We start from the raw sequence: 48,503 nt of genomic DNA, 5'->3' as shown, positions 1-48,503 counted from the left end.
CATTCGCTGCCTCAAACGAGCCGTCGCCCGCGAAATGTTTCAGCTCCTGACCCGAAAAATCACTACTTGACAGTCATAGGAGCATCACGAGGGCGGAGCCCCATCATCGCCGAAAGCCCGCCCTTGACATACTGACGAGAACATCGCAGTAGAGGAGCGGAACGAATGTCGACACTGTCGTACGTCATTGCTGGCTCGGAGGCCACCGGTGGAGCTGGTCTTCAGGCGGATCTGAAGACCTTCGAACGCCTCGGGGTCTACGGCGTCGGGACGATCACCTGCATCGTGTCGTTCGACCCGAAAGCGGAGTGGGGGCATCGGTTCGTTCCGATCACCGGATCGGTCATCGCGGATCAGATCGAGGCCGCGACGCAGGCGCATGACCTGGACGTCGTCAAGATCGGCATGCTCGGAACACCGGAGACGGTGTCGACGGTTGCAGAGTCACTGAAGAAGCAGAGCTGGCGTCACGTCGTCGTCGATCCCGTTCTGATCTGCAAGGGACAGGAACCGGGCGCCGCGCTGGACACCGACAACGCGCTGCGCAGTGAGATCCTGCCGTTGGCGACCGTCGTCACACCGAACCTGTTCGAGGCGCAGACGCTGTCCGGGATGGACGCGATCGTGACCGTCGACGATCTGGCCGAGGCTGCGCGCCGCATCGCCGACCTCGGGCCGAAGTACGTCGTCGTGAAGGGTGGTGCGGGGCTGCCCGGCGACGAGGCCGTCGACGTGCTGTTCGACGGTACCGAGGTGACCGTCCTGCGCGCACCGAAGATCGGCGACGAACGAGTGTCGGGCGCCGGATGCATCTTCGCTGCCGCCATCACCGCCGAGTTGGCGAAGGGTGCGTCGGTGGGTGACGCCGTGCAGACCGCGAAAGACTTCGCTCACGCAGGCATCGTCGGGCGCGTCACGACGAACGCCCCGTTCGCGGCGGTCGGCTGGCAGGGCTGATCTTCCTCTCCGACAACAGCTTCCGCTATCGGCGGCTCCGCAGGCCACGGTCGAGTTCGCGTAACTGATCGACCATGGCTGCGGGGTCGTCGAGGGCAAGGAAGTCGAACCCGCATCCGTCGAGTGCTCGTCGGGCGCGGTCGTGCACCGAACGCCCGGATTCCGTTGGCTCGACGACGAATTCGTCGCTCCGCGCGGCGCCGAGAGTGCGTGTGACGTAGCCGGAATCGACGAGACCGGCGACGATGCTGCGCACGCTCGTGCGGTGCCGGTCCAGGTGGTGGGCGAGTGCCCGGTACGTCTTCGGGCCGTCCGTGCAGACGAGGTCGAGGACTTCGAAGCCTGCCCAGCTGACGCGGTATCGCACCAGAATCTCGTCGAGTCTGGTGCGTACGGTGCCGGCGACGCGGATGAGCGTCGCTGCGATGTCGAGCTCGACGGCGCCTCGGGTCTGCGTCGTGGTCGCGAGGTCGTGGCTGTACACGTCAGCCCCTGGCACTGATCGTCATCGGACGACGCGTCAGGCGAGGCAGCCGGGTCCTTCGTCGTTCGGATGGGGTCAGCCCGCCCCAGATGCCGTGTTGCTCCCGGTTCAACAGCGCGTGTCGAAGGCATTCCTTCGACACCGGGCACCGAAGGCACACACTCTTTGCATCTGCGATCGATGCGGCGCTGTACTCGTCTCCGGTCGGGAAGAACAAGTCTCCGCCGGACTCTCTGCACGCAGCACTTTCGGGCCACGACAGGAGAGCTCGGTCGAGGGGCTGAACACTGGTCACAAGACCGAGCATAGATCGTCGGTCTTCCTAATGCTGGAAGCCCAAGTAGTTGTGAAAAATTTCACGCATTCCGGATGCGGGCGACGATCCGGTGGGCCTGCTGGATCACCGGCGCATCGACCATTCGACCCTCGAACGTGAAGACACCCCGGTTGCTCTCGACGGCCTCGAGCAGGCGTTGTGCCCAGTCGACCTCCTCCGGACTCGGTGCGTACGCGTCGCGAATCACCGGCACCTGACTCGGATGAATCGCGACCTTGCCGTCGAAACCGACGGCGACCGCATCGTCCGACTCCTCGCGAAGTCCGTCCAGATCCGGGATGTCGAGAAAAACGGAGTCGAGCGCGAACAGGCCACGAGCCTTGGCCGCGAGCAGAGTGTGCGAGCGCACGTGTCGTGCGACGTCGCGGTATCGACCGTCGGCGAACCTGCTGGAATTGCCGCCCAACGCCGCGACGAGATCCTCGGCGCCCCACATCGCACCGACCGCGTTGTCGGCCGTCACTGCATCGGCGACGTTCACCACGCCGAGCGGCGATTCCACAAGCACTACGACATCCCGGGGCGCCAAGGACGCCACTTGCTCCGCGGATTCGCACTTCGGCAACATGACCACCCGGTAAGGGGTGTCGTTCAGCGCATCGAGATCCGCCGACCAGTCCCGACTCCCGTGGGCATTGACACGCACGACGGTTCGCTCCGGATCGAGGGGAGTGGCGACGAGTGCCTGCCGTGCGGCGTCCTTGTCCGACGGCGCGACGGCATCCTCCAGATCGAGAATCACGACGTCCGCTCGCGCTGCGGCCTTGAAGTATCGTTCCGGTCGGTCGGCGGGGCAGAACAGCCACGCCGGGCCGGGCGGTGTCCAGGTCACGACGGCTCCTCCGTAGGGCGCAGGTGTATCAACGTCTTTCGGACGGCAATGGCGACGACGTCGCCGTGCTGATTGCGGCCGGTGTGCGTGAAGGTCACGATGCCTTCACCGGGACGGGACTTGGATTCGCGTTTGTCGGAGATCAGTGTCTCGGCATACAGAGTGTCGCCATGGAACAGAGGCTTCGGAAACGTCACCTCGGAAAATCCGAGATTCGCGACGATGGTTCCCTGCGTCAACTGTGCCACCGACAGGCCCACCAGGGTCGACACGGTGAACATCGAATTGACCAGGCGTTCACCGAAGCTCGTCGTCGCAGCGAAGGCTGCGTCGAGATGCAAGGCCTGGGTGTTCATGGTCTGCGTGGTGAACAGCGTGTTGTCGGCCTCGGTGATGGTCCGGCCGGGACGGTGCTCGTAGACGGTGCCGAGCTCCATCTCCTCGAACCACAACCCTCGCTGACGAATTCGATTGTCGCTCACAGTCCCAACCCTCGCGCGATCAGCATCAGCTGGACCTCGGTAGTGCCTTCGCCGATCTCGAGAATCTTGCTGTCGCGGTAGTGCCGCGCCACCGTGTATTCGTTCATGAACCCGTATCCGCCATGGATCTGTGTGGCATCACGTGCATTGTCCATCGCGGCTTCGCTTGCCACGAGCTTGGCTATCGACGCCGCCTTCTTGAACGGCTTGCCTGCCAACATCAGAGCTGCCGCGTCGTAGTAAGCGGTACGGGCAGTGTGCGCGCGGGCCTCCATCCGCGCGATCTTGAACGAGATGGCCTGGTTGTTCGCGATCGGCTGGCCGAACGCTTCACGTTCCTTCGCGTACTTGACGCTCTCGTCGACGCATCCTTGCGCCGCACCGACCGACACCGCGGCGATCGCGATGCGGCCCTCGTCGAGAATGTGCAGGAAGTTCGCGTAGCCACGGCCCTCCGCGCCCAGCAAGTTCTCTTGCGGCACCCGAACGTCGGTGAAGCTCAACGGATGTGTGTCCGACGCGTTCCACCCGACCTTGTTGTACGCGGGCTCGGCCACGAAACCTGGAGTGTTCGTCGGCACCAGGATCGACGAGATCTGCTTGCGGCCGGTTGCGTCGTCCACCCCGGTCACGGCGGTGACGGTGACCAGTTCGGTGATCGACGTTCCTGAGTTGGTGATGAACTGCTTGCTTCCGTTGATGATCCAGTCGCCACCGTCACGCTTGGCCGTGGTCTTCGTGCCACCTGCGTCGCTTCCCGCGCCCGGCTCCGTGAGGCCGAACGCGGCAAGCGCTTGTCCGCTGGTCAGTTTCGGAAGCCACTCCTGCTTCTGCGCGTCGTTGCCGAACCGATAGACCGGCATCGCACCGAGGGACACGCCCGCTTCGAGCGTCATCGCGACACTCTGATCGACCTTGCCGAGTTCTTCGAGGGCCAGGCACAGCGCGAAGTAGTCACCGCCCATGCCGCCGAACTCCTCGGGGAACGGCAGCCCGAACAGGCCCATGTCGGCCATGCCCTGCACGACCTCGTACGGAAAGCTGTGCTCCGCATCGTGTTTCGCGGCCACGGGTGCGACGACCGTGCGCGCGAAATCGGCAACCGACTTCGCCAGCTGCTGGTACTCGTCGGGCAGATTGCCCGACGACAGGTAATCGGTCATGACTGATCCTCTTCTTCGGTGGGGACTACACGAGCCAAGAGCTGGTCGACTCGAACTTGATCGCCGACGGACACCACCAGTTCCACTGTGCCGTCGATCGGTGTGGTCAGCGTGTGTTCCATCTTCATCGCCTCGACCACGACGACGGCACTACCTGCAGTGACCGTGTCGCCGCTCGACGCGGCGACGGCGATGATCGAACCGGGCATGGGACTGAGGATTTCGGCGTCGCCGGAGTGCGCGTCTGCTTCTCGGACGCTCGGTTCGTCGACCGGGTGGAACGCCCACGTCCCCTCCGGGCCGGCGATCCACGTCGCCGTCGCGGTGTGCGCGAACCGCATCGCGTCTCGACGACCGTCGAGCACGATGGTGACCGTGTCCGCGGCCGTCTCCGCCGTCAGGGCCAGGGGCGGCTGGTCGTCGAGGGTGACCTTCGCCGACGTCGGCGTCCCCGTGATCGCCACGTGCACCGAACGGTCACCGACCTTGAAGCGGGCCGTGTACGGGGCGTGCGCGCCGACCCGCCAACCGCCGGGCGTGGACCAGATGTCGTCGCCGCTGCTGTCCCACGTCGCCAGCCACGACACCGATGCTGCTGCGACGAGCGCGGTATCCGTCGCGCCTTCCGCGACGAAGTCCTCGACTCGACGGTCCAACAGACCGGTATCCAGAATGCCGGCGCGAACATCGATGTCGGCCAACAGGAATCGTGCGAACTCGATGTTGGTGACCACGCCGAGAACAGCGGTGTCGGACAATGCGCGGTCGAGCGTGCGCAGGGCAGCGGCTCGATCTGTGCCGTAACCGATGACCTTGGACAGCATCGGGTCGTAGTTGCTGCCGACCACGGTGCCGATCTGCAGTCCGGAGTCGACGCGGATGCCGTCGCCGCTCGGTTCACTCAGCCCGACGACGGTGCCGCCGGTCGGAAGGAAGCCGCGCGCAGGATCCTCGGCGTAGACGCGGGCCTCGATGGCGTGACCGGTGAGCGTGATGTCGTCCTGAGACAGTGTCAGGCGTTCTCCTGCCGCGATCCTGACCTGCCATTCGACGAGATCGAGGCCGGTGACCAGTTCGGTGACAGGGTGCTCGACCTGGAGTCGAGTGTTCATCTCCATGAAGAAGAACTCGTCGGGGCTGTCGGCGGAGACGATGAACTCGACTGTCCCGGCGCCCGAATAGTCCACACTGCGTGCGGTGTTGCACGCGGCCTCGCCGATACGCGCGCGTGCCTCGGCGTCGAGCAGCGGTGACGGGGCCTCCTCGATGACTTTCTGGTGCCGACGCTGCAGGCTGCATTCGCGCTCGCCCAGGTGGACGACGTTGCCGTGCTTGTCGGCGAGGATCTGTACTTCGATGTGCCTGGGCCGCAACACGAATCGCTCCAGGAACAGCGTGTCGTCGCCGAACGAGGACGATGCCTCGCGACGCGCACTCGCAAGTGCCGCGGGCAGGTCCTCTCGTCGTTCGACGAGGCGCATTCCTTTTCCGCCGCCGCCGGCAGACGGTTTCACCAGAACAGGGAATCCGACGTCGTCGGCACCGGCGATCAGATCGGCATCGGTGAGGCCGGGCCGTGAAATACCGGGGACGACGGGCACGCCGAATTCGCCGACGGCGGCCTTTGCGGTGATCTTGTCGCCCATCACTTCGATCGCTCGTGCGGACGGTCCGAGGAAGGCGATGCCCGCGGCGTCGCATGCTGCTGCGAATTCGGCGTTCTCGGACAAGAATCCGTACCCGGGATGGATGCCTTGCGCGCCGGTGCGACGCGCGGCATCGATCACCTTGGGGATCGAGAGGTAACTGTCACGTGCGGTCGCAGGTCCGATGCGCACCGCCGTGTCCGCTTCGGTGACGTGGCGAGCATGGGCGTCGGCGTCGCTGTAGACGGCGACGGATCGAATTCCCATGCGGCGCAGGGTTCGCACGACTCGAACTGCGATTTCGCCGCGGTTGGCGACGAGGACGGTATCGATAGGTGTTGTCATTGGTCTGCTCACATCCTGAAGACGCCGTAGGAAACCGGTTCGAGTGGCGCATTGGCGCACGCCGACAGTGCCAGTCCGAGAACGGTTCTCGTGTCGGCAGGGTCGATGATTCCGTCGTCCCACAACCGGGCCGTCGAATAGTAGGGGTTGCCCTGTGTCTCGTATTGTTCACGGATCGGCGCCTTGAACGATTCCTGGTCGTCGTCCGACCACGGTGTGCCCGCTGCATCGAGTTGTTCGGCGCGGACGGTGGCGAGGACCGACGCGGCCTGCTCGCCGCCCATGACGGAGATGCGCGCATTGGGCCACATGAACAGAAATCTCGGGGAGTAGGCGCGCCCACACATCGAATAGTTGCCCGCGCCGTAGGAACCGCCGATCACGATCGTGATCTTGGGGACACGAGCGCAGGCAACCGCGGTGACCATCTTCGCGCCGTGCTTGGCGATGCCACCCGCCTCGTAGTCGCGCCCGACCATGAAGCCGGAGATGTTCTGCAGAAACACGAGCGGGATGCTGCGCTTGTCGCACAGCTCGATGAAATGCGCTCCCTTCATGGCGGATTCGGCGAACAGCACACCGTTGTTGGCGATGATCCCGACGGGGTGGCCGTGAACATGCGCGAATCCGGTGACGAGGGTCTTGCCGTATTCGGCTTTGAACTCGTCGAATTCGCCGGCATCGACGACACGCGTGATGACTTCCCGGACGTCGTACGGGGTTCTGGAGTCGGTGGGGACGACGTCGTACAGTTCTGTCTGGTCGGCGATCGGCTCCCGCGTCGACACGACATCCCACGGCCTCGGCGTGCGCGGCCCGAGAGTGGAGACGATCTTCCGGACGCGGCGTAAGGCATCGCGGTCGTCGTCGGCGAGATGGTCGGTGACGCCGGAGGTCTTCGAATGCAAGTCGCCGCCGCCGAGTTCCTCTGCGGTGACGACCTCGCCGGTCGCTGCCTTCACCAGTGGGGGCCCGCCGAGGAAGATGGTGCCCTGATTGCGGACGATGACGGCCTCGTCGCTCATCGCAGGAACGTACGCGCCGCCCGCGGTGCACGACCCCATGACCGCGGCGATCTGAGCAATTCCCTTGGCGCTCAACGTCGCCTGGTTGTAGAAGATGCGGCCGAAGTGATCCCGGTCGGGGAACACCTCGTCCTGTCGGGGGAGGAATGCGCCTCCGGAGTCGACGAGGTAGATGCACGGCAGGTTGTTCTGCAGCGCGATCTCTTGCGCCCGAAGGTGTTTCTTCACCGTCATCGGGTAGTAGGTGCCGCCCTTGACTGTCGCGTCGTTGGCGACGACGACGCATTCGCGTCCCGAGACGCGGCCGATTCCAGCGATCATCCCTGCGCCGGGGCATTCGTCGTCGTACAGGCCGTTGGCGGCGAGGGGTGCGATCTCGAGGAACGGGCTACCGGGATCGAGGAGCTCGTCGACGCGGTCCCGGGGAAGCAGTTTGCCGCGGGCCACGTGGCGCTCGCGCGACTTCTCGCTCCCGCCCAGCGCGGCGAGGGCGAGCCGCTCGGCGAGCTGGGAAGTCAGCAGATCATGTTCTGCCCTGTTGGCAGCGGTGTCGATAGCCATGTGATGCGCGCCTTCGGTGTGGTCTGTCGGAACAACCGATTTCAGTTAACTGTAAGTAACTGATTGCGATAGTAAACTACGATTAACTGAGATGTCCAGAGTTCGATCGACCCGGCGCGGTGGAAAGGCGAGAACATGACGATGCAGTCCACCCACAGGCTCGAGGAGAAACCGGCGACACTCCGCGACCAGAAGAAGGCCGAACGCAGGCAGCAACTGCTGCAGGCCGCTGCTTCACTGTTCGCGGAGCGCGGCTTCTCGTCGGTGCGTCTCGAAGATCTGGGCGCTGCGGTGGGCATCAGCGGCCCGGCGGTCTACCGGCATTTCTCCGGAAAGGAAGCAGTGCTCGTCGAACTGCTCGTCGGGATCTCGGAATATCTGCTCGACGGTGGACGCAGGGTCGTCGAGGAGGGTGCATCGGGGGCGGACACGACGTCGGATCTGATCGATTTTCATCTGGACTTCGCGTTCGAATCGCCCGCGTTGATCCGCATTCAAGATCGAGATCTCGAGAGCCTGCCCGACGCCTCTCGCCGGAGCGTGCGTCGCATGCAGCGCGAGTATGTGGAGTTGTGGGTGTCGGCGTTGTGCGACGCCGACACCGGACTCGGAGAATCGGACGCACGAACCAAGGCGCACGCGGTGTTCGGGTTGATCAACTCGACGCCCTACAGCGCAGGGAAGGCCCCGTCCAGACATGCTCGACTGTTGTTGCGTGACATGGTGTTCGGTGCCCTGCGGTTGAACTGACCGTGTCGAGTCGGTGGCGGTGCCGTGACGGTGGAAGCGCGGCGCGTCGGGTGTCGTCTACGATTCGGGACGAACTCTCGACCCGAGGAAGGCAGCCCCACCGTGATCACCGGAAGCATCGTTGCGATCGTCACGCCCATGAACGACAGCGGCGACGTCGACTACCCGTCGCTGGATTCCCTGCTCGAGCGACAGATCAGCGGCGGCACCTCGGCCATCGTGTCGGTGGGCACGTCGGGCGAATCGTCGACTCTGTCCGTGACCGAGCACACGAACGTCATCAAGCGGACCATCGACGTCGTGGCAGGCCGTATTCCGGTCATCGCTGGAACCGGCGCCAATTCGACCGTCGAGGCGATTCACCTGACGGAGTCGGCGCGGGCCGCAGGAGCCGACGGCGCCCTGCTCGTCACGCCGTACTACATCAAGCCTCCCCAGGAGGGCCTGTACCGGCACTTCAAGGCCATCGGTGAGGCCGTCGATCTGCCGCAGTACCTGTACAACGTGCCGTCACGCACCGGCTGCGACATGCTGCCCTCGACGGTGGCGCGGCTGGCGGAGCTGCCGAACATCGTCGGGATCAAGGAAGCGACGGGCGACCTGGACCGTGTCCGTGATCTCGTCGCGCTCGAACTGCCGGACTTCGGTCTCTACTCGGGCGACGACGGCACAGCACGTGCCAGCATGCTCGCCGGATTCCACGGCAACATCTCGGTCACGGCGAACGTCGCACCGGACGCCATGGCGAAGATGTGCGCCGCCGCCCTGGCGGGCGACGCCGACACCGCGTCGGAGATCGACGCAATCCTTGCGGGCCTGCACAGCGCTCTGTTCGCCGAGCCCAACCCTATTCCGGTCAAGTGGGCGTTGGCCGAAATGGGACTGATGCCCGGCGGAATCAGACTTCCTCTCGTCGAGCTCGACGAATGGCACCACGCCGACGTTCGTGCCGCGCTCCGTAACGCGGGACTGCTGGACTGACGGCTCAGCTGTACGGTTTGCGTGCAGTTTCCGGGTCACCGAATGTGATGGCCCGTTCGCGTCGCGAATTGGTCGCGAGTGTGGCCGCCCAGTTGACCAGTGTGCCCACGCGATTCCTGGCTCCCGACAGGAACGCGATGTGGATGAACCCCCACGACAACCATCCGAGGAAACCGGACATCCTCAGCGGCCCGGCCTGCACGAGCGCATGCCCGCGTGCGATGTAGGCCGCGCTGCCGAGGTCGCGGTACGTGAACGGCGCGCGGGCGCGACCCGGATGTTCGAGCGCAGTGGCGATGACCGATCCGACGTGACGGCCACCCTGCATCGCGACCTCGGCGACGCCGGGTAGGTCGTTCGACGACGCCATGTCGCCGACGACCCACACGTTCGGATGCCCCGGGACCGACAGGTCCGGTCCGACCGTGATGCGGCCGGATCGGTCCTGATCGACGCCGAGGCTCTTCGCGAGCGTCCGCGCGAACGGTACGGCTTCGACGCCGGCTGTCCACAGGACCGTGTGCGTGTCGTAGCGCTCGACCGTCTTGGGTTCGGCCTTGGTCGTGGTCTCCACATCGGTCGCGGTGACGTCGGTGACGTGAACTCCCAGATGCGTTTCGACGCCGACGATGTCGAGAGTCTTCTGGGCGCGCGCAGAGAGCTTGCGGTCGAACGACGGCAGCACCCGATCGTCGCCGTGGAACAGCAGCACGCGTGCTTCGCCCGGATCGATGGATCGGAACTCGTGGGTGAGCGCACGTGTCGCGAGTTCCCTTATCTGCCCGGCCAATTCGACTCCCGTTGGTCCGCCTCCGGCCACCGCGAACGTCAACCACGGGCGGCGTTCCTCCACGGTCGGCAACGACTCGGCCATCTCGAACGCCGAGATCAACTTGCGCCTTATGGTCAGAGCGTCGTCGAGAGTCTTCATCCCGGGCGCGTGTTGGATGTATTCGTCGTGCCCGTGATACGCCTGCCGCATTCCGGCAGCCACGACGAGGAAGTCGTACTTCAATTCGTATGTCGATCCATCGAATCGGCTGGCCGTGACGATGCGGTTCTCGGCATCGATGTCGGCTGCCTCACCGAGTGCGACGTGCGCATTGTCCTGATGCCGCAACAGATGTCGCAGCGGACTCGCAATCGATCCTTCCGACACAAGGCCCGTCGCGCACTGGTAGAGCAACGGTTGGAACACGTGGCTCGTTCCCCGTTCCAGCACGGTGACGGCCACATCGCTGTGGCGCAGTCGTCGTGCGGCATACAGCCCACCGAAGCCTCCACCGATGATCAGGACGTGGGGCCTGCCGGGTGCGGTCATGAACTGATCCCTTCGTTGCGGAACACATGTCAGACGCGGCCGTCGAGGATCGAGTGCCAATAGATCTGTGGGAGTGCGTATCTGTCGAAGGCCCAAGCAGTCCGACGCGGTTTCAACGGATCGAGAAACGAGGGCAGTGACGATGCGATCTTTCCGGTGCGATCGAATTCCGCAGCGACGAGATGACGAGCATCGATCGGAACGGGCGCGACCGTGTGCCCGTCGTACGCTGACGTCGGCGTTCCCTCTCTCGTGGCCGCGATGTTGTCCACAAGGAGCGAAACCTGTGTGCGCAGAGCACCTCCCGAAGGATCGGTGTCCACAGCGGCGCCGTCTCCGACAGCCCACACGTCATGGTGTGCGCGATGCTGGAACGTGTGCGGGTCGATGTCGACGAGACCATGCGACTCGTTTCCGGTCAGCTTCGACTCCGTCAACCACTTCGGTCCTCGGAACGGCGGTACAAGATGGAGGAAGTCGTAGTCGACGGAGCTCGCGGCTGCACCGGCGCCGTCGATCTCGATGCGTCGGGATGCGGGATTCAGCGCGACGACTTTCGTGTCGAAGTGCACGTGAACTCCCAGTTCTCGCAATCGACTCAGCAGCAACTCGTCCAGCTTGGACACGCCGAGCAATCGAGGGCGATCCACGATCAACGTGATGTCGATTCCGGACAACCGACCGACACGCTCCCAGTGTGCTGCGGCGAGAAACAGCGGTTTCAGCGTCGTGCCTGTGCAGCTGACCGGTGGCCTCGGCACGGTGAACACCGCACGCCCATAGGCCAAGTCGCGCGTGAGTTCCCAAGTCTTGTCGGCCCTGTCGAGATAGTTGCTACTCACTCCAGGCGAGTCGATCGCTTCCGGAATTCCGGGCAAGGCGTCGTAGTCGGGGACCAAACCGGTTCCGAGGACCAGATCCCGATAGCGGAACGTTCGACCGGACGCGCAGGTGACGGTATTGCGCGGCGCATCGATTGCCGTGACCGAGTCTTCGATCCAAGTGCAGCCTTTCGGAACGACGGATCGCTGAGTGCGTTGTGCGTCGTTCAAACTGGCCTGGCCCGCGCCCACGTAGGACAGAAGAGGCCGATAGGTATGCACCTGTTGCGGTTCGACGACCGCGACGTTGGTACTCACTCCCGTCCGAAGCAACCGCGCTGCGGTGCTGATACCCGCATTTCCACCCCCGATGACCAGTACGTCGAAGGTCGGGACGTCGGTGGAAGTGGTGATCGGGTCGAGTCTGTTCACCCGTGCCGCAATACCCGTCAGCGACATACGGAAACGCACCGATCCGACGCGCCGCCCATCGAAGTGCTGCGTCTTCGTCAGAGGTGAGTGCAGATGAATTCTCACTCGTTCAGCGCCGAACGCCACCATCTGTCCGTGGGGGTGACGGGAGTGGTGCGCTTGTGCCTGGTCTTCGTGAACCAACGTTCGATGGTCGCGACGGCGTCGTCGTCCACCGGCCCGCCTTCGAGATAGGAATCGATCTGGGCGTACGTCACGCCGAGGGCCTGCTCGTCGGGAAGCGCGGGCCGATCGTCCTCCAGGTCGGCCGTCGGAACCTTCTTCCACGTCGACTCGGGTGCATCCATGTATTTCAGAAGTTGTGCCCCTTGACGTTTCGTCAGCCCGGTGAGCGGGGTGATGTCCACACCGCCGTCGCCGTACTTGGTGAAGAACCCGGTGACGGCCTCGGCTGCGTGGTCCGTACCGACGACGAGAAGGTTCTCCTGACCGGCGATGGCGTACTGTGCGATCATTCGCTCGCGGGCCTTGATGTTCCCGCGAACGAAATCATCCAGCCGATCCTTGCTCAAACCTGTTGCGGCAGAGTGCGCCGACGCGTCCACGGCGGCCTTGATGTCCACGACGACGGTTCGATCCGGCCCGATGAAGTCGATGGCCTTGGCCGCATCGTCCTCGTCGGCCTGTGTGCCGTACGGCAACCGGACCGCGACGAATTCGGCTTGTCCACCGAGCGAGACGAACTCGCGAACAGCACGTTGCGCGAGCGCGCCGGCCAACGTACTGTCCTGACCGCCGCTGATGCCGAGTACGAATCCGCGGGTCTTGCTTGCTCGGAGATAGTCGACGAGAAAGTCGACGCGATCGCGGATCTCGTTCTCCGGGTCTATCGCCGGTTTCACGGAGAGTTCGTGCTGAATTCGTGTCCGTAGTGACGTATCCATGCGAAGCTCTACCCCTAGTCTCGATGAAAAGTTCGTGTGTTCTACGTGGAACGTTGTCGTGCGTGACGCACGAGAAACTGGATGGACAGCGACAACGTTTGCGCCAGAATGTCTTCGGGTTCCCCGTCGAATTGCTCGCGTTCGGCGGAAACGCTGCCTCGGTCACACAGTCCGATCCACACGGTGCCTGGTGGTTCGTCTTCCTGTGTCCTCGGACCTGCCTCACCGGTGACGGCGATCGTCAGGTCCGCGCCGAGGAGTTCGGCGGCGGACTGCGCCATCGTCGCCGCTGCGACTTCGCATACGACAGGGCCTTCCGGGACTCGAAGCAGGGAATGCTTGACGTCCTCGTGATAGGCGACGATTCCACCTCGAAACCAGTCACCCGACGACTTGGCCTTGCCGAGCATCGCCGCGAGATTCCCCGCCGTCAGTGATTCGACGGTGGCGATGGCTATCGAATGGTCGAGCGCCAAGTTCGACAACTCGGAACAGAGGTCCGACAGATCGCTACCGACATCGATCCGCTCTTCGGGACTCGTCGACATGGTGAAACCTCCTGGGCGCAACCCCCGCGTGCGCATACCCCTCGCGCTCGTCGACGAAACCGAGTCTCAAGGTTCGCGTCGCCGTGACACAGGGCCGCGTCGGAGCGTCGACGCCAGCCGGTCCACGAGCGTGCGTTCGCGCAACGCCGGGCTCGCGGCCGACGCGCCGTGCCGCACACCCTTGATCGTCTCGGCGAGTACGGCGGGCCCGTCGAGAGTCGGTGCCCACTTCAGCGTCGTCCTTGCCCGTTCCGTGTTCAGCAGCGGGGTCTCGTACGCGAGGTCGATCCAACCGGGGTGAACCGATTGCAGCCGAGCTGTGAAGATCGCCGCTGCCGCAGTGCGCATGATCGAACGAGGAACTTCGACGGCGCGGGCCGACATAGCGTCCTCGAAGTCCTTGGTACGAACCGGAGTGGGCGCCGACAGATTGAACGCACCGCTGCTGTCGCACGTCAGCGACGCCAGAATCGCGTCGGCGACGTCGGAGGTGGATACCGCAGGGACCGTGATCGATCGGTCCATGGGCAGCACGGGAATTCGGTCGACGACCCATGACGGAACGAGGTCGGGCAGCGAGTACCGAAGCAACGCGCTGCCGAACGCGTACTGCCCGATGAGGCCGGGACGTAACCGGACGACGATCGTGCCCTGATGATTCACCTCGAACCGGTCCAGTGCGTGCTCGGCTGCTGCCTTGTCGACACTGTAGGTCGAGTTCGCAACGCCCTCACGCGAATACGTCTCGTCGACTTCCCGACCGTACGCACCGGGCGAATAGATTCCACTCGACGACATGTGCACGAGTCTGCCGACGCCGGCACGCCCCACGGCAGCCGCGACCGCCTCGGTGCCGCCGACGTTCGTTCGCCGCAGATAGTCGCGATCGCGCATGGGTTGAAAGCCGATCGCAAGATGGACGACGGCGTCCACGCCGTCGAACAGTGTGGTCAGTCTGTCCTCCGCGTCGGCGTCCGCGATGTCGAGTTCGTGCCAGTCCACACCGTCGTACGGTGCAGCGGCCGGCGGACGGCGACGTGCGATGCCCACGATCTCGACATCCTCGTCCGCGAGTCGCCGTAGCAACGTGGTTCCGACGTTTCCGGTGGCGCCGGTGACGGCCAATCTCATCTGCTCACCTCTCGGCCATCTCGGCGATGGCGTCGGCTATCGTGCCCGATGCTTCGACAGCGTCCCGTTGTCGTTGTGCACCGTTGCCGTGCAGGATGTTTCGACGAATCTCGCACTCCACGAGGTCTCGTTCACCCGTGAAAGCCAACGCTGCCGACACATAGTCGACGAGCGAGGCAAGCGCGGACGCGGCCGCGCCGAGACACCCGGAATCGGGATCGATGAGGCTACTCGACAATCCGTCGCGCGCCGCGCGCCAGTATGCCCACCGGAGAGCATGATCCGATACACGCGGGGCGAGTGTGCCCTGGTGCATCGCATTCGATGCCGTCATCACCAGCGCCCGCACGAGCACAGCCAACAGAACGGTGTCCGACGTCGTGGCCGGCACATCGCTGATACGGACCTCGAGCGTCGGGAAATTCATCGACGGCCGAATGTCCCAGTAAACCATCTTGTCGTCGAGTATCGCGCCGACGTCGAACAGCTGGCGCACGAGCGAGTCGTAATGATCCACTGATTCGAAGAATGGGGGAGGACCTGCGCTGGGCCAGCGCGACCACAACACCGAGCGCCAACTCGCGTAACCGGTATCGCGTCCGTCGTACAGGGCGGAATTCGCCGTGAGAGCCAAGAGTACGGGCAGCCACGGACGCATGTGGTTGCTGATCTCGACAGCGGATTCGCGGTCGTCGATCGCTGTGTGGACGTGCGCGCCGCACACACCCTGCTCGGAGGCGATGATTCCGTATTCGGCGGCGATGTGCCGGTATCGCTTGGTGTCGGTGATCGGCCCCTGTTCGGGCAGCAGTGGAGGAATGCCGGCAGCCAGTACCGCGGCGCCCGCTCGGCCGGCCGCTGCGGCAGCTGTCGACCGCGACGTCGTCAGCGACTGGGCAAGCTGCTCGGAGGTGTCGAGAATTTCAGTGGACGTCTCGATCTGGCATGGAGTCAGTTCCAATTGCAGAACCAATCCGAGCTGCCGCGCGTGTTCGGCGACCGCCTCGTTCTGCATCGTCGGGATGCCGGTGTTCGCGTCGACGAGAAGCAATTCCTCCTCGACTCCGAACGTGGGCACCGAGCCCCATGACATGTCAGGTTGCTTTCAGCGTGATCGAGTAGTGATTCAGCGTGGCAGGCAGCGCGGACCGGGCGGTCAGCGGCGGGGCCGACGTCTGCCGCAAATTCGGCAGGGCTGCAACGATGTTCGCGAGGATCATGCTCGTGACGAACAGGACGAGGTTCTGCCCGGGGCAGCGTGCTGGACCCGCGCTGAACGGCACGACGGCCAACTGCGAGCTCATACGCCCGTCGAGCCACGCGTCGGGTGTGAACTCGTCGGCGAAATCGATGGTCGTCGGATCGCGGTGGAAGAAGGCTGTCAGGATCAGAAACGCTGCATCCGAATCGATCTCGAATCGTCGGTCGCCCTCACCCCACCGCGTCGTCGCCGTCGAATCGCGCAGAATGGCAGGCGTCGTCGGCCACAGTCGGACGGACTCGAGGATGCACGCTCGTAGATACGGAAGTATCTGCGGCTGAGACAGATCCAGGTCCGAGATCTCGTCGCGAGCGCGTTGCAGATGTTCCGGCTGTGCTGCGAGAACCGCGAGTGCACGCAGCGCGACCATGCCCGCGGCATCGAATGCGAAGAGCCAGTGCGGAATCTGGCCGACGGGATCGACGGCTGAATCCGGACGGGACGCTGCTACAGCACCCGCCAGGCTGAGGGGTTCGGCGTCGTTCACGTAGTCGAACAGTCGGTCCAGGAACCGGTCACGCAAGCGTCGTCGAAGCGGGCGAAGATAGGACCAGTTTCCGTCTGCCCGCAGCTTCCACAGGTCGTCGGTGACGGCGTGGTCGTCTCTCGCAGAATCGCCCAGGACGACGCGTCGTACGACGCGCCACCAGCCCTCGACGAACACGGCGGCGTCGAGAACGCCGTCGTTGTCGAGCGAGTCGGAGACGATCCCGAGCGCTTCGGTACGGAGGGTCGGCGCGATCGACCCCGCTAGATGATGCAGCGGAAGATCGGTGTCGAGGACCTGTTCGTTGAAGTCCCGTCGCGAGGTCCGAGCACGCCCACGCGAGATCAATACACCGTGCGGTTGGAATGTGCTCAGCGCCGCTCGCTTCTCACGATTGGCAGGGGTGAACAGGTCCGGGGACTGCGCGAGGACCCGTTCGACGTCTCCGGCGACGAGCGGGATCACAACCGTCCGGCCGGGCAGTGCCAGCGTCAGCGGACCCGGACCGTATTCTCTGCGCAGTTCGAGCATCGTCCGCACTGTGTCGGCATCGGTCTGTCGCTTTTCGAGAACGGGCATCACCGACCGCCGACGGGCGATGACGCCGCCTGCCACCAGAGGACCCGACAGCTTCGCCAGCAAACGCGCCGCCGCCAGCCCGGTCAGAGTGGGACCGACTGCGGCCGTCGGAGGGACGGACGGCGTCGGTACGGTCGGGTCGCTGATCGGCATACCACCGCGCCTACCCTGCGCCGACGAAGGTGAAACGGATACGTGAATGGCAGGCCGGGATTCGGGTATGGCAACGGGCGTGGACCAATCGGAGACGCCTCTGCTCGACGCCGTAGCTCGCTATCACAGGGATGGACGCTACGGATTCACTCCTTCCGACAACGACGGGGATAGCGGTGGCCGTACCCGGTGAAGAGCTGTCCGAAGGAGTCGTCGACTACCTCACTACGGCAATCGGAGCCGGAATGAACGTGCCCGATGCGACCGACCGAAAGCTTAAGCAGTTCAAAGTAGTCCGATGACGCGTTCGGGGCCGCGAGCAGAAGCTCGCGGCCCCGAACGATACAGGCGAAGTCATCGGCCGCCTGAAGTTTCCTCACGCTCGTGCTCGGTACGCGCGTCCAACTCCTGGTCGTCGACGTGCTTGGGTGTTTTGGCATGCTCGCGGTGGTCGGGATGGACATCCTCGGTCGGTGTGATGACGTCGTCGAGGTTCGGCTGATCGTGGTCGGGTTGCGTCATGACAGGTGTATGACCTTTCTTCCGATGTGGGAAACGTGTTTCGGACCGTCAGGATGGATCTTCGTGGGCCAGTGCCCGATAACCGGTCGCGCCTGCACGGTCCACCGCTGCTTTGACGATTCCGAAGACGGCTCCATGGATCGCGGCAGCCAGAAGAACTTCCTGAACCGACCGGTTCAAGTCCTTGGGGTCCGGGGCCTCGACATCGTTGTCGCCCACGTACTTCCAGATCTGTTTGAACACCGCGCCCGCAGCGATGCCGCCGAGCACGCTGGTCGCCAGGGCGAGTGGCTTGTACATCGCCTTCGATACTGCACTCATCGAAAAAGCCTCCTCGAACGTCGTCTCCGAATCACGATCGTGACGATCGCGCCTGCAAGTACCGCACCCACGGCCGCTGCGATCACCTGTGGATTCTTCTGGGCCACCTCTTTCGCACGTCCGGCCTGGAACGACGCCTCGTTGGCGACGCGCGCAGGGACGTCGGCTTTGGCCGCCAGAGCGGCAACCGTCTCGGCAACCTCTGCGCGTTGCTGTTCGACGCTCGGTGCGCCGACAGAAGTCGTATCATCGGATTCCGGTGTCTCTGCGTGCTTTCCGCTCATCGGATGCCTTTCTTGATCGCGGAGATGTCGTCGTTCACACTCGCCGCGGTGTCAGCAGGAACAGGGGGCAGTGCATTCTTTGCGCGGGAGGCTCCGATCGCAGCAAGAGCCCCGCCCACGATCAGGACGATCACGGCCACTATCAATGCGGCGAGCCACGGCGACACGACGGTTGCCAGCCCGAGGACGGCCGTCGCGATCAACGTCGCGACGCCGAAGAACAACAGGAGCGCGCCTGCGCCCGAAATCCCTATCCCTATCCCGACGCGGGTGCCCTTGCTCTTGACCTCCTCGAGTCCCGAATTGATCTCTGTCCGAACGAGAGTGGAGACCTGGTCGGTCAGGCGCTCGACGAGTTGCACCGTCGACAGATCGCCCACCGGGGGCGCGTCGCCTACCGGTCGCTGTGCGTTGTGCTCTGTCATTGCCTCTCCTGTTTTCGATCGAGTGGTCGGTTCGGGTGTGGCGTTGTGTGCCTCTCGCAGGCGTCGGCCTTGTTCGACTGCCTCGGCATCCTTCTGATCGTTCTTGTCCGACACGCGGGTGTCTCGCGGGGGCAGTTGAAGTCGCTCCTCGGCGACCATTCCCGCCTGAAGTTGGCGTCCGCGTTCGAGTTCGGAATCGAGTTCTGCGCCGAACAGCAACGCCAGATTGGTGATCCACAGCCACAACAGGAAGACGATGGCGCCGGCCAGCGAACCGTATGTCTTGTTGTAGCTACCGAAATTCGCGACGTAGAAACCGAACACCACCGATGCCGCGATCCACACGACGATGGCGAGCGCAGCGCCTGAGGAGATCCACCGAAACTTCGGCTGCTGCACGTTCGGGGTGGTGTAATAGAGGACTGCGACAGCCAGAACGACGATGACGACGACGATCGGCCATCGGACGATGTTCCAGATCGTCAAAGCCGTGTCGCCCAACCCCAATGCATCACCTACCGCTGATGCGACGGGACCGCTGACGGCCAGCATCAAGGCGGCACAGGCGACGAGGGTCAACCCGACGAGAGTGACCAGCAACATGACGGGCCTCAACTTCCACACCGGCCGTCCTTCTTCGATTTCGTACATTCGATTCATCGCGCGGCCGAACGCGCCGACGTACCCGGACGCGGACCACAGGGCGCCGGCGATACCGGTGACGAGGGCGAATCCCGCTGCGGGAGCTTGCACCAACTGCTCTATCGGGCCGCGGAGCGTATCCACTGCCGACGACGGACCGAGATCGCCCACGATCTGCAGGACACCGTCCACCGTGGCCTGTCCTTGTCCGAAAACCCCCAGCAACGAGACAACGGCGAGAATTGCCGGAAACAAGGACAGCACAGCGTAATACGTCAATGCTGCGGCAAGATCGGTGCACTGGTCACGGCTGAACTCTCGCGCGGTCTTCTTGATCACGAACATCCATGACGGTTTCGTCAATTCGGTGGGAGAATCCGCCTTGCGCGGGTCGTCCGGGTCAGCCTCGACCGAGGCGGCCGACGCCGCGTCCTGTTCGCTCATGTGGAGTGCCATACCCGTACGGTCCGGCTGGAAACCAGTGCAGATCCTGCGTTTCGTGCCGACACGTCAAGGGTATCGACCTGTGCATGTCGCGCAAGGAATCCGTGCACCTGACGGACGACGAGATGACCGTGCTACGCAGCGCTTTCGAATGGGCGAGAAACGGGGAATACGTTCTGCTTCGGCGGTTTCTCGATGCGGGCGGACCGGTGAACTTGACCAACGACCGCGGTGACACGTTGTTGATTCTGGCGGCCTATTACTCGCACGAGGATGCCGTACAGGTTCTGCTCGAGGCCGGAGCCGACGTAGAACGAGTCAACGACAATGGACAAACGGCGTTGGGCGCAGCGGCATTTCGTCGGTCAGACGCAATCGTCGGGATGCTGCTCGAGGCAGGAGCAGACCCGAACGGTGGGGCCCGGTCGGCAGTGTCGGTCGCCGAGTTCTTCGGTCTCGACGACATGACGGCACTGCTGACCGGACCCCGTTCACGCTAGAGCGTGGCCGTCACTTCGACGGCGGCACAGCGGATCCCATGACGGCAGGTGCGCGATCCCATGCACGGTGCAGACCGAGCGCCGCGAACAACGGCCCGTCGAAACTCTTGCCGGCCGACGACGCCACCACGACACCAGGTTCACCGTCGGCGATACCCGCTGCTTCGAGCGTCGCGAGCCCGTCGCCCCACGCTCCGACTGCCTTGCAGTGGCGAAACGCTTCCTGCAGCAACAAGATCAACTTGATGTCCGTCGTCGGTGAGGTTCCGCCGGCGACCACGAACGCGTCGAATTCGATGGACCGGACCGTCAGGAATGTTCGTTCGACGACCTGCCGATGTGTTCCCTCGCCGAGGAGACCTCCTACCGCCGCGATGACATGGACTGTCACGCCGTGTTTTTCGGCTGCTTTTCGCAACTTGTCGATGCCGGCGAGGTCGGCGTTCTCATCGGCCACGACGCCGATCTTGCGTCCGTCGACCGGACCGGGCGTCGTCACGACCTGCGACAGAGCGGGCGAGAGCACGACATCCTTCGGCGGCGTGCCCTTGGGTGCGGGGAGGCCGAGACCCGCGGCGACCCGAGTGCGCAAGTCCTTGTCGACGTTCGCCAGGACAGCGAGCTCGCGTTCCTTGATCGACTGCTCGTACACCTTGCCCAGTTCGAATGTGAACGCTTCGACGATGTGATCCTGTTCGACGGGGGTCAGGCTGCGATAGAACATTGCAGGCTGAGTGAAATGATCGTCGAACGACGCCGGATTGGCGCGCACTGCACGTCCCTCGATGACGCGCTCCGTCTGTACGTAACCACGATCGGACGCGTCGGCGTCCGTGGGCTCGCCGTCGTCGACGGTGTTGTTCCGGTAGGGCGCGAGCCCCGTGTGGACGGCGGTCTGATGCATACCGTCGCGCAGCATGTCGTTGACCGGTGCGTGGGGGCGATTGATCGGCAGTTGTGCGAAATTCGGACCGCCGAGACGTGTGATCTGCGTGTCCAGGTAGGAGAACAGACGTGCTTGCATCAGAGGGTCGTTCGTGACCTCGATTCCGGGAACGAGGTGGCCCGTGTGGAAGGCGACCTGCTCGGTCTCGGCGAAATAGTTGGTGGGATTCGCATCCAACGTCAACTTGCCGATCGGTTGCACCGGTACGAGTTCCTCGGGAACGAGCTTCGTCGGATCCAGTAGGTCGATTCCCTCGAACGTGTCGGTGCCGTCGTCGGGCATGACCTGGATTCCGAATTCGTACTCGAGCGGTGCGCCTGCTTTGATGCCGTCGGACATGTCCCGACGGTGGAAGTCGGGATCGACGCCCGCGGCGATCTGGGCTTCCTCCCACACCAGCGAGTGCACACCCGCGATCGGCTTCCAATGGAACTTGACCAGGCTCGTGTCACCGTTGCTCGCGACGAGTCGGAACGTGTGGACTCCAAAACCTTCCATCGTCCGGTAGGACCGCGGAATCCCGCGGTCGCTCATGTTCCACATGACGTGGTGGGTTGCCTCGGTGTGCAGGGACACGAAGTCCCAGAACGAGTCGTGTGCGGACTGAGCTTGTGGCAGTTCGATGTCCGGCTGCGGCTTGCCTGCATGGATGATGTCGGGGAACTTGATGCCGTCCTGAATGAAGAAGACCGGCATGTTGTTGCCGACGAGATCGAAGGTTCCCTCGTCGGTATAGAACTTGACCGCGAATCCGCGTGTGTCACGGACGGTGTCCGCCGAGCCGCGAGAGCCGAGAACGGTCGAAAATCGTACGAACACATCGGTTTTCTTTCCCTTTTCGGCCAAAAAGCCCGCCTTCGTCACCTTTCCGGCGGTGCCGTAGGACTCGAAGGTGCCGTGGGCTGCCGCACCTCGCGCGTGAACCACACGCTCGGGAATGCGCTCGTGGTCGAAATGAGTGATCTTCTCCCGCAGATGAAAATCCTCGAGAAGGGTCGGACCCCTGTCGCCTGCCTTCAACGAATGATGCGTGTCCGGGAGGCGCACACCTTGCGCTGTCGTCAGGAAAGTGCCGTCCTGAGTGCGAGTTTCGGGGGAACCGGTCGGTCCGACGGGGGCCGGTGAGGACTGGTCGGGACGTGGTGTGGGAGGCATGAAAATATCTGCTTTCGTCGAAAGTGAAGGGGCTGTCTTCCGTACGCTCGACGCTTCGTGCGACTGTGTCGGCGGCTCGACTGCGGGCTACGTCTCAACCGCGCTGGACAGCTGTACCCCGTCGTGTCCGGTCTCATGCATGCACTTCGTTCGTCGACGTGTCGGACGAGTGGGGCCGGGGTAGCTGTACCGAATGGCTTCGGAAGAAACACACACCTCATCGCGCGCCGTGACGATCGGGGTGGTCGCGGATGCAGGTTTCGCGTCGACCATCGCGGAGGCGATCATGGACGCGCTTCCAGTGCAGGTGCCCGTCGGCGGGCAATTGCGCGTGATCGAGGTCGATCGTTCGTCGATGGCACTGCCGCCGACGGCCACCGGTTCTGCACAGCTCGGGCAGTGGCTCGACTCGCTGCGGGCGACGAACGACTACGACATCGTGCTGGTCCTGTCGGAGGTGCCTCGGCGGCAACGGTCCAAGCCCGTCGTCGCCGAACTACGTGACGGAAACACGGCAGCGCTCTACGTTCCTGCGTTCGGCACCATCTCGGTGCGCAGGCGTGCCGTCGCGGTAGCTCTTGCCGTCGTACACGACTTCCTGGGGACAGACAGTGCGTCTCGCCCCCGTCTGCGCCGTTCGATGGCGCGATGGGCGCCGGGGCACGAGCCGGAGGTCGGTGGAGAGCGAATTCTGTTGACTCCTGGAATGTTGGGGCGTCTGCGCATGGTGCTGGGCATGATTCGGTGCAATCGACCGTGGCGTCTCGTTCCGAAACTGTCCGGTGCATTCGGTGCAGCAAGCGCAGCATCGGCTTTCGGCGTGTTCTACGCCAGCATCTGGCAGATGGCCGCGTTCATGTCGGTGGAACGCCTGGCCGCGGTGGCCGTCGCCGCGATCACAGCGATGAGCGTGTGGCTGATTCTCCCCAACGGGTTGTGGGAGCGTCGCAGTTTCCGAGCGTCGACGACGGACCGCTGGATGTACAACGGTGCCACGCTCGGAACGGTCGTGTCCGGGGTGCTGTGCATGTATGCCCTGTTGTTCGTCGTGGTACTGATATCTGCCTCGATCGTGATCTCGCCGGAGTTTCTCGCACAGCAGATCCACCGTCCCGCGGAGTTCAGCGACTACCTGTCCTTGGCTTGTCTTGCTGCGTCGTTGGGTACCGTCGCGGGGGCGGTCGGGTCCGCGGTCGCCGACCGTGACGACATTCTCGACGCCACGTACGGCCACCGCGAACTCGTTCGGCGTCAGTCCGCGGAGTGACGTCCCTTTCGCCACGCACGACCCGACAGCAGCCGCATGCCGTTCAAAGCGACGAGGACAGTGGAACTTTCGTGGCCGGCGACTCCGACCGGCAGAGGAAGAGTCCCGACGAGATCCCACGTCACCAGTGCGACGATGAAGCTCGCGGCGACGACCAAGTTGGTCACGACGATGCGATGAGCGCGGCGCGACAGATCGATCAACGACGGGAGCGCACTCAGGTCGTCGCGCACAAGGACGACGTCGGAGGTATCGAGCGCGAGATCGGATCCGCCCCGCCCCATCGCGACTCCGATATCTGCAGCCGCCAACGCCGGTGCGTCGTTCACCCCGTCGCCGACGACCAATACCCGTGCGCGGGAAGCAGTCTGCGCGTCGCGCACCGCATCGGCCTTGCCGCCGGGCAACAACTCGGCACGAACGTCGTCGATTCCTGTCCTTCGGGCCACAGCCTCGGCGGCGCGCCGATTGTCACCCGTCAGCAGAATCGCGGGGCTCCCGGTGAGTGTCCGGAGCTCGGCGACTGCGGCCGCCGCGTCGGGACGCATTGTGTCGGCGAGGCCGATGACAGCCGTGGGAACACCGTCGATTCGGACGACGACGGCGGTCAGTCCCGCAGCCTGCGCTCGGTGGACGCTGTCGAAACCGTCGTCGATACTCGTGGGTTTCGCGACGGTCACGAGATGGCCGTCGACGACGCCGCTGACACCTGCGCCGGGAGTCGACTCGAATGCGACGACGCCCGGCAGCGAAAGTCCTCTGTCGCGGCCGAAGTTCACCACGGCTGCGGCGATGGGATGTTCACTGGCATTCTCCACGGCCGCGGCCAGTCGAAGAACGTCGTTCTCGTCGAACGCCGAGCCTGCGAGGATGTCGACGCTCTCGACGCGGGGAGTCCCCTCTGTCAGGGTGCCTGTCTTGTCGAACGCAACGAGGGTCGTCTTACGCACCTGTTCCATGACGACCGCGGACTTGACGAGCACGCCGTGTCGTCCCGCAGTTGCCATCGCGGACAGGAGTGGCGGCATCGTCGCGAGTACGACGGCACACGGTGAGGCAACGATCATGAACGTCATCGCCCGCAGGAGGGCAGGTTGGAATTCGCTGCCGAGGACCATCGGGACGGCGAAGATCGCGAGCGTCGCGACGACGACCGTTGTCGAGTAATACTGTTCGACTCGATCGATGAACAGTTGCTTGGTCGCTTTGGTGGCCGACGCGTGCTCGACCATCGTGACGATGCGCGCAATGACGGTGTCCGACGGGTCGACGTCGATCCGGACGCGTAGCGACCCGGTCCCGTTGACCGTTCCAGCGAACACGTCGTCCCCGACGCCCTTGTAGACGGGAATCGATTCGCCCGTGATCGACGACTGGTCGACGTCACTGCCACCGTCGACGACCGTGCCTTCGCCTGCGATCCGCATTCCGGGACGCACGAGCACGACGTCACCGGGCCGAAGCGTCGACGCACGGACTTCACGCTCTGTTCCGTCGGCGTCCGTGATCACGGCGGTGTCGGGAGCGAGGTCGAAAAGGCTACGGACCGAGTCCGCGGTGCGCCTCGTGAGTACCGCTTCCAATGCGCCCGACGTCGCGAAGATGACGATGAGCAGCGCGCCGTCGAAGATCTGGCCGATTGCAGCCGCTCCGATCGCGGCCACGATCATCAGCAGGTCGACGTCGAGCGACTTCTCCCGAAGCGCGCGCACCCCAGCCAGGGCGGGCTCCCATCCGCCGCATACGTAGCAGGCGAGGTAGAGCGTCCACACGATCACCGACGGTGCGGGCGAGAGTTGGGTGACCAGACCCAAGACGAACAACGTCGTCGAGGCCAGTGCCCAGCGCACCTCCGAGACGTCGAGTACACGAGTTCGGGTTCCACGTATGGAAGATTCCGACGTCGGCGGGGCAGAGGGGGCATGCGTGACAGTCACGTTCCGCAGCCTACAGGAACATATGAAGACGTTTACATCTATTCATTGTTTATAGTTATCGAATGGGACATGGAGTCGACGGGCGTACCACTCCGCCTGCACAGCTGGACGCGGACTCGGCTGCCACCGTCGCCGCCACTCTGCAAGCACTGGCGACACCGAGTCGGCTGCGTATTCTGACGCAGCTCCGGCAAGGGCCGAGTGGTGTCAACGACCTCGCCGACGCCGTCGAGATGGAACAGTCGGCGGTGTCGCATCAGCTTCGACTGCTGCGCGCGATGGGCTTGGTTGCCGGTGCTCGTTCCGGGCGCAGCGTCATTTATCGGTTGTACGACAATCACGTTGCGATGCTGCTGGACGAGGCGGTTTATCACATCGAACATCTAGGAATGGCAACGCCGGACCCGGTCGATCCCGAGTCGGTAACGTCGCGCGATTCTGCCTGACGGATCTGGACCCGACAGGTGTGCAGGCCTCTCGTAGTCTGGTGTGGGGAGTGGGATTTTCTCGCGAGGGGGTGATCGTGCAGGAGCAGCGGCGCGATCTGTTGTGGCGCGCGATCACAGAGCAGACCGGGTCGCCGGGACAGGCGATCTGGGCGGAATCCGTCTGCCACACGTGCGTCGAGCAATTGGCCGGCGTCGACGCTGCCGCGATGACGTTGCGCGCGAGCCCTAGGGCGCAGGACATGCTCGGGGCGAGCAGTGAGTGGGCAGGCCACCTCGAGCAACAGCAGTACACCCTCGGTGAGGGACCGGGCGTTCGTGCGTTCACCGACGGGTCACCCGCCCTGGTCAGCGACCTCAGTCACGATGAGGGGCGATGGCCGGGATTCGCAGATGCCGCGCAGTCGATCGGCGCGGCGGCGGTGTTCGCCTTTCCCCTCCGGATCGGTGGTATCCGCCTCGGAACACTGACTCTGTATCGACGACAGCCGGGAGCGCTGTCGCCGTCGGCACTCGCCGATGCAGCGCTGCTCGTCGACCTGATCACGTTCGCACTGCTCGAGCAGGCCGAATTCTCCAAGAACGCCGGCGAGGAATGGATTCGAACGGTCGGTTCGTATCAGGACGTCAATATTGCGACGGGTGTGTTGTCGGCGAAACTCGCAATCTCGCTCGACGACGCCCTTCTGCGCCTGCGCGCGCACGCCTTTCAGCAGGGGCGGCCGATCCTGGAATTGGCACGCGAGATTCTCGGGCAGCGCATCGACGTCGGCGAGTTCAACGAATAGCGACAACGGGAGGGAAGGGAGACGTCATGCTCGAGGATGGATTCGGCCCCCAGGCTCGCCTGGTCGAGGTCATGTCCGGTCTGACGGCGCAGCTCGTCGCAGATTCCGAGAACGACGCCGATTCCGCAACGGTGCTCGCGCGCGTGTGCGACGCCGGAGTGGTCCTGCTCGACGCGGCGGCTGTCGGCGTGATGCTCGTCGATCCTCGCGGCGGGATTTCCGTCGCCGCAGCGTCGGACGAGCGAGCGCGTCTCGTGGAACTGCTACAGACGCAGATGGCGCAGGGGCCCTGCATGGACTGCGTGTCCGACAAGGCGATCGTCGAGGAAGAGGACCTCTCCGCGGCGCAGGGTCGGTGGCCGGAATTTGCCTCCGCGGCCGCGGACGCAGGTTTCAGATCCGTGCTGGCCGTTCCGATGATGCTCGACGGCAACGCCGTGGGCGGCTTGAACCTCTTGTACACGCGCGCAAGGACATTCACCGACATTCATCGGCAACTCGGAGAAGTTCTCGCTCGTCTGATCGTCCTCCACCTGATTCGCGACGACGAGGCACGCCGCAACGACCGCCTCACCGAACGCATCCTCGGTCTGCTCCACGACAGGGTCCAGGTGGAGCACGCGATCGGGCTGATCGTGGGCACGCTGTCCATCTCGGTACCCGACGCCTGGGATATCTTGACGCGTGTGGCAGGCAGGCGAGGACTGTCGCTTCGAAGCCTCGCGCGCGAGATCACCGTCGATGGTAGAAGTCCGGAAGAACTGGACGCCGAGGACCGTCGTTACGAATGATGCTCTAGCGCTGAGGTTTCCGACGAGGATTGGGGTCGACGGGTTCGCCGAACATCCGGGCCAGGTGGGCCTTGATGGACTCGGTGCTCATCGATGTTCCTAGGTCCGACGCCGGTGTGGGGGCCAGGCGAGACCGATCCACTGTCCTGCGGTCAGGTCTATCGTCGGCCATCGGACTGTCCCGACGAGTTGTCGTCTCGAAGCAGTTGCGCGACGGCGAGCTTGGCGATGGGGCCGCGCGCCGACCGGACCAGCTCGTCGACGGACTCGGTGCGCGGGGCCTCGCGAAGGGACTCGTTCAATTCTGCCTCGGCCGATTCAACTAGTTCCGGTCCGGCCAGTCGGTCGACGACGGCGGACAGCTCGGTGAAGCGGTTGGACTCTGCGGGCCGTAAGCGATTGCGTACCAACGCGAATGCTGTGATCGCTTCGGGGCTCGCCAACTCGGACAGAGCAGCGATCTCGGCTCTCTCGAGCGCCGTCGACACCTGACTCGACTGCGTTTGTATCGGATCGATGTTGCTCCCCATGAATACCCCCGTCTCGATTCGACCGATGTGCATGTGTGCTGAGCTGGTGTGCACTTCGGCGCGGGGCGGGGAACCCGAGAATCAGGCTTCCGACTCACGACGCGCGAGGAGACCCCTCGACCCCTCGCGCCGCCCCGTGCCAACAGTGCCCGACAGCGAGCGAAGGAGAGGGCGGACCGGGCTCTCGATCGCGTCGTCGACGGTGAACTCCCGACGCCGAAAATACAGTCGATCGAAATGCAGTCACTTGAATGACCAATTGCAGTCACTTGAATGACGTTGTACCAAGCGCGAACACGCGCCGAGTGCATCATGACGGCACATCATGTAGTTCACCGTTTTACGGTTACTCGGATTCACTGTGACTGGGAGACACAGAGAAATCGGGTAACGCGGTGACTCGAACATGCTGTGGCCGACACGTTTTCGACAACAGGTATGAACAAGCATCGGTTGGAGGACACCGGGTTTCTCGGGTGCCGCCAGCAGGCGCGTCGCCGAGGTCCGGGGCGATTTCGTATGCCAATCGAATTTTAACCACGGATCCCGCCGATGTTCCAGTGCGGTAGGATGCGAACGACGATTTTCTCCGTACTCGTGCTGAAACCCCAGCTCGAGGCCAGTGGAGATGGTCAACCGTCCAGAACGGGGCGTCGGGGATTCACACGCTTGCGTCTGCTCGGCAGTAGGAGCTGGAGGTGGCAGTGTGTATGACGCCAGAACATATGTAGCTGTGGTGGATCGGTTGGTGACTGTCGCGGAAGAGGCCCCCGAGGACGGGGTGATCTTCCGCGAGCTGAGTTCTGCGCTGACGGCCGCATTCGACATCGTCGGCGCCAGTGTCCTGATTCCCCGGGACGACGACAGCCTCGAGGTCGCGTCCGTACCGACCGAGCTTGCCGCTATCGAGAAGTGCCAGGCCGAGTTTCAGCGCGGACCCGGGTGCGACGCGTACCGCGGTGCGCAGATAGTAGCGGTCGCCGACATTGCGCGTGCTCATCAGAGATGGCCGCGATTCGTCGACGTGGCCGTGCGTGCAGGCATCGTGGGAGTGGCAGCGTTTCCGTTGTTTCGCGGGGGCGACGCGATGGGCAGCCTCGTTCTGTATTCGACAGCGCCACAGGCGTGGTCGGCCACGGATCTGGATGCTGCGCGGGTCCTTGCCCGGCTTGCTACGGCGCAGTTGTTCCAATCGGACCGACTCCGGAAGATGAAGCAGCTCTCCGAGCAGCTCGAGCACGCCCTCGAATCGCGCATCGTCATCGAGCAGGCGAAGGGCGTTCTCGCTGCCACGGACAACGTCGACACGGAAGCCGCTTTCGAGAGAATTCGTCAACACGCACGACGTCATCGCACGAGCGTCCGAGAAGTAGCTCGAGCGGTGGTCGAACACAGAGTCCGATTGTGACGGCAAGGGGGGTTTCCAGGTCGTGGAGCACGGAGTAGCGTCGGAGACGTTCCTTGCCGTGGACTTCCACCCCCCTTTGACAAGTCCCGGCCATAACAGGGACACGAAGGCCCCGGCAAAACCCCCCCGTTGCCGGGGCCTTTCACAATGCCCGGCCCAGGATCGGCGGCCGAAGATTTTCTTACGCATCCGAATTTCACGGGCGATTCCCCCTCTCTCGGTAGCCATAACGGGGAAAATGGCCGGTATGGTTTCGGCTTCCGCTATCGACGCATTCGTCCGCGTGCGGTGGGTCTGACATGCGTCTGCATCCAAAGGACGGTGTCGCCATCGTGGTGTGCATCGAAGATGCCCGCGACGACTGGATCGGCCGTTTGCGTGAATCCATCGACGACATCGGGCCGTCGCATCGGCCGCTGTCGTTGACTGTGTGGTCGGATGTGTCGCACACCGGGCATGCGGTCGTGATCGGGCTCGATCCCGAGCTGGGGTGCTCTCGAATAATGGTGGATCCCGACGCCGAGAACTCGGTTCGTCGCATCGTCGCATGGCTGTGTCATCCGATTGCAGGCTTGTACGTATCGCCGTGAGTTCGCCAAAAAAGTCGATGGGGCGTATGTTTGCGGTCAAAACAATCCATGCGACGGTTTGAGGCTCGATGAGCGGAGGGGGCGAAAAGGGTGTCCACGTTCAGCGTCTTCATCGCCCTCGGATCGATCCTGGTCGCTGCGACAGCCGGAGTCGCTGGAATCGGCATCCTCGGTACCGATGCAGCCGCCGTCACCGACAGGCTCTTCGCGCCCGCCATTCCGATCCTTCTGTCCGGTTCACTGCTTTTCGTGATCGGAGTATGGCTTGCGGATTCCAGTGGTGGCGTGGGTGCCGTTGCGGTGAAGACTGCCCTCAGCTGGGCCATGATCAGCGCAGCGGTTCCGATTCTGCAGTTCCTTCGGCATTCCGGGTCCATCCACGGGATCGAGCCGTGGGCACCCGGTCCCGACGGGTACGACGTCGTCGCGTGACGCGCGGACGGGTGCGCAGGCCCGTCGAGTGATTTCGGTAAGCTGACTCCCGGTGCGCCGGGAAGTCTGGTCGGCATGACGATCAACCATGCCGACGAAAGGTTTCAGCCTCGATGGTCAACCCCTCGATCACGCTCGCGCACGTTCTTCGTAAGGAAACCGTCGGCGGCGTACTCCTTCTCGTTGCTGCCGTCGCTGCCCTCGTCTGGGCCAACTCGCCGTTCGCCGAGACGTACGAATCGCTGATGGATCTGCGGGTGGGCCCCGCGTCGATGCCGTTCGGGCTTCATCTCGATCTCACCGTGGCGGAATGGGCCGCGGACGGCCTGCTTGCCGTCTTCTTCTTCGTCGTGGGCGTCGAACTCAAGCGAGAGTTCGTTGCCGGCGATCTTCGTGATCCTTCGCGCGCAGTCCTGCCTCTTGCCGCTGCGTTCGGTGGCATGGTTCTCCCTGCCTCGATCTTCGTCGCCGTCAATCTCGGAACCGGCGACGGTGCGTTGCAGGGCTGGGCCATTCCGACTGCCACGGACATTGCATTCGCGGTGGCGGTTCTCGCGGTCGTCGGAACGTATCTGCCTCCTGCGCTTCGCACCTTTCTGCTGACGCTCGCCGTCGTCGACGATCTGCTGGCCGTCAGCGTCATCGGGATCTTCTACACCGACGACGTCGACGTCGTTGTCCTGGGGCTTGCCCTGGTGCCACTCGCATTGTTCGCCTTCGCGGTGCACAGGCGGGTTCGCGCGTGGTGGATCCTCGTGCCCCTTGCTGTCGCCGTGTGGGTATTCGTGCACGAATCCGGGATTCACGCAACGGTCGCAGGAGTCCTCCTCGGCTTCGTGGTGCCCGTCGTCCGGAATGCGGCGGAAGGTGGTCCGAGCTCCGGCCCAGGCCTCGCCGAACAATTCGAACACCGCATCCGCCCGTGGTCGGCTGGAGTAGCGGTCCCGATCTTCGCGTTCTGTGCGGCCGGAGTGACGGTCGGCGGCGCCGACGGTCTCGTCACGGCGTTGACCGATCCGATCGCCGTGGGAATCGTCCTCGGACTCGTCGTCGGAAAAACCGTCGGAATCTTCGGGACGACCTTCGTTCTCGCACGGTTCACTCGGGCCACGTTGGACGCGACCATCCGGTGGATCGACTTTCTGGGTATCGCGATGCTCGCGGGAATCGGTTTCACGGTGTCGTTGCTCATCGGCGAGCTCGCCTACGGTCCGGGGGAGCGCGACGACCACGTCAAGATCGCCATTCTGTGTGGATCGCTGCTCGCTGCGTGCCTGGCATCGATCGTGTTGACCGTCCGCAATCGGTCGTACCGTCGACGGATCCTTGCTCATAACGAAAGTGGATCGGTGTTATAACGTTTCGGACACCGAGGATTGCAATCGGTAGTCCGTCCCGAGGTTGCGCCGACAGTCGGGCACCATTGAGACGGGTCGGCTCAGAAGCGAGACCGACCGACTGAAGAGACAAAGAGACATGACACCCCCACAACCCCTCACGGCACCGCGCTGGACGGCGGCGACCCTGTTCGCCGGCGACGACGACACCGCTGCAGCACACCGCGACGCCGACTGGGCAGGCACACCGCTCGGGCCCGTCGAATCCTGGCCGAGCGAACTGACTGCCGCCGTCGCGACCGTCTTCGATTCCGACGTGGCCATGCTGTTGTGGTGGGGTCCGGAACTCATCCAGATCTTCAATCACGCGTATGCACCGTTCCTCGGGACCAAGTATCCGACTGCCATCGGTCAGTCCGCGCCCGAATGCTGGCCCGATGTGTGGCCGGACATGGGGCCCCTGGCACGGAAGGCGCTCGACGGGCGTACATCCAAGGGCACCGAAGTTCGCTTGCTGATGGACCGACGTGGCGGGCTCATGGAGGAGACGTACTGGACCTTCTCCTACAGCCCGGTCCGCAGTGCCGACGGCGGTGCGCTCGGCGTGTTCGTGGCGACGAGCGACGTCACCGGCAACGTCCTCGGCGAGCGGCGCATGACGGCGCTGCAGCGGCTCGGGTCGATTTCGGCGACTCGCGGTGAGCATCCTGTATCGACATGCCGTGCCGCGCTGACCATGCTGTCCGACTACCGAAGCGATCTGCCTCTGCTGATGCTCTACCTCGACCCGATTGCGACGTTCGACGTCGACGGTGCCCACCGGCTCGGTAGCGTCGACAACGTCGTCGCACTCGACGACGGACGAACGTTCGAGTTGGTCGCCGTCGGCGACGGCATGAACCCCGACGACGCACACAAGTGGATCGTGTCGGGTCCGGCTCGCGCCGGCATCGCCGCGGCTGCGGTGTCCGGGTCCGTTCAGAATCTCGAAGGGCTGTCCGTGATCGGCACCGGCCCTGTCGTGGAGTCCGTGCCTGTCGACGAGATCGTCGGCCTGCCGCTACGGATCGCGGGACGGTCGGAGCCCGTAGGCGTGCTGGCCGTCGGGACCAATCCGCTACAGGTCGTCGGCGATCAGTATCGCTGGTTCCTCGACGTCATCGCGAGCCGCCTCTCGACGACGCTCACCGATGTACTCGCGTTCGAGTTCCAGCGTCACCGCAGCGACGCTCTCGCCGAGCTCGACGCGACGAAGACCCGATTGCTCGAGAATGTCAGCCACGAGTTCCGGACACCGCTGACGATGCTGCTCGCGCCGCTGAAAGAGATGTCGGAGAAGGCCGCCGACGCCAGCGGCAAAGCCGCGGTGGACATCGCGCTTCGCAACGCCCACCGACTGCAGCGACTCGTGGACTCGTTGCTCGACGTCGCTCGCGCAGGATCGGGGGCGTTGTCTCTCGATGCCGTGCCGACGGACATCGCCGAACTGACGCGCCGGTGCCTCGATCGGTTCGACGGTGCGTTCGAGTCGGCCGGGCTGAAGCTCGACGCGCAGTTCGAGCTGAGCCCATCGCCGATCGTGTCGATGGATCCGGAGAAGTGGACACGCATCACGACCAACCTCGTCGCCAACGCACTGAACTACACGCACGAGGGCAGTATTCGTGTGGCGCTGTCGCGATCGGGCTCGAATCTCGTTCTGCAGGTGTCGGATACGGGAATCGGGCTGAGCGCGCGCGATCGATCCAAGGTCTTCGACCGGTTCTACCGAGTCCAGGGCGCACACGGGCGCAGCGCGGAAGGATCGGGCATCGGTCTTGCTCTGGTGTCGGAGTTGGCGGCAGCTCTCGGCGGCACGGTGGCCGTCGACAGTGAAGTCGGAGTAGGCAGTACCTTCACCGTTGCGGTGCCCGTGGACGACGCGATCGCGCCGGTGTGGGAGTCTGCCGTACCTCTGGAAAGCGCTGTGGTGCATGCGCATTCGGACGGTATCTCCGTCCACCACGGCACGAGGGGCGACGCGACACGCTCGGTGCTGCTTGTGGAGGACAACCCGGACATGCGTGAGTACCTCGTCGGGCTGTTGACGGCGCAGAACTGGGATGTGTACGTGGCCGCCGACGTCGAGACCGCGCTCGGGCACGCGCGCACCACACCGCCGTCGCTCGTGCTGACCGACGTGATGCTGCCCGGCCGTAGCGGTTTGGATCTGGTGCGGGAGGTGCGCAGCGACATGGCGCTGGTTCGGCTACCCGTCGTCGTACTGACAGCGCGCGCAGGTACGGAGTCTGCCGTCGAGGGGCTCGAATCCGGGGCAGACGACTATGTGGTCAAGCCGTTCGCGCCGCGTGAGCTGATCGCGCGGATTCGTGTGCACCTCGAATTGTCCGCTTTCCGTGAGGAATTGCTCGCGGCGAGCAACAACGAAACGACGACGCTCAAGGAAGCCCTGCGTACGCGGAGCACGATCGGCACCGCGATCGGACTGCTGATGGCCGCCGACAACTGCGACGCCGACGCCGCGTTCAAGAAGTTGACCACGTTCTCCCAACACAGCAATCGGAAGGCGCGCGACGTGGCGGCGGAGATCGTCGAGGACTTCACGCGTCGCTAGGCGACCTCCGCCGGGCCCGTCACATCGTGAATGCTCCGCTGAAGTCCAGTGGATCGGCTTCGAGGTGGCGGCCGCGGGGAGTCGCGTCGACCAGTTCGCCGTCGTGGACGACGACGCGGCCGCCGACGAGCACCGTGACGGGCTTGCCCCGCATGCGGCGGCCCTGATACGGGGTGTAGTCGGTGGCCATGTGCAGATCGTCGATGTCGACCGTCCACTCGAAGTCGGCGTCCCACAGGGCGATGTCCGCGTCGGATCCCGGCATCAGCGATCCCTTACGTGGATACAAGCCGTTCGTTCGCGCCGGGTTGGTCGACGTCAATTCTACGAATCTGCTTGCTGTAAGGCCTAGTTCGCTGACGTACTTCGAGAACACGACGGGCAGACGCGTCTCGACGCCCGGTAGACCGTTGGGCATATGCCGGACGTCGTGCCGGTGCGACCGCTTCTGTGTGAGGTCGTAGCAACAGTGATCGGATCCGATCGTCGTGATCTGACCGGTGAACAGATGCGTGCCGAGTCCGGTGACCACGTCGGCGGATCGCAAAGGTGGGCAGCACACGAAACGCTCCGGCTCGTCGCCGGAGTACTCGGAGTCGTCGAGGACGAGATGATGCGCGACGGCCTCGGTGAACGCGACCAGGCCACGTTTGCGGGCGTCGGCGACGAGTTCGACAGCGTCGGAACTGGATTGGTGCACGAAATAGACGGGCGCGCCCTGTGATTCCGCAATTGCGAGAACGGCTGCGACGGAGGCGGATTCGGCGAGCTCGGGACGCGTCCGCGACATGTTCGATGCGTCGATGCCGTCGGTGCGTGCTGCCAGGTTTTGTGCGTCGGCAACGATCGCATCGGATTCGCAGTGAATGATCACCATGCCGCCGAGGTCCCGAGTCGTCTGCATCGTGTTGAGAATCGTGTGCTCGTCGGCCATGGTCTCACCCGCGTAGGTGGTGAACATCTTGACCGTGCGAATGCCCGCGTCGGCCATGGTGGCCAGCTGCTCGGCCGTCGTATCGTCCCATTCGACGACGCACGCGTGCAGAGCCGAATCGCACAGTCCCTCGGTTGCTTTCGCGCGCTGCGACTCGGCGGCGTCGAGCGGACGCTGACCGGGCCTCGGTATCGCGAAGTCGACGATCGTGGTGGTGCCACCGAACACCGCCGCGGTGGTGCATTCGAGGTACGAGTCGAGTGACGTGAACTCGCCCGAGGTGAACCCGACGTGGCAATGCGGATCGACGCCACCGGGCAGCACCAGTTTGCCAGTGGCGTCGATGATCTCGGCGTCGTCGTCGACGGGTGTACCGGGTTGCAGGACGGCGAGGATCTTGCCGTCCTCGATCAGGAGATCCGCCGGTCCGGACCACGTCGCCTCGACGACGGTTCCGCCGCGAACCACCTTCACGACTGTGCCTCGAGGTGTGCTCGCCAGCCGCCGGCATTGCTGATGTCGACGACGCCGTCGGCGGTCAATGCGCTCTCGCGCATGCGCATCGACAGCGATCCACTGCCGTCGGCGAGTTCGATGACGCCGAGCTCGAGTTCGACCGGTTCGCGAGGCAACAGTTCCTCGCGCAGGACGTCGTACTCCACCTCGTACAGTTCGCCGGGAACGACGCGGCCGTCGTCAGCAACGGGGTGCAGACCGGGGAATTCGTCCCGCACCGAATAGAAGCGGTACTTCGGCGCGGTGTCGACCTTGCCGAGGAACTTGGCGTTCTGCAGTGCGTCGTTCAGGCTGCCGCCGGACATCGCCTGTCCGTTGACGAACATCGTGACCAGTGCCATCTAATTTCTCCTCAGTGAGTGGTGGTTGCTACGAGTCGGGCGGGTGAGAACGCGTCGACGTCGACGACCGGAGCGTTGCCGAGCGCCAGCGACGTCAGGATCTCGGCCCACAGTGGGGCGAACGTGAACGAGTACGTTCCACCCGCGACGAAAAGTCCTGGAGCAGAGTCGAATCCACCGATCACCGGCATCTCGTCGGGTGTGGTGACGACGGGACCAGTCCATGCGTCGAGCAGCGGGGCCTGGCCGAGCGACGGCAACACTCTGCTTATCTGTGCCCGGCTTCCGGTGGTGCTGTCGGAGTTCAGCGGCGCCTTCTCGGACGTGTGGAACGGACCTGCAGGCCATCCGCCGCCGAGAACGATGCGGTCGCGACGGTCCTGCTTGACGGACATTCCTTCACCGACGTGCTGCACCAGCACGTCGAGCGTTCCGGGTGCAGCCGACAACGTGTGCATCTGTAGCGACGTGGGCCTGAGATCGAGGTACACGCAGGCCAGCGCAGCGATGTCGGCCATCCACGGTCCCGCGGCGTCCACGACGATCCGGCTGTTCCACGTGTGATCGCGCGTCGACACGCGCCATCCGCCGCTTGTCTGCTCGAGCGACGTGACAGGGGTGTCGGGGTAGAACGTGGCGCCCTCGACGATCGCCTGACGCATCAGCGCAGGGGTCGCGAGATCGGGCTCGGCGAATCCGTCCCAATCGCACCAGGTCGCCGCCTGTACTCCCGGGCCGAGGAGCGGGAGTGCGCGTCGAGCATCGTCTCCGGAAAGAACCTCGGTGGGAATACCCGCAGCCGTTTCCCATTCGTGCTTCTCGTGGAGGGTCCGCACCTGCTCGTCGGTTTCGGCGATCATGTATCCGCCGCAGCGGTTCAGTCCGAGCCCAGGCACGCTGTCGGACAGTGTGTTCCACAGGGTGCTCGTCGCATATTGCAGTGGCAGAAGCTGTTTCACGTCGACGGGCGTTCCCTGTCCAGGGCGACGTGTGTGAATGGTCTGGATGTGCAGATTGCCTGCCGTCGTTCCGGAGCCCTGCGTGTTGGCCTGCGCCCGGTCCACGATCGCGACAGTGGATCCGGCTCGGACCAGCGCGAGCGCGGTGGCCGCGCCTACGATGCCCGCGCCGACCACGACCGCGTCGACGTCAGCGCGCATTGCCGACACCGACCAGCTGTGCCGACGCCTCCGCGATGCCGGATTCGTCGACGACGGCCTGCAGTGCGGCCAGCGTAGAGGCGTCGGTGACGGGCAGCAGGGGTGAACGGACGTGTCCTCCGGGCTGGCCTAGCAGGTTCATGACGGCTTTGAGCTGGGGTATCGGCGAGGCGTACACGCCGCTGTAGTCCCCGTTGATCAACCGAGATGAGTAGGCCCGGTACTTGTCCGCCCACATGCGGGCCGCGTCGACGTCACGTTCGGCGACCGCACGATAGAACGGAACCGCGAACGGAGCTCCGACGCCACCGCCGTCGATGTTGCCGTCGCCACCGAGATCCAGCAGTGTCGCGAGGCCGCGTCGATGCAGGAAGCTCCCGAACACCCGGACACGCTCGGATACCGCTTCGACGGTGTCGAGCATCTTCAACCAGTCTCCCGTGCTGTCCTTGATGGCGACGACGTTGTCGATGTCGGCCAGACGTGAGAACAGACCGGGCGTCGATCCCATGTCGACGGCCACACCGCGCGGCCAGTTGTAGACCATGAACGGCAGCGACGTCGCGGAGACGACACTCTCGTAGTACGAGACGATCTCGTCGGGGCTCGGGTGGACGTAGGGCGGGGGAGTGGCGAGAATGCCGTCGGCGCCTGCAGATTCGGCGTGCTTCGCCAGCGACGACGATTCGGCAGGCGTATACGCGCTGACGCCGATGACGACGGGAAAGCGCCCCGCGACCGCGTCGACCGCTACCTCGGTGGCCGTCCGTCGTTCCGAGTCGCTCTGGCTGAACCATTCACCCGTGCTGCCGTTGATCAGTACCCCGTCGACGCGCATGTCCGCGTAGAGGTTCATCAGCGAACCGAGCGCATCGGTGTCCAACGCGCCGGTGGCTGTGAACGGGGTGGGAGCTGCGGGCCAGTAACCGGACCACGCGACGTCATCGCGATTCATGAGGAACCTTTCGAGCGGGTGCGCAGAGATGTGGGGATCCGAATGCGGCGAATCGGTGCGCCGTGTGTGGGATCGATTGCATAGACTGCCGTCGGTGGGCCCGGACAGTCAAGCCGGAAACACAGATGTAACGCAGGCACTGTCGAATAGCGCTATGCGACAACCAGGTCCGAGAGCGAGCAGGAGCAGATGACAGTCACCTTGATCGACGTCGCAGAGGCCGCGGGTGTGTCGCGGAGTACGGCATCGCGTGCACTCAGCGGATCGACGTTGATTTCCCCCGAGACCCGCGCGGCGGTGCAGCACGCTGCTCGCGCCCTCGGATATCGGCCGAACCGTGCAGCGAGTGCGTTGCGATCGAATCGGTCGCACCTGATCGGGCTCGTGATGAACAACCTGATCAACGCGACGTTTCACACGGTCGCCGAAGTCGTGCAGAAGCGTGCGTCGGCGGATGGGTTCCAGGTGCTGCTGTGCATCACGGACGCCGACCCGGAGAAGGAGAACGACGTGTTGGCCATGCTCGACGAGCACGGCGTCGACGGCACGATCGTCATCGGCAGTGGACGCAGCGCCGACGCGTCGAACGCGCTGCTGTCTGCGGGCCGTGCCGTCGTCAACCTCATTCGATCGGTGCGGGGCAGCGAGGCGCCGACGGTGCTGGCCGACGATATGGACGGGGCGAAGGACGCCACCGAGCACCTGCTGTCGCTGGGGCATACCAGGATCGGCTACCTCGGTGGATCTGCCGACGCGACGTCCGGTCGCGAGCGCTTCGACGGCTATCGCCGTGCTCTGAGCGAGGCAGGAGTCGAGTTCGACGAGCGGTTGGTCCGGCAAGGACCGTTCACGACGGAATTCGGCGCCGAGGCCGTCGATTCGCTGCTCGACGACGAGGAGCCGATGACTGCTCTGTATGCCGCGAACCACGAAGCGGTGTTCGGGGTCCTACCCACGTTGTCGGCCCGAGGTGTGTCGATTCCCGGATCGCTGTCGCTCGTGTGCCACGAGGACATGCCCTGGCTGAAGATGTGGCAACCACCCGTCACCGTCGTCGACAACGGGGCTGCACAGCTGGCCAACGTCGCGATGGACCTGCTTTTCCAACAGATCAAGGACTCGGCGGCGCCGGACGGGCGGACGTATCGAATCGGTGCTCGGCTCGTCGAGCGCGAATCGTGCCAGGATCTACGTTCTCGAAGGTTCGGCGAGTAAACAGTTGGTGTCGTCGATTTCGGGCGTGTTAACCACGTTGACGGCCGCGAATCAGTCTGCGACGCTTTATGCAATCGATCCCATCGATGAAGACATCTCGATGTCGATTCGCTCGAACATCCTCTACTGCAGCGTAGTTCGACTACATCGCAGTCCCTCGAAAGGTTCACCACATGCGTAAGACAACGGTCATCGCCGCGGCGCTCGTCGTCGCTGCCGCCGCCGCAGGCTGTAGCTCCTCGTCCGACGACAGCGCCGCCCCGGTGGACTGCACGCCCACGCTCGGCGCCGAGGATCTCGCAGAGGAAGGCGTGCTGACGATGGCGACCAATGCCACGCTGCCCCCGATGCAGTACGTCGACCCGAACGGTGAGGTCATCGGTATGCGAGTCGACTTGGGCAAGGAAATCGCGAAACGGCTGTGCCTCACGCCGAATTTCGTGAACATCGAGTTCGACGCCCAGATCCCGGGCGTGCAGAGCGGCCGCTGGGACATGATCGACACCGGAATGTTCTACACACCGGCACGTGCCGAGACCATCGATCTGGTTCCGTACGAGGTGCAGGCAGTGTCGATCTCGGTGCCGTCGGGCAATCCCGAGAACATCTCGAGCGTGGACGACCTCGCGGGCAAGACGATCGGCGTGGAGGCTCCCGGATACGAGTTCGACACTCTGACCGCGCTGTCGGAGCAGTTCGTGGCGGACGGCAAGCCCGCGATGACCGTGCAGACGTTCAAGACCAACGCCGACGCGTACCAGGCACTGTCCGCGGGCCAGCTGGACGGCACGTCCATCGTCGAGTCCGTGACGTCGTTCTACCAGTCCGACGGCCGATTCGAGACCGCGGTGGGCGGCATCAACGAGGCGCCCCTTGCCATGGGCTTCGCGAAGGACAGCAAGTCCGCGGGCGAGGTCGCGCGAGTGCTCGACGAGATGCGCGCCGACGGCTACCTCCCCGACCTGTTCGCCGAGTACGACGTCACCGGCTACGACGGTGCCATCGAAGTCAGCACCGGGCCGCTGGACAGCTGATCCACCACCGATAGAAAGGCATTCCCGATGTGGTCGTGGGACGCATTCTTCTCCATCCTGACGAGTAGACAGCTCCTGGAAGGCGCTTGGGTCACGATCTGGCTCACCGTCGTGTCGATGGTGCTCGGCCTGATTCTCGCTGTTGTCGTCGCGGCCGCACGGTCGTCGCGCTTCGCGCCGTTCCGTGCCGTCGCAGGGTTCTACGTGTGGCTCATGCGCGGAACGCCGTTGCTCGTTCAGCTCGTCATCATCTACACCGGCCTGCCGCAGGTCGGAATCAAGTTGGGCGTCATCGAGGCGGCTCTGCTCGGCCTCGTGCTCAACGAGGCGGCGTACCTGTCCGAGATCGTCCGATCCGGGTTGATGTCGGTTCCCGCGGGCCAGACGGAAGCGGCCCGCGCGCTGGGAATGTCGCCGGCCAAGGTGTTTCGCGTCGTCGTGCTTCCGCAGGCGATGCGTGTGATGATCCCGCCGCTCGGAAACAGTTTCAACGGACTGCTCAAGACCACGACGCTCGTGTCGGTGATCTCGGTCCAGGAGTTGTTGCGGCGCACGCAGTTCCTCGTTCAGGTGAACTTCCGAGTCCTCGAAGGTCTGTGCGCGGCCGCGTTGTACTTCCTCGTGTTGACGACGCTGTGGGGTCTGATCCAGAAGATGTTGGAGGCCCGGGTCGGCCGCGGGTACGACCGGAACTATCGACGCAAAGGCGTCGACCGAAAAGCATTGGAAGACAGTGCAGTAGAGGCGGAGGCGGTGAACCGATGACCACGATGGACAAGGTCGACCACGTGATGGTCGACGTGAGCAACATGACGAAGTCGTACAACGATCTCGTGGTGCTCGACGGTATCGACTTCTCGGTACGACGCGGGGAAGTGGTGCTGCTGCTCGGGCCGTCGGGAAGCGGCAAGAGTACGTTGCTCCGCACGCTGAACTGTCTCGAGACCATCGACTCGGGGACCGTGCGCGTGTGCGGTGAGGTCATGGGTTTCACCGACGACGCCGCACGACGTCCACTGTCCGAATCGCAGTTGGCGAAACAGCGACACCACACCGGCATGGTGTTCCAGAGCTTCAACCTCTTTCCGATGATGACCGCGATCGACAACGTCGCGTCGGGACCACGCCACGTGCTCGGGACGCCCAAGGACCGCGCGCAGGCCGAAGCGCAGGAGTTGCTCGACCTCGTCGGCCTTGCGGACAAAGGGGATAACTACCCGTCGCAGCTGTCCGGCGGCCAGCAGCAGCGGGTCGCCATCGCGCGAGCACTTGCCATGAAGCCGAAGGTCATGCTGTTCGACGAGCCGACGTCGGCACTCGACCCCGAGATGGTCAACGAAGTGCTGGATGTCATGGTTCGACTGCGCGACGAGGGGATGACGATGGTCGTCGTCAGTCACGAGATGGGATTCGCGCGGGCTGCCGCCGATCGTGTGGTCTTCATGAGCGACGGCAAGATCGTCGAAGAAGCGCCGCCGAACGAATTCTTCACCAACCCGCGCAATCCTCGAACGCAGCAGTTCCTCAGCCGCATCCTGTAGGGCCGAGGTTTCGGTGCGCCGACTTTTCGGGAACACTCGTGTGCGTGACCGCCACCGAAACCCGTGTGACCGAAGAAGTAGTGCTCGTCGATTCCGAAGGGCGCGCTGTGGGAACGCATCCCAAGGCGACGGTGCACACCACACGGACGCCGCTGCATCTGGCGTTCTCGTGCTACGTGTTCAACGGAGACGGCGAGGTGCTCGTCACCGAGCGTGCGCGCGACAAGAACACGTGGCCCGGGGTGACCACGAACAGCTGCTGTGGCCACCCCGGTCCCGGAGAAGACCTGGGGGAGGCGGTGATTCGTCGGCTCGCCCAGGAACTCGGAATCGACGTGGACGGAATTTTCCTTCTGCTCCCGGACTTTCGCTACCGAGCTGTCATGGACAACGGCGTCGTCGAGAACGAACTCTGCCCGGTTTTCGGCGTCCTTTACGACGGTCCGGCGCCACGGCCGAATCCGGACGAGGTGCACCGTGCACAGTGGATTCCGTGGACGGAATTCTCTCGTTTCGTCGCAGACGGTGGTGCGGTGTCGCCCTGGTGTGCGGATCAGATTCCGCTGCTACAGGCTCTCGGCGCCGATCCAGGCCTCTGGCCCGTCGGCGATGCGTCGAAACTGCCTGAGGCTGCACCCTTTGTTTCACACTGATTGACCACGGACTTTTCCAGCCCGTGTCATTCGAACAACTGACACTGGAACCACTATGGTTGATCCGTGCATCACACACGGAAGTCGTCGGGCATCGTCGAAAGCGCGCAAGGAGTGGTCGGGGTTCATGCAGGAGCGTGCTGAAAACACTCGCCAGGCCGTGCTGGTGGGGGCAGCGGTCAGTTTCGAGAAGTACGGGTACGGGACGGCGAGTCTATCGACCATTCTGTCGCACGCCGGGGTCACCAAAGGGGCGATGTACTTCCACTTCTCCTCGAAGGAGGATCTCGCCAATGCGGTGATCGACGCTCAGCATCAGTTGGCGATGGACGGTCTGCGCGCTGTCGTCGAGCATGTTCCCACCGCACTGGACGCGCTGATCCTCGCCAGCAAGGAATTGGCGCGTCAGCTCGTCTCCGACCCCGTCGCCCGCGGCGGGATGCGGTTGACGCTGGACATAGGCAGCATCCAGCCGCCGGTGCAGCGGCCGTACGTCGAGTGGATCGAACAGGTCGGTGAGCTCGCCGCTCGCGCCGCAGCAGAAGGAGACCTCGCCGACGGTGTCGATCCGAAGGTCCTCGCTACGTTCGTCGTCGGTGCGTTCACCGGAGTGCAGACGTTGTCGGAGGTGCTGCACGGCCGCACCGACCTGTATGCGCGTCTGACCGAGATGTGGCAACTGCTCTTGCCTGCCGTGGCAAGCAGTGACGCGCTCGACCGTACCCTTGCGGTGGCCGCGGGCGAGCCGCGAGACTGGAGCGCATGACCGATGTGCTGTCCCGACGCGACCTCGACTTTCTGCTGTACGAATGGCTCGACGTCGAATCCCTGCTGACCAGGAAACGATTCGCCGAACACTCGCGCGAGACGTTCGACGCAGTGATGGACCTGTGCGCCGACTTGGCGCACAAGCACTTCGAGCCGCACAACAAGAAGTCCGACGCGCACGAGCCGACGATGCGTCCCGACGGAACCGTCGAGATGATCGACGACGTCAAGACCGCACTCGACGCGTACTCCGCGGCGGGTCTGATCGCGAGCCAGTTCGACGAGAGCGTCGGCGGAATGCAGTTGCCGACGACGGTAGCCCGAGCTGCGATGGCGTGGTTCCAGGCCGCGAACGCGTCGACGTCGTCGTACCCGTTCCTGACCGTCGCGAATGCGAATCTGATCGCGACCTATGGAACCTCGTCGCAGATCGACGACTACGTACGACCGATGTTGGAAGGCAGATACTTCGGCACGATGTGTCTGTCGGAGCCGCAGGCCGGGTCGTCGCTCGCCGACATCACGACGCGCGCCGAGAAGCAGGACGATGGCAGCTACCGACTGACCGGTACCAAGATGTGGATCTCGGCAGGTGATCACGAGCTGACCGAGAACATCGTCCACCTCGTGCTCGCCAAGGTCGCGGGCGGCGGCGCGGGCGTCAAAGGAATATCGCTGTTCATCGTGCCGAAGTTCCTGCCCGACGGTACCCGCAACGACGTGGCGCTCGTCGGGCTCAATCACAAGATGGGCAACCGCGGTACCACCAACACGCTGCTGGCGTTCGGGGACGGAACCCACTCGCCGAGTGGGGAATCCGGAGCAATCGGATTTCTCGTCGGTGAAGAGCACCGCGGGCTGACCTACATGTTCCACATGATGAACGAGGCGCGGATCGGCGTCGGCTTCCTGGCGATCGCGTTGGGATACGTCGGGTACCGCAAGTCGGTGGAGTACGCCAAGGTGCGCACCCAGGGTCGTGCGCTGGGCGCGAAAGATTCGCTCGCGCAACCCGTTGCGCTGATCGAACATGCCGACGTAAGACGCATGTTGCTGGCTCAGAAGTCGTACGTCGAAGGTGCCCTCGCGCTGGGGCTGTACTGCTCGCGACTCGTCGACGAGCAGGACACCACGGACGACGATGCTGTCCGGACCGAATCCACACTCCTGCTGGACGTGCTGACGCCGATCGCGAAGAGCTGGCCGTCGCAGTGGTGTCTGGAGGCGAACAGCCTCGCGATACAGGTCCACGGCGGCTACGGATACACCAGGGATTACGACGTCGAGCAGTATTACCGCGACAACCGACTGAACCCCATTCACGAAGGCACGCACGGGATTCAAGGTCTGGACCTGCTGGGTCGCAAGGTGACGATGCAGAACGGCGCGGGCTTGGTGTTGCTCGTCTCGAAGATCTCGGCCACGGTCGATGCGGCTCGTGGCGCGGGTGCCGGAGAGTTCGCCGACCTGGTGGATGCCGCGACGCGCCGCGTCGGAGAAGTGACCGCCGCGCTGTGGTCGACGGGTGATCCCGCTGTGGCGCTGGCCAATTCGACGGTGTACTTGGAAGCGGTGGGTCACGTCGTCATCGCGTGGATGTGGCTCGAGCAGCTCGTCGCGGTCGGCGACAAGACCGGGAACTTCTACGACGGCAAGAGGCAGGCGGCGCAGTACTTCTTCCGCTACGAACTTCCCAAAGTCGGACCGCAGCTGGATCTGCTTGCATCCCTTGACCACACGACGCTCGACATGAGTCCCGACTGGTTCTGACCCGTCGTGAGTGAAAATGCATAGCGGGCTATACATTTTCACTCACGAGGGGGGTCAGCCGCCCAGGAGGGTGAACGAATGTTCGCGGATCAGAATCTTCGGGCCACCCTCGGCGTACTGCTGGTCCGGATCGCTCGACAGCTGCTGAGCCCACTTTCCCTCGGGTAGCGTGAATTCCACTGTCACAGAGGAAGAGTTGACGATCCACGCGAACACGGTGTCGTCGTCGGCCGCCGCCATCCGCACCAGCATCGACAAGGCAGACGCGTCGGACCAGTCGTCGTCGCCGAACATCTCGCCGTCGGCGCGGTAGAAGTCGACGGTGTCCTCGCTCCCGGTGTCGCTACCGTGCCGGAACCACGTGGGGCGCAGGGCAGAATGATCGGCGCGCAGTCGGATCAGCTCGGTGGTGAACTGCAGAAGCTCACTGTCCGCGGAAGACCAGTCGAACCACGACAGCCCGGTGTCCTGGCAGTACGCATTGTTGTTGCCCTGCTGAGTCCGGCCGATCTCGTCGCCACCGAGAATCATCGGCACACCCGCCGACAGCAGAAGCGTCGCCAGGTGATTGCGTTGCTGACGCGCACGCAGTGCGTTCACTCCGTCGTCGTCCGTAGGGCCTTCGGCGCCGCAGCCCCACGAGCGGTTGTCGGATTCACCGTCGGCGTTGTCCTCGCCGTTCGCATCGTTGTGCTTGTCGTCGTAGCTGTTCAGATCCGCCAGGGTGAAGCCGTCGTGTGCCGTCACGAAATTGACGGACGCGAGCGTGGGTCGCCGTGTGCCCTCGTAGACGTCGGGGCTGCCGGTGATCCGTGTCGCGAAAGCGGCGAGCGAGCCCGGCTCACCGCGCCAGAAGTCGCGTACGTCGTCGCGGAACTTGCCGTTCCACTCCGACCAGCGCGCCGGAAACCCGCCGACTTGATAGCCCTGCGTGTCCCACGGCTCGGCAATCAGTTTGACGGAAGCGAGTGTCGGATCCTGGTGGACGAGATCGAGGAACGCGCTGTGCTTGTCCAGATCGGAATCCTGACGCGTCAACGTGCTCGCGAGATCGAAGCGAAATCCGTCGACGTGCATGTCGGTGACCCAATACCGCAGCGAATCCATGATCAACGCAAGCGCGGCCGGATGTCCGACATTCACACTGTTCCCGGTGCCGGTGGTGTCGAAGTAGGAACTACGGTCGTCGTCGACCAGGCGATAGTACGACGCGTTGTCGATTCCCTTGAGCGACAACGTCGGACCGAGGTGATTGCCCTCCGCGGTGTGGTTGTAGACGACGTCGAGAATCACTTCGATTCCCGCCGCGTGCAAGGCCTTGACCATCGACTTGAACTCGTCGACCTGGCCACCGGTGTCGCCGGCACTGCTGTACTCGTTGTGCGGTGCGAAGAAGCCGATCGAGTTGTAGCCCCAGTAGTTTCGACGACCCTCCTCGAGGAGGTGTGAATCCTGCACGAACTGATGAACAGGCAACAGTTCGACGGACGTGACCCCGAGGTCGACGAGCGACTGGATCGACGCGGGGTGGGCGAATCCGGCATACGTACCGCGAATGTCCTCATCCACGTCGGGATGTGTGGCGGTGAAGCCCTTGACGTGAACTTCGTACACGACAGCGCGATCGAGGGGAACGCGTGGCGGCGCGTCCGAACCCCAGTCGAAGTCGGAGGCGACAGCAACCGACAGCGGCATCGACGCGGCGGAATCGGCGTCGTTGCGGGTCTCGGGCTCGTCGTGCAGGTGCGAGAAAACCGATTCGTTCCAGTCCACGCCACCCGCGACGGCACGGGCGTAGGGATCGAGAAGTAGCTTGGCAGCGTTGTGCCGCAATCCTTCTGCCGGATTCCACGGCCCGTCGACGCGGAGTCCGTACCGGGATCCGGCCACGAGGCCGTCGACGATGCCGTGGAACACGTGGCCGGTTCGCTCGGGAAGCAACGTCGACGAGATTTCGGCCCCGTCCTCGTCGACGACGACGACCGTGACGGAGTCGGCCGTCTCGGAGTACACGGCGACGTCGGCCGCTCCGGTGTCGAGAAGGGACACGCCGAGTGGATACGGCACGCTGATGGGGGTCGAAGCATCGGTCATTGCAGCCCTGTACCCCGCGCGGGGGGCGTCAAACACGTTTGAGATCGACGTGACCCGGGGTACGGACAGGCATGGCTGAATACAGAGTTCGAGACCCCAAGGGCGACGTCGTCGCCACCAAGACCATCGAGAGCGCCGACGACGCACACGCATGGTTCGTGGACCAGAAGGCCGACAATTCCGAACTGGGCTGGCGCATCGAGGTCAACCACGACGGTGAGTGGTCGTTCTTCGACGACACCGAAGGCAGCTAGGTCCCTCCCGCGCTGCTACGGGCGCGGGTCCCGTAGCAGTGGGACGAGCGGCACGCCGTTGTCGATGATCTCGTCCCCGACCTGAACGAACCCGTGCTTCGTGTACATCTCCACCAGGTAGCTCGGGGAATCGATACGGCACGGCGCCGAACCGACGTCCGCCAGAGCGGCCTGCAGCAGCCGCGTCGTATGCCCGTGTCCGCGGTCGGCACGCCTGGTGCACAGATGGCCGAGGCTGTAGGACTTTCCGTCCCCTGACGTCTCTTCCAGCAGACGAACCGTCCCCAGGACCTCCCCGTCCCGTTCGAGCCAGAAATGGCGAGTTCGAGGTAGAAGGTCATATCCGTCCAGCTCCGGGTAGAAATATGCCTGTTCGACGACGAACACCTCGACGCGCAACTTCAACAGGGCGTACAGCCTGTCGGTCGCGAGGTCGCCTGCCCACTCCCTGATCAGGATCGGCGGGCGGTCTGCGGTGGTGGTTTCGCTCATGACAGGTCAATCCTCGATCTCGTCCTCGATGGGGTTGCGTGCGATGGTACCGCGTGCGGTGCGTGTGATCAGTCCACGACGTTCGAACTCGGACAACCATCCTTCCATGGGCCACCGACTCCAGCGCCGGTGGAACAGAGTCGAATTGCGCACGATG

Annotated in this window: 49 protein-coding genes (1 of these 49 only partly in view); 21 read left to right on the top strand and 28 right to left on the bottom strand. The window is 64.1% G+C overall.

The window, feature by feature from the left end; all coding sequences use genetic code 11:
* The first annotated feature begins 165 nt into the window (after positions 1-165).
* Positions 166-957: a bifunctional hydroxymethylpyrimidine kinase/phosphomethylpyrimidine kinase gene (thiD, locus tag CHB96_RS24325; RefSeq protein WP_089251147.1), complete on the top strand. Its 792-nt coding sequence runs from the start codon at positions 166-168 to the stop codon at positions 955-957.
* Positions 958-982: 25 nt separating this feature from the next.
* Here the strand turns inward: thiD and CHB96_RS24320 are convergent, their stop codons facing one another.
* Genes CHB96_RS24320 through CHB96_RS24290 form a run of 7 tightly spaced genes read right to left on the bottom strand, consistent with a single transcriptional unit; the run spans position 983 to position 7,832 of the window.
* Positions 983-1,441 carry a MarR family winged helix-turn-helix transcriptional regulator gene (locus tag CHB96_RS24320; RefSeq protein ID WP_089251145.1) on the bottom strand — a complete coding sequence of 153 codons (459 nt, stop codon included), beginning with the start codon at positions 1,439-1,441 and terminating at the stop codon, positions 983-985.
* Position 1,442: 1 nt separating this feature from the next.
* Positions 1,443-1,748, bottom strand: a complete 306-nt coding sequence (locus CHB96_RS24315) for a WhiB family transcriptional regulator (protein ID WP_089251143.1) — start codon at positions 1,746-1,748, stop codon at positions 1,443-1,445.
* Positions 1,749-1,797: 49 nt separating this feature from the next.
* Positions 1,798-2,610: an HpcH/HpaI aldolase/citrate lyase family protein gene (locus tag CHB96_RS24310; RefSeq protein ID WP_089251141.1), complete on the bottom strand. Its 813-nt coding sequence runs from the start codon at positions 2,608-2,610 to the stop codon at positions 1,798-1,800.
* Positions 2,607-3,047, bottom strand: coding sequence for a MaoC family dehydratase (locus tag CHB96_RS24305; RefSeq protein ID WP_089251181.1), 441 nt, complete (start codon positions 3,045-3,047; stop codon positions 2,607-2,609). Before CHB96_RS24305 ends, CHB96_RS24310 begins: the two co-directional genes overlap by 4 nt.
* 41 nt (positions 3,048-3,088) lie before the next feature.
* Complete coding sequence (locus CHB96_RS24300; protein ID WP_089251139.1) at positions 3,089-4,255, bottom strand: acyl-CoA dehydrogenase family protein; 1,167 nt, start codon at positions 4,253-4,255, stop codon at positions 3,089-3,091.
* Complete coding sequence (locus CHB96_RS24295; RefSeq protein WP_089251137.1) at positions 4,252-6,246, bottom strand: acetyl-CoA carboxylase biotin carboxylase subunit; 1,995 nt, start codon at positions 6,244-6,246, stop codon at positions 4,252-4,254. Before CHB96_RS24295 ends, CHB96_RS24300 begins: the two co-directional genes overlap by 4 nt.
* A gap of 8 nt (positions 6,247-6,254) precedes the next feature.
* Positions 6,255-7,832 carry a carboxyl transferase domain-containing protein gene (locus tag CHB96_RS24290; protein WP_089251135.1) on the bottom strand — a complete coding sequence of 526 codons (1,578 nt, stop codon included), beginning with the start codon at positions 7,830-7,832 and terminating at the stop codon, positions 6,255-6,257.
* 141 nt (positions 7,833-7,973) lie between these two features.
* Between CHB96_RS24290 and CHB96_RS24285 the strand changes: the two genes are divergently transcribed.
* Entirely contained in the window at positions 7,974-8,582 is a 609-nt protein-coding gene (locus tag CHB96_RS24285; protein WP_089251179.1) for an SACE_7040 family transcriptional regulator, read from the top strand.
* A gap of 102 nt (positions 8,583-8,684) precedes the next feature.
* Positions 8,685-9,563, top strand: coding sequence for a 4-hydroxy-tetrahydrodipicolinate synthase (gene dapA, locus CHB96_RS24280; protein ID WP_089251133.1), 879 nt, complete (start codon positions 8,685-8,687; stop codon positions 9,561-9,563).
* A 4-nt stretch (positions 9,564-9,567) separates the two neighbouring features.
* Here the strand turns inward: dapA and CHB96_RS24275 are convergent, their stop codons facing one another.
* The 11 genes from CHB96_RS24275 to CHB96_RS24230 all read right to left on the bottom strand — a co-directional run bounded on the left by CHB96_RS24275 (position 9,568) and on the right by CHB96_RS24230 (position 19,878).
* Positions 9,568-10,884: an NAD(P)/FAD-dependent oxidoreductase gene (locus CHB96_RS24275; protein ID WP_089251131.1), complete on the bottom strand. Its 1,317-nt coding sequence runs from the start codon at positions 10,882-10,884 to the stop codon at positions 9,568-9,570.
* Between the two features lie 29 nt (positions 10,885-10,913).
* The gene (locus CHB96_RS24270) at positions 10,914-12,119 is read right to left on the bottom strand and encodes an NAD(P)/FAD-dependent oxidoreductase (protein WP_245866124.1); all 1,206 of its coding nucleotides are present in this window, start codon (positions 12,117-12,119) and stop codon (positions 10,914-10,916) included.
* A 119-nt stretch (positions 12,120-12,238) separates the two neighbouring features.
* A complete protein-coding gene (nadE, locus tag CHB96_RS24265) occupies positions 12,239-13,081 on the bottom strand; it encodes an NAD(+) synthase (protein WP_089251129.1) in 843 nt (280 codons plus the stop codon).
* 41 nt (positions 13,082-13,122) lie between these two features.
* A complete protein-coding gene (locus CHB96_RS24260) occupies positions 13,123-13,629 on the bottom strand; it encodes a CinA family protein (RefSeq protein WP_089251175.1) in 507 nt (168 codons plus the stop codon).
* Between the two features lie 66 nt (positions 13,630-13,695).
* Positions 13,696-14,760, bottom strand: coding sequence for an NAD-dependent epimerase/dehydratase family protein (locus CHB96_RS24255; protein ID WP_089251127.1), 1,065 nt, complete (start codon positions 14,758-14,760; stop codon positions 13,696-13,698).
* A gap of 4 nt (positions 14,761-14,764) precedes the next feature.
* Positions 14,765-15,853 (bottom strand): glutamate--cysteine ligase, encoded by a 1,089-nt coding sequence (locus CHB96_RS24250; protein WP_089251125.1) that lies wholly within the window; start codon positions 15,851-15,853, stop codon positions 14,765-14,767.
* 1 nt (position 15,854) lies between these two features.
* On the bottom strand, positions 15,855-17,240 hold the full coding sequence (locus CHB96_RS24245; RefSeq protein WP_089251123.1) for a cytochrome P450: 1,386 nt from the start codon (positions 17,238-17,240) through the stop codon (positions 15,855-15,857).
* A gap of 354 nt (positions 17,241-17,594) precedes the next feature.
* Positions 17,595-17,762 (bottom strand): hypothetical protein, encoded by a 168-nt coding sequence (locus CHB96_RS29845; protein ID WP_176444480.1) that lies wholly within the window; start codon positions 17,760-17,762, stop codon positions 17,595-17,597.
* Between the two features lie 48 nt (positions 17,763-17,810).
* The gene (locus CHB96_RS24240; RefSeq protein ID WP_068431638.1) at positions 17,811-18,083 is read right to left on the bottom strand and encodes a DUF4235 domain-containing protein; all 273 of its coding nucleotides are present in this window, start codon (positions 18,081-18,083) and stop codon (positions 17,811-17,813) included.
* A complete protein-coding gene (locus CHB96_RS24235; RefSeq protein WP_089251121.1) occupies positions 18,080-18,367 on the bottom strand; it encodes a DUF3618 domain-containing protein in 288 nt (95 codons plus the stop codon). The genes CHB96_RS24240 and CHB96_RS24235 overlap by 4 nt, the downstream gene beginning before the upstream one ends.
* On the bottom strand, positions 18,364-19,878 hold the full coding sequence (locus CHB96_RS24230) for a YhjD/YihY/BrkB family envelope integrity protein (RefSeq protein WP_089251173.1): 1,515 nt from the start codon (positions 19,876-19,878) through the stop codon (positions 18,364-18,366). The genes CHB96_RS24235 and CHB96_RS24230 overlap by 4 nt, the downstream gene beginning before the upstream one ends.
* A gap of 86 nt (positions 19,879-19,964) precedes the next feature.
* Here CHB96_RS24230 and CHB96_RS24225 point away from each other — a divergent pair, with 86 nt between their 5' ends.
* The gene (locus CHB96_RS24225; protein ID WP_217899985.1) at positions 19,965-20,378 is read left to right on the top strand and encodes an ankyrin repeat domain-containing protein; all 414 of its coding nucleotides are present in this window, start codon (positions 19,965-19,967) and stop codon (positions 20,376-20,378) included.
* A 10-nt stretch (positions 20,379-20,388) separates the two neighbouring features.
* Here the strand turns inward: CHB96_RS24225 and CHB96_RS24220 are convergent, their stop codons facing one another.
* Complete coding sequence (locus CHB96_RS24220) at positions 20,389-22,479, bottom strand: catalase (RefSeq protein WP_089251119.1); 2,091 nt, start codon at positions 22,477-22,479, stop codon at positions 20,389-20,391.
* A gap of 229 nt (positions 22,480-22,708) precedes the next feature.
* Between CHB96_RS24220 and CHB96_RS24215 the strand changes: the two genes are divergently transcribed.
* Positions 22,709-23,746 carry a hypothetical protein gene (locus CHB96_RS24215; RefSeq protein WP_089251117.1) on the top strand — a complete coding sequence of 346 codons (1,038 nt, stop codon included), beginning with the start codon at positions 22,709-22,711 and terminating at the stop codon, positions 23,744-23,746.
* Here the strand turns inward: CHB96_RS24215 and CHB96_RS24210 are convergent.
* Entirely contained in the window at positions 23,731-25,683 is a 1,953-nt protein-coding gene (locus tag CHB96_RS24210) for a heavy metal translocating P-type ATPase (RefSeq protein ID WP_217899984.1), read from the bottom strand. The two genes, CHB96_RS24215 and CHB96_RS24210, sit on opposite strands and share 16 nt — an antisense overlap.
* Before the next feature lie 62 nt (positions 25,684-25,745).
* Between CHB96_RS24210 and CHB96_RS24205 the strand changes: the two genes are divergently transcribed.
* The 3 genes from CHB96_RS24205 (at position 25,746) to CHB96_RS24195 (ending at position 27,708) form a co-directional block, all read left to right on the top strand.
* Positions 25,746-26,129 carry an ArsR/SmtB family transcription factor gene (locus CHB96_RS24205; RefSeq protein ID WP_089251113.1) on the top strand — a complete coding sequence of 128 codons (384 nt, stop codon included), beginning with the start codon at positions 25,746-25,748 and terminating at the stop codon, positions 26,127-26,129.
* A gap of 77 nt (positions 26,130-26,206) precedes the next feature.
* A complete protein-coding gene (locus CHB96_RS24200; protein WP_245866118.1) occupies positions 26,207-26,917 on the top strand; it encodes a GAF and ANTAR domain-containing protein in 711 nt (236 codons plus the stop codon).
* 26 nt (positions 26,918-26,943) lie between these two features.
* On the top strand, positions 26,944-27,708 hold the full coding sequence (locus CHB96_RS24195; RefSeq protein WP_089251111.1) for a GAF and ANTAR domain-containing protein: 765 nt from the start codon (positions 26,944-26,946) through the stop codon (positions 27,706-27,708).
* A 158-nt stretch (positions 27,709-27,866) separates the two neighbouring features.
* Here CHB96_RS24195 and CHB96_RS24190 read toward each other — a convergent pair whose 3' ends face one another.
* Positions 27,867-28,238, bottom strand: a complete 372-nt coding sequence (locus CHB96_RS24190) for a hypothetical protein (RefSeq protein WP_141136552.1) — start codon at positions 28,236-28,238, stop codon at positions 27,867-27,869.
* Between the two features lie 748 nt (positions 28,239-28,986).
* On the opposite strand from CHB96_RS24190, the gene CHB96_RS24185 reads away from it, so the two are divergent.
* From CHB96_RS24185 to CHB96_RS24165, 5 genes are all read left to right on the top strand, one after another.
* A complete protein-coding gene (locus tag CHB96_RS24185; RefSeq protein ID WP_176444478.1) occupies positions 28,987-29,646 on the top strand; it encodes a GAF and ANTAR domain-containing protein in 660 nt (219 codons plus the stop codon).
* A 299-nt stretch (positions 29,647-29,945) separates the two neighbouring features.
* Positions 29,946-30,236 carry a hypothetical protein gene (locus CHB96_RS24180; protein WP_089251105.1) on the top strand — a complete coding sequence of 97 codons (291 nt, stop codon included), beginning with the start codon at positions 29,946-29,948 and terminating at the stop codon, positions 30,234-30,236.
* A gap of 90 nt (positions 30,237-30,326) precedes the next feature.
* Complete coding sequence (locus CHB96_RS24175; RefSeq protein WP_089251103.1) at positions 30,327-30,668, top strand: hypothetical protein; 342 nt, start codon at positions 30,327-30,329, stop codon at positions 30,666-30,668.
* A gap of 113 nt (positions 30,669-30,781) precedes the next feature.
* A complete protein-coding gene (gene nhaA, locus CHB96_RS24170) occupies positions 30,782-32,026 on the top strand; it encodes a Na+/H+ antiporter NhaA (protein WP_089251101.1) in 1,245 nt (414 codons plus the stop codon).
* Between the two features lie 118 nt (positions 32,027-32,144).
* Positions 32,145-34,619: an ATP-binding protein gene (locus CHB96_RS24165; RefSeq protein WP_089251099.1), complete on the top strand. Its 2,475-nt coding sequence runs from the start codon at positions 32,145-32,147 to the stop codon at positions 34,617-34,619.
* A 19-nt stretch (positions 34,620-34,638) separates the two neighbouring features.
* Here the strand turns inward: CHB96_RS24165 and hydA are convergent, their stop codons facing one another.
* Genes hydA through CHB96_RS24145 form a run of 4 tightly spaced genes read right to left on the bottom strand, consistent with a single transcriptional unit; the run spans position 34,639 to position 38,525 of the window.
* Positions 34,639-36,027 carry a dihydropyrimidinase gene (gene hydA / locus CHB96_RS24160; protein WP_089251097.1) on the bottom strand — a complete coding sequence of 463 codons (1,389 nt, stop codon included), beginning with the start codon at positions 36,025-36,027 and terminating at the stop codon, positions 34,639-34,641.
* Positions 36,024-36,410, bottom strand: a complete 387-nt coding sequence (locus CHB96_RS24155) for an allophanate hydrolase-related protein (protein ID WP_089251095.1) — start codon at positions 36,408-36,410, stop codon at positions 36,024-36,026. Before CHB96_RS24155 ends, hydA begins: the two co-directional genes overlap by 4 nt.
* 11 nt (positions 36,411-36,421) lie before the next feature.
* Positions 36,422-37,570, bottom strand: coding sequence for an NAD(P)/FAD-dependent oxidoreductase (locus CHB96_RS24150; protein WP_089251167.1), 1,149 nt, complete (start codon positions 37,568-37,570; stop codon positions 36,422-36,424).
* Entirely contained in the window at positions 37,560-38,525 is a 966-nt protein-coding gene (locus CHB96_RS24145; RefSeq protein WP_089251093.1) for a dihydrodipicolinate synthase family protein, read from the bottom strand. Before CHB96_RS24145 ends, CHB96_RS24150 begins: the two co-directional genes overlap by 11 nt.
* 189 nt (positions 38,526-38,714) lie before the next feature.
* On the opposite strand from CHB96_RS24145, the gene CHB96_RS24140 reads away from it, so the two are divergent.
* The 7 genes from CHB96_RS24140 to CHB96_RS24110 all read left to right on the top strand — a co-directional run bounded on the left by CHB96_RS24140 (position 38,715) and on the right by CHB96_RS24110 (position 45,506).
* A complete protein-coding gene (locus CHB96_RS24140) occupies positions 38,715-39,740 on the top strand; it encodes a LacI family DNA-binding transcriptional regulator (protein ID WP_089251091.1) in 1,026 nt (341 codons plus the stop codon).
* Positions 39,741-39,913: 173 nt separating this feature from the next.
* The gene (locus CHB96_RS24135) at positions 39,914-40,774 is read left to right on the top strand and encodes an ABC transporter substrate-binding protein (RefSeq protein ID WP_089251090.1); all 861 of its coding nucleotides are present in this window, start codon (positions 39,914-39,916) and stop codon (positions 40,772-40,774) included.
* Between the two features lie 27 nt (positions 40,775-40,801).
* Positions 40,802-41,539, top strand: a complete 738-nt coding sequence (locus CHB96_RS24130; RefSeq protein ID WP_089251089.1) for an amino acid ABC transporter permease — start codon at positions 40,802-40,804, stop codon at positions 41,537-41,539.
* Between the two features lie 26 nt (positions 41,540-41,565).
* Positions 41,566-42,315, top strand: a complete 750-nt coding sequence (locus CHB96_RS24125) for an amino acid ABC transporter ATP-binding protein (RefSeq protein WP_089251165.1) — start codon at positions 41,566-41,568, stop codon at positions 42,313-42,315.
* Positions 42,316-42,359: 44 nt separating this feature from the next.
* The gene (idi, locus tag CHB96_RS24120; protein WP_217899983.1) at positions 42,360-42,968 is read left to right on the top strand and encodes an isopentenyl-diphosphate Delta-isomerase; all 609 of its coding nucleotides are present in this window, start codon (positions 42,360-42,362) and stop codon (positions 42,966-42,968) included.
* Positions 42,969-43,095: 127 nt separating this feature from the next.
* The gene (locus tag CHB96_RS24115) at positions 43,096-43,734 is read left to right on the top strand and encodes a ScbR family autoregulator-binding transcription factor (protein WP_089251163.1); all 639 of its coding nucleotides are present in this window, start codon (positions 43,096-43,098) and stop codon (positions 43,732-43,734) included.
* A complete protein-coding gene (locus CHB96_RS24110; protein ID WP_089251086.1) occupies positions 43,731-45,506 on the top strand; it encodes an acyl-CoA dehydrogenase in 1,776 nt (591 codons plus the stop codon). The genes CHB96_RS24115 and CHB96_RS24110 overlap by 4 nt, the downstream gene beginning before the upstream one ends.
* 54 nt (positions 45,507-45,560) lie before the next feature.
* Here CHB96_RS24110 and glgX read toward each other — a convergent pair whose 3' ends face one another.
* On the bottom strand, positions 45,561-47,600 hold the full coding sequence (gene glgX, locus CHB96_RS24105; RefSeq protein ID WP_089251084.1) for a glycogen debranching protein GlgX: 2,040 nt from the start codon (positions 47,598-47,600) through the stop codon (positions 45,561-45,563).
* Between the two features lie 71 nt (positions 47,601-47,671).
* Here glgX and CHB96_RS24100 point away from each other — a divergent pair, with 71 nt between their 5' ends.
* Entirely contained in the window at positions 47,672-47,854 is a 183-nt protein-coding gene (locus tag CHB96_RS24100; protein ID WP_089251082.1) for a hypothetical protein, read from the top strand.
* Positions 47,855-47,869: 15 nt separating this feature from the next.
* Here CHB96_RS24100 and CHB96_RS24095 read toward each other — a convergent pair whose 3' ends face one another.
* Positions 47,870-48,346: a GNAT family N-acetyltransferase gene (locus tag CHB96_RS24095; RefSeq protein ID WP_089251080.1), complete on the bottom strand. Its 477-nt coding sequence runs from the start codon at positions 48,344-48,346 to the stop codon at positions 47,870-47,872.
* Positions 48,347-48,352: 6 nt separating this feature from the next.
* Positions 48,353-48,503, bottom strand: the end of a protein-coding gene (locus CHB96_RS24090) for a glycosyltransferase family 2 protein (RefSeq protein WP_089251078.1). The gene runs 683 nt beyond the window's last position; only the last 151 of its 834 coding nucleotides appear in the window; its start codon lies beyond the right edge, outside the window; its stop codon occupies positions 48,353-48,355.

The sequence above is a fragment of the Rhodococcoides kyotonense genome (assembly GCF_900188125.1).
GTDB lineage: Bacteria > Actinomycetota > Actinomycetes > Mycobacteriales > Mycobacteriaceae > Rhodococcoides > Rhodococcoides kyotonense.
This window is presented reverse-complemented; position numbering and strand designations above follow the sequence as displayed.

Excerpts from the sequence above, each read along its gene's own strand:
- thiD (WP_089251147.1), top strand. The coding sequence starts at position 166 with ATGTCGACACTGTCGTACGTCATTGCTGGCTCGGAGGCCACCGGTGGA.
- CHB96_RS24315 (WP_089251143.1), bottom strand. The coding sequence starts at position 1,748 with ATGCTCGGTCTTGTGACCAGTGTTCAGCCCCTCGACCGAGCTCTCCTG.
- CHB96_RS24305 (WP_089251181.1), bottom strand. The coding sequence starts at position 3,047 with ATGGAGCTCGGCACCGTCTACGAGCACCGTCCCGGCCGGACCATCACC.
- CHB96_RS24300 (WP_089251139.1), bottom strand. The coding sequence starts at position 4,255 with ATGACCGATTACCTGTCGTCGGGCAATCTGCCCGACGAGTACCAGCAG.
- CHB96_RS24295 (WP_089251137.1), bottom strand. The coding sequence starts at position 6,246 with ATGACAACACCTATCGATACCGTCCTCGTCGCCAACCGCGGCGAAATC.
- CHB96_RS24290 (WP_089251135.1), bottom strand. The coding sequence starts at position 7,832 with ATGGCTATCGACACCGCTGCCAACAGGGCAGAACATGATCTGCTGACT.
- CHB96_RS24285 (WP_089251179.1), top strand. The coding sequence starts at position 7,974 with ATGCAGTCCACCCACAGGCTCGAGGAGAAACCGGCGACACTCCGCGAC.
- CHB96_RS24275 (WP_089251131.1), bottom strand. The coding sequence starts at position 10,884 with ATGACCGCACCCGGCAGGCCCCACGTCCTGATCATCGGTGGAGGCTTC.
- nadE (WP_089251129.1), bottom strand. The coding sequence starts at position 13,081 with ATGGATACGTCACTACGGACACGAATTCAGCACGAACTCTCCGTGAAA.
- CHB96_RS24260 (WP_089251175.1), bottom strand. The coding sequence starts at position 13,629 with ATGTCGACGAGTCCCGAAGAGCGGATCGATGTCGGTAGCGATCTGTCG.
- CHB96_RS24255 (WP_089251127.1), bottom strand. The coding sequence starts at position 14,760 with ATGAGATTGGCCGTCACCGGCGCCACCGGAAACGTCGGAACCACGTTG.
- CHB96_RS24250 (WP_089251125.1), bottom strand. The coding sequence starts at position 15,853 with ATGTCATGGGGCTCGGTGCCCACGTTCGGAGTCGAGGAGGAATTGCTT.
- CHB96_RS24245 (WP_089251123.1), bottom strand. The coding sequence starts at position 17,240 with ATGCCGATCAGCGACCCGACCGTACCGACGCCGTCCGTCCCTCCGACG.
- CHB96_RS29845 (WP_176444480.1), bottom strand. The coding sequence starts at position 17,762 with ATGACGCAACCCGACCACGATCAGCCGAACCTCGACGACGTCATCACA.
- CHB96_RS24240 (WP_068431638.1), bottom strand. The coding sequence starts at position 18,083 with ATGAGTGCAGTATCGAAGGCGATGTACAAGCCACTCGCCCTGGCGACC.
- CHB96_RS24235 (WP_089251121.1), bottom strand. The coding sequence starts at position 18,367 with ATGAGCGGAAAGCACGCAGAGACACCGGAATCCGATGATACGACTTCT.
- CHB96_RS24230 (WP_089251173.1), bottom strand. The coding sequence starts at position 19,878 with ATGAGCGAACAGGACGCGGCGTCGGCCGCCTCGGTCGAGGCTGACCCG.
- CHB96_RS24225 (WP_217899985.1), top strand. The coding sequence starts at position 19,965 with ATGTCGCGCAAGGAATCCGTGCACCTGACGGACGACGAGATGACCGTG.
- CHB96_RS24220 (WP_089251119.1), bottom strand. The coding sequence starts at position 22,479 with ATGCCTCCCACACCACGTCCCGACCAGTCCTCACCGGCCCCCGTCGGA.
- CHB96_RS24205 (WP_089251113.1), top strand. The coding sequence starts at position 25,746 with ATGGGACATGGAGTCGACGGGCGTACCACTCCGCCTGCACAGCTGGAC.
- CHB96_RS24195 (WP_089251111.1), top strand. The coding sequence starts at position 26,944 with ATGCTCGAGGATGGATTCGGCCCCCAGGCTCGCCTGGTCGAGGTCATG.
- CHB96_RS24190 (WP_141136552.1), bottom strand. The coding sequence starts at position 28,238 with ATGGGGAGCAACATCGATCCGATACAAACGCAGTCGAGTCAGGTGTCG.
- CHB96_RS24180 (WP_089251105.1), top strand. The coding sequence starts at position 29,946 with ATGCGTCTGCATCCAAAGGACGGTGTCGCCATCGTGGTGTGCATCGAA.
- nhaA (WP_089251101.1), top strand. The coding sequence starts at position 30,782 with ATGGTCAACCCCTCGATCACGCTCGCGCACGTTCTTCGTAAGGAAACC.
- CHB96_RS24165 (WP_089251099.1), top strand. The coding sequence starts at position 32,145 with ATGACACCCCCACAACCCCTCACGGCACCGCGCTGGACGGCGGCGACC.
- CHB96_RS24155 (WP_089251095.1), bottom strand. The coding sequence starts at position 36,410 with ATGGCACTGGTCACGATGTTCGTCAACGGACAGGCGATGTCCGGCGGC.
- CHB96_RS24150 (WP_089251167.1), bottom strand. The coding sequence starts at position 37,570 with ATGCGCGCTGACGTCGACGCGGTCGTGGTCGGCGCGGGCATCGTAGGC.
- CHB96_RS24145 (WP_089251093.1), bottom strand. The coding sequence starts at position 38,525 with ATGAATCGCGATGACGTCGCGTGGTCCGGTTACTGGCCCGCAGCTCCC.
- CHB96_RS24140 (WP_089251091.1), top strand. The coding sequence starts at position 38,715 with ATGACAGTCACCTTGATCGACGTCGCAGAGGCCGCGGGTGTGTCGCGG.
- CHB96_RS24135 (WP_089251090.1), top strand. The coding sequence starts at position 39,914 with ATGCGTAAGACAACGGTCATCGCCGCGGCGCTCGTCGTCGCTGCCGCC.
- CHB96_RS24130 (WP_089251089.1), top strand. The coding sequence starts at position 40,802 with ATGTGGTCGTGGGACGCATTCTTCTCCATCCTGACGAGTAGACAGCTC.
- CHB96_RS24125 (WP_089251165.1), top strand. The coding sequence starts at position 41,566 with ATGGTCGACGTGAGCAACATGACGAAGTCGTACAACGATCTCGTGGTG.
- CHB96_RS24115 (WP_089251163.1), top strand. The coding sequence starts at position 43,096 with ATGCAGGAGCGTGCTGAAAACACTCGCCAGGCCGTGCTGGTGGGGGCA.
- CHB96_RS24110 (WP_089251086.1), top strand. The coding sequence starts at position 43,731 with ATGACCGATGTGCTGTCCCGACGCGACCTCGACTTTCTGCTGTACGAA.
- glgX (WP_089251084.1), bottom strand. The coding sequence starts at position 47,600 with ATGACCGATGCTTCGACCCCCATCAGCGTGCCGTATCCACTCGGCGTG.
- CHB96_RS24100 (WP_089251082.1), top strand. The coding sequence starts at position 47,672 with ATGGCTGAATACAGAGTTCGAGACCCCAAGGGCGACGTCGTCGCCACC.
- CHB96_RS24095 (WP_089251080.1), bottom strand. The coding sequence starts at position 48,346 with ATGAGCGAAACCACCACCGCAGACCGCCCGCCGATCCTGATCAGGGAG.